This window comes from Serratia sp. 4542 (assembly GCF_016805595.1).
In the GTDB taxonomy this organism is placed as follows: Bacteria; Pseudomonadota; Gammaproteobacteria; order Enterobacterales; family Enterobacteriaceae; genus Serratia; species Serratia nevei.
Genome location: NZ_RXKV01000008.1, coordinates 1 through 55,813, shown reverse-complemented (window position 1 = coordinate 55,813; position 55,813 = coordinate 1). Strand labels below are relative to the sequence as shown.

The window sequence follows — 55,813 nt, the reverse complement described above, 5'->3', positions numbered from 1 at the left end:
CTGCGGATTGAAGCCGCGATTGATGACTTTCAGCCCGCCGTCGGCGCGTGGGCTGTAGTGGGCGGTTACCTGCTGCAAACCGCGTTCAAAACGATGATCCAGACGCGCGATTTCGTACCAGGTGCCGAGATAGCGCTGACTGTCGAAAGGGGTCACGACCTTGATGTCTTTGGGCGGGGAGACGCTGCAAGCGACGGAGAGCAGGGCAGAAAGCATGACGCTAAGCTTTGACCATAAACGCATCGGTGACTCCTGTTTACCGGGGGCGAGTAGACAGTGTAGCCGATGAGAAAAGGGCGGCCAACGGGCGTTGGCCGCCTGAGCGGTTTACAGGGTGACGACGCCGATAACGGTGACCACGCTGAGGATCGCCGCCAGACCGTAGAACACCCATTTGCCGGCCGGTACGTGGATCTTCAGATCGTGCATTGCATGGTGGATGCGGTGCAAGCCGCACCACAGTGGCAGAATGATCATCAGCAGCAGGAACAGGCGGCCGATCAGGCTCTGGCAGAACGCCAGCACGCGCTCGTAACCCAGTGCTTCACCGGGGAACAGCCCCAATGGCAGCAGAATGCCGACCAGCAGCACGATGGCCGGTGCGACGATCGCGCCCCACATGCCGCCGGCGCCGAACAATCCCCAGAAAACCGGCTCGTCGGAGCGTTTAGGTGCTTGATTTATCATGTTTCCTCCGGATTAGATCAGGGCCACGGCCAGGATGACCACGCTGACGACGACCGTGACGGCCCACAGCCCTTTCACGATGGGGCCCGGCCCCATTTTCTCGCTGTTGACCACGATATTGGCGGCCTTCGGCGCCAGATCGAACCAGGTTTTGGTGTGCAGCGCCGCCGCCAGCAGGGCGACGACGTTGATCAACAACACCAGCGGGTTCTGCAAGAAGCCGACGAAGCCGGCCCAGCTCTCGGCGCCGCCCTTCAGCGCGAACACGCCGTAGAGCAGCACGAGGCTGAACCAGACCGCCAGCACCGAGGTGCCTTCGCGCAGCATGTAGAAACGGTAGAAGCCGAGCTTTTGCCACCAGGTGGGCGTCATGGTGCGCACATAGGGCTTACGTTGAGTTGTCATGGCAATTTTTCTCCCTTATTGCGGCTTCAGCATGGCGATCATGAAGTCTTTGGCGCTCTCCACCTTGCCCTGCTGGATGGCGGCGGCGGGATCGACGTGTTTCGGACAGACTTCGGAGCAATAGCCGACGAAGGTGCAGCTCCAGACGCCGTTTTGGCCGTTAAGCTGCGGCATGCGCTGTTTCTTGCCGTGGTCGCGGTTGTCCAGGTTGTAGCGGTGCGCCAGCGTGATCGCCGCCGGGCCGATAAACTCGGGGTTGAGGCCGAACTGCGGGCACGCGGCGTAGCACAGGCCGCAGTTGATGCAGCCGGAGAACTGGTGATACTTGGCCATCTGCGCCGGGGTTTGCACGTTCGGGCCGTCTTCCGGTTTGCGATCGTTGCCGATGATGTACGGCTTGATCGCCTCCAGGCTTTCGATGAAGTGGGTCATGTCGACCACCAGATCGCGCTCGATCGGGAAGTTGCCCAGCGCTTCGACCTTCATGCCGCCGACGTAATCGCGCAGGAAGGTTTTGCACGCCAGCTTCGGCACGCGGTTGACCATCATGCCGCAAGAGCCGCAGATCGCCATGCGGCAGGACCAGCGGTAGGAGAGATCCGGCGCCAGGTTGTCCTTGATGTAGCCCAGCGCGTCGAGCAGCGAGGTCTGTTCGTCGTAAGGCACGGCGTAGGTGACGAAATGCGGCTCGGCGTCGCTTTCCGGGTTATAGCGCATGACTTCGATCTTCAGGGTTTGCATCTCAGCCATTTGCCTGCTCCTTATTCTTTTTCTCCTGCGCTTCGGCTTCTGCGCCGTAGACGCGTTTGGCCGGCGGCAGCTTGGTGATTTTCACGTCGCTGTATTCGAGGCGTGGTGCACCCTGCGGGTTATGGAACGCCAGCGTATGCTTGAGGAAGTTGACGTCGTCACGCTCGGTGCAGCCTTCGTCCAGGCGCTGGTGAGCGCCGCGCGACTCTTTGCGGTTAAACGCGGAGTGCGCCATGCATTCGGCGACGTCCAGGCCGTAACCCAGCTCGATGGTGTACAGCAGATCGGTGTTGAACACGCTGGAGTTGTCGGTGATGTTGACGCGCTTGAAGCGCTCTTTCAGCTCCGCCAGCTTATCGATGGTTTTTTGCATCAGCTCCGGCGTGCGGTAGATGCCGCAGCCTTCTTCCATCGACAGCCCCATTTCGTCGCGGATCTTCGCCCAGTTTTCGTTGCCTTCCTGCTTCATCAGGTTGCTCAGGCGGGTTTCGACGTCGCGGGTTTGCGCATCCAGCGCGCTGCCGTTGGCCGGCGTGGTTTCCAGCGCGCGGCGGGCCGCTTGCTCACCGGCGACGCGGCCGAACACCACCAGTTCTGCCAGCGAGTTGGAGCCGAGACGGTTGGCGCCGTGCAGGCCGACGGAGGAGCATTCGCCGACTGCGAACAACCCCTTGATGCGGGTTTCACAGTTCTGGTCGGTTTCAATGCCGCCCATGGTGTAGTGCGCGGTAGGGCGCACCGGGATCGGATCTTTCACCGGGTCGACGCCGACGTAGGCCTTGGCCAGTTCACAGATGAACGGCAGCCGCTCCAGCAGCTTTTTCTCGCCCAGGTGGCGCAGATCGAGGTAGACCACGTCGCCGCGCGGGGTGGCGATGGTGCGGCCGGCGCGCCATTCGTGCCAGAAGGCCTGGGACACTTTGTCGCGCGGGCCCAGCTCCATGTATTTGTTCTTCGGCTCGCCCAGCGGGGTTTCCGGGCCCATGCCGTAATCTTGCAGGTAACGGTAGCCGTCCTTGTTCACCAGGATGCCGCCTTCGCCGCGGCAGCCCTCGGTCATCAGGATGCCGGAACCGGGCAGGCCGGTCGGGTGATATTGCACGAACTCCATGTCGCGCAGCGGCACGCCGTGGTGGAACGCCATGCCCATGCCGTCGCCGGTAACGATGCCGCCGTTGGTGTTGTAGCGGTAGACGCGCCCGGCGCCGCCGGTGGCCATCACCACCGCGTTGGCGCGGATCTGCACGCGGGTGCCTTCCATCATGTTGAGCGCCACCAGGCCACGCGCCTGGCCGTCATCCACCAGGATATCCAGCACGAAGTGCTCGTCGAAGCGTTGGATCTGCGGGTATTTCAGCGAGGTCTGGAACAGGGTGTGCAGCATGTGGAAGCCGGTCTTGTCGGCGGCGAACCAGGTGCGTTCAATCTTCATGCCGCCGAAGCGCCGCACGTTGACCGAACCGTCCGGTTTGCGGCTCCACGGGCAGCCCCACTGCTCGAGCTGGGTCATCTCGCGCGGGCACTGATGCACGAAGTGATCGACCACGTCCTGTTCGCACAGCCAGTCGCCGCCGGCGACGGTGTCGTGGAAATGGTAGTCGAAGGTATCGTGATCCTGGGTGACGGCGGCGGAGCCCCCCTCGGCGGCGACCGTGTGGCTGCGCATCGGGTAGACCTTAGAGATCAGCGCGATTTTCAGTTGGGGATTGGCTTCCGCTGCGGCTATTGCTGCACGTAAACCAGCGCCCCCGGCCCCAATAATGGCAAGATCGGCGTTAAAGGTTTGCACTGCATTCCTCCAATGTTCTTATTAAGAACGGCAAGTTAAATATCTATGCTTAAAATTTAGCGAACTCTTCGGGTGCTAACTAATTGAACCGATTAATGTTGCTTAAAGGTTAAGGATAGATATCTCCCACCAATAATGGGGAATTAACTATACCTAAAGTTAAGTAGTCGAAATTTGATGTGATCGATTGTTTTGTCGATTAACGCTCGACCAACAGGCTTGCCTGCCTTTTCGCGTGTTCGGCGTGCTTTACCCTTTTTAACGCGCTTTTGCCGCCTATTTATCGGAAATTGGCGTTATGGCCGGTTGTGTATCGTGAAGAATTTGTTTGGCTGCAAGGATGCGAGTAGACTGCATCCCCTGTTTGATTTCGGAGTTAATTACCATGAGCGAAACGGCAAGCTGGCAGCCTAGTGCACCCATCGCCAATTTGTTGAAACGCGCAGCGATTCTGGCTGAGATCCGGCGTTTCTTCGCCGATCGTGGCGTGCTGGAAGTTGAGACGCCCACCATGAGCCAGGCGACGGTCACCGACGTTCACCTGTTCCCGTTCGAGACGCGTTTCGTCGGGCCGGGGGCGGCAGAGGGCCTGACGCTATACATGATGACCAGCCCGGAATATCACATGAAGCGCCTGCTGGCGGCGGGCAGCGGCCCGATCTACCAAATGGGGCGCAGCTTCCGCAATGAAGAAGCCGGGCGGCATCACAACCCGGAATTCACCATGCTGGAGTGGTACCGTCCGCACTACGACATGTACCGCCTGATGAACGAAGTGGACGATCTGCTGCAACAGGTGCTGGACTGCGAGAGCGCGGAGACCCTGTCTTATCAGCAGGCCTTCCTGCGCCATCTGGACATCGATCCGCTGTCGGCGGAGAAGGCGCAGCTGCGCGAAGCGGCGGCCAAACTCGACTTGAGCAACATCGCCGATACCGAAGAAGATCGCGATACGCTGCTGCAGCTGCTGTTCACCGTGGGCGTGGAGCCGCATATCGGCCGTGAAAAGCCGGCGTTCGTTTACCACTTCCCGGCCAGCCAGGCGGCGTTGGCGGAGATCAGCACCGAGGACCACCGCGTGGCGGAGCGTTTTGAGGTGTACTTCAAGGGCATCGAGCTGGCGAACGGTTTCCGCGAGCTGACCGACGGCCGTGAACAGCAGCAGCGCTTCGAGCAGGACAACCGCAAGCGCGCAGAGCGCGGCCTGCCGCAGCAGCCGATCGACTATAACCTGCTGGCGGCGTTGCAGCACGGCATGCCGGAGTGTTCCGGCGTGGCGCTGGGCGTGGATCGCCTGGTGATGCTGGCGCTGGGCGCCGAGAGCCTGAGCGACGTATTGGCCTTCCCGGTCGGGATCGCCTGACGTTTCAGGCGGTAAGAAAAGCAAAAAGGGCCGGCATTTGCCGGCCCTTTTTTTATCGCGAGAACCGCTTACAGGCCCCCGGCGTCGCGCTTGGTGTTCGGCGCCGGCGTAGACGGCGGCGTACGGCCGTTGTTGGTCAGCCGCGACAGCGTCTCGGTGCGCACCTGGAACGGCGGGTACGGCAGCGTGATGCCGTGCTCGCGGTAGCCCGCCAGGATCAGCTGGTGGATCTCGTGGCGCAGCGGCATGCGGTGGCCCATCTCGGCGGCGTAAATACGCATCTCGAAGATCTGGATACCTTGCTGCAGATCGACCAGGTAAACCTCCGGCGCCGGGTTATCCAGCACCAGCGAGCAGCGTTCGGCGGCGTTCATCAGGATCTTGGTCACCTCTTCGCTGTTGGCTTCGCCCGGTGCCGGCACGGTCAGCACCACACGGGTCAGGTTATCCGACAGCGACCAGTTGACGAACTGTTCGGTGATGAAGGCTTTGTTCGGCACGATGATCTCTTTGCGGTCCCAGTCCGAAATGGTGGTGGCGCGGGTGTTGATCTTGGTGACGGTGCCGGTCAGGTTGCGGATCGTCACGGTGTCGCCGATGCGGATCGGTTTCTCGAACAGGATGATCAGGCCGGAGATGAAGTTGGAGAAGATCTCCTGCATGCCGAAGCCCAACCCCAGGCTGAGTGCGGTAACCACCCACTGCAGTTTCGACCACTCGATGCCGATCCAGGCGAAGCTGAGCACCGCGCCGAACACCAGCAGCAGGTACTTGGTGATGGTGGTGATGGCGTAGCCGGTGCCCGGCGTCAGATCCAGGTGCTGCAGCACCGCCAGCTCCAGCAGCGCCGGCAGGTTGCGCACCAGCTGCATGGTGATGATCAACACCAGAATGGCAATCAGGACCGCGCCGAGGGTAATCGGATGGGCGGTCTCCACGCCGTTCACCGTCGAGGTCACATCCCACAGCGAGATGTTTTCCAGGAAGGCGAACGCGGAGTGGATCTCCGACCACAGCACGATCACCGACACCAGCGCGATCAGCGTCAGGATCGAACGCACCAGCCGCAGCGACTGAGCGCTGATGGTGTCCAGATCGAAGTCCGAATCGTCCGGATCGATGGATCCTTCGGTGCTGTTTGGGGTGTGCGAAGTTTCGTCTTCGCCGCGGGCGCGCTGGGCCAGGATGTCGGCACGGCGCTGTTTGGCGCGATCGAAGGCGATGCGCCGCCGCTGGATCAGCATCCAGCGGCGGATGATGTGGTAGACAACCAGCAGCAGGAACCAGATCGCCACCGAGGTTTCCAGGCGCGCCAACAGCGCCTGCGCGGTGGTGAGGTAACCGACGGTCGAGGCCAGCGCCGCCAGCAGCGGCGCCGACAGCAGCAGCCCCCAGAAGGCGCTGTTGAGCATGTTGTCGCCCGAGCCGTTTTTATCCAGATACAGCGGGATGCCGGCGCGCTTCAGGCTGTGGGTGACCAGCGCCAGCGCCAGACACAGCAGGATGAAGCACAGCCGCCCCAGGGTGTTGGCGAATTCGCGCTCTTTCAGGCTATCGAAGGTGATCAGCGCCATGATCAGCGGCACGATCAGCCAGATCGACATCTTATAGTAACGCATGGCGCGCGAAACCTGCTTCGCCGGCCAGCGGAAGTGCACGATGAACAACCCCTGCGGATGGGCGAAAGCGGCGCAGATCATGCAGATCCACAGGATCGGCAGCGTGGCGGTCACCCCCTTGCCGATCGCTTCCGCCACCGGGTAGTTCCAGGCGCTCTGCAGGCCGTAGCCGAGCGCGGCCCACAGCACCGGCAGCGGCATCGCCACCAGAATCGACCAGAACACGGTGCGCACCGTCAGGAAGAATTCGTCCTGCGTCACCTTGCCGACGCGGCTGCTGGCGCGCTCGAGGAAGGCGTGATAGTGCTTGCGCGAACTGATGCTGAAAATCACCAGCAGCAGGGCGCCGAAGATCGGGATCAGCGTTTCGCGGCTGGTCACCATCATCATGAAGGCGCCGCCGAGCTGTGACAGCGTGTCCAGCGACAGGACGCGCGTCAGATCATGCGCCACGTTGAGCGGATAAGAGAAGTTGATCGGATTGACGTCCGGCACCCAGAACAGATAGCGGTGGGTGGCGTCGCGAATTTCGTTCAACGCTTCGATCAGTTGGGTGTTGGCCACCTTCAGCTTGGTCAGCTCGAGGATTTGGGTGTCGCAACCGGACAGCAGCGAGTTCAGCAGCTCGCGCTGGGTGCGCAGCTGGGCATCGACGATGCGCTGCTCCTGGTTGGTCAGCGCGCTGCCGTCGTCGCGTTTGAATTCGCGTTGCGACAGTTTTTCCAGCTGGTTTTCAAACTGCAGGCGCTGCACGCGCAGCTGGGCCATGTCGCCGTCCAGCTGTTGCGGCTTGGGCATCTCCGGCAGCGTCGCCACCTGGGCGCGCAGGGTTTCCCCCAGCGCCGATGACGAGCCGAGCCACTGGGCCTGTTCGATGATAGTACTCAGCGCCTGGCGCACCTGCAGCGTCTGCGCCGCCGCCTGCCGCTGCTGCGACGAAATCAGATCCATGCGCTGCGCCTGGCTGTTCAGCGCGGCGGACAGTTCGCGGTTGATCTGCAGCTGTTGGCTGATGCTTTTTGGCAAGTCGCCGTTCTGCTCGGCCAGCTGCTCGGTTTTTTCCAGCGCCAGTTCCGCTTCGCGTTGGCGCTGGGCGTTGAGGTTGTTGCGCAGCGCCTGCAGCTGAACGTCTATTTTCTCGTGGCGCTTTTTATAGACCTCGGCGCGCATGCGCGCCAGCTCCTGACGGTTGTTGGCCGACAGCTGCGCCAGCTCCAGCTCGTCCACTTTGGCTTTGCGCGCCGCGGCTTCGGTTTGCAGCAGGGCCAGGGCGGCCTGCGCGTACGGGGTGGTCGGGTTGGCGGGCTGCGCCTGCAGACGGCGCTGCACTTCGGTCAGCGCGCGGCGGGCGTCGGTCTGCTGCTGCGGCAGCTGGCCGAGGGAATCGCTGATTTCCCGCGTGCGATCCTGCTCTTGTTGCAGCAGGCGCGCCTGTTCCAGCAGCAGGCTGCTGGTTTGCAGGATCTGCTGTTCCAGCTCGGCGGCCGGCAGATCGTCGCCGTTCGGCAGGATCTTGTTGCTTTCCAGCACCAGCTGACGGCGCAGTTCCTGCGTCATCTTCGGGAAATCGTCGATCACCTTCTGATACTGTTCAGAGCGAGTCTGCGACTCTTTACGCTCCGTCAGCCAGTTGAGGGCGCTTTGCAGCGCCTCGGTGGTCTCCGCCTGATTTGGCGCGTTTTTGCTGCTTTCCGCCTGCTTCAGCTCCTGTTTGAGCTGGTTCTCGGTCGGCACGGGGGCGGCCAGCGCCGGTTGCCACAGCAGGCAACCGAGCAAAAGCGTGATGATCAGGCGCACGGCGTCGATTCCTTTAGAGCGGGGTCTGTGGTGTTTCAGCGGCGGCCGGGATTTCGGCGAAGGCCTCACCCATGCGGGTGACGGTGCCGTTATGCAGCTGCGGCGCGAACTGCACGCTGCCTGCGGTAAACAGGTTGATCACCGTGGAGCCGAGTTTGAAGCGGCCCATCTCGGCGCCTTTTTCCAGCGCGATGGAGCCTTCTTCACCGGCGGCCGGGTAGGTCCAGCGTTTGATGATGCCTTCGCGCGGCGGCGTGACGGTGCCGGCCCAGACGGTCTCGATGCTGCCGACGATGGTGGCGCCGACCAGGATTTGCACCATTGGCCCGATGTCGGTGTCGAACACGCAGATCACGCGCTCGTTGCGCGCGAACAGGTTAGGCACGTTGGCGGCGGTGAGCGGGTTGACCGAGAACAGATCGCCCGGCACATAGATCATCTCGCGCAGCACGCCGGCGCACGGCATGTGCACGCGGTGGTAGTCGCGCGGCGCCAGATAGGTGGTGGCGAACAGGCCGTTGCGGAACGGCTCGGCCAGCAGGTAGTTGCCGGCCAGCAGCGCTTCCAGGCTGTAGTGGTGGCCTTTGGCCTGGAAGATTTGATCGTCGCGGATCGGGCCGAGCTGGCTGATGGCGCCATCGGCAGGCAGCGCCAGCCAGTTGGCGTCGGCGACGATCGGGCGCGCGCCGTCGCGCAGCGGGCGCACGAAGAAGTCGTTGAAGGTGGCGTAAGACGCCAGGTCCGGATTTTGCGCTTCCTGCATGTCTACGCGGTAGAAGCGGGCGAAGGCCTTGACCACCAGTTGGGTCAGCCAGCCGGCCCGTTTGTCGGCGCCCCAGCCTGCCAGGCGGGTCAGCGCCAGCTTCGGCAACCAATATTGCAATTTAATCTTGATGCTATCCAGCACGTTAACCTCGTGAATCAGGGTAAAGGGCGCGCATTGTAACGAGGGCTCCGCCGTCGTCAATGCCCGCCCGTCAGTGTCAGTCTGCGGCGTCCGTGAAGTTCTTGCGAACCTTCACCTGCGCCATGCTTTCCAGAATGCGGTGATAGTTGTCGAAACGTTCTTCCGCGATATCGCCCTTCTCCATCGCCGCGCGGATGGCGCAGCCGGGATCGGTATCGTGGCGGCAGTCGCGGAATTTGCAACCGCCTAAATAATCACGGAATTCGACAAATCCGCGGGTGATTTGTTCCGGCTCCAGATGCCACAGGCCAAACTCGCGCACCCCCGGGGAGTCGATCACGTCGCCGCCGTGCTGGAAATGGTACAGCCGCGCGGCGGTGGTGGTATGTTGCCCGAGGCCCGAAACGTCGGAAACCTGATTTACCAGAATTTGCTCTTCGGACGGCGGCAGCAGCGCATTCAGCAGGCTGGACTTGCCGACCCCCGACTGGCCGGCGAAGATGCTGATGCGCCCCGCCAGCGCCTGTTCGAATTCCGCCATGCCTTCCCGCGTCTGGCTGGAAACTTCCAGCACCCGGTAGCCAATCTTGCGATAGATATCCATCATGCCGTCGACCAGCTTGCGCGCTTCGGCGTCCAGCAGGTCAATTTTGTTGAGCACGATCAGCGGCTCGACTTCGAGCGTTTCGCAGGCCACCAGATAACGGTCGATGATGTTCAGCGACAGCTCGGGCAGGATCGCCGACACGATGACGATCTGATTGATATTGGCGGCGATCGGCTTCACGCCGTCGTAGAAGTCCGGGCGCGTCAGCACCGAGGTGCGCTCGTGCACCGCTTCCACGATGCCTTTTACCCCTTCATGGGTGCCCAGGCCGGGGCGCCACACCACGCGATCGCCGGTGACCAGCGAACGCAGCGTGCGGCGGATGTTGCAGCGGTGCTGAGTGCCATCCGGCGCCTCAACGTCGGCGTGCATGCCGAAACGGCTGATAACGACGCCTTCCTGCGGCTCGCCCAGCTGGGAATCATCCGGTTCCGGTTTGTTATCAGCGCGCTTCAGACGGCGCTGATGGTTCGCCTGCACGCGGCGTTGCTGGCCTTTGGACAGTTTGTTCTTACTCACTGCGCCTCACTTGAATCGGTTTTATACCTTTACGTATACGCACAGCTGCGGCGGGGGACTTGCCCCGAGCGCAGCCTTGAACCCGTCAGGGTATATGTCGCCCAGGGCGACCAAAAAGACTATGATACACGCTATTTTATATTAAATAACCGTTGTTAGCCGCCGGCTGCGGCGCGTCGCCACCGGCGGCGCCCGTCGTCTCGTCCGCACAGCGTTTTTCTCTCGGCTTTTAGGCAGGAAACATCATGACAGGAAACGAAAATAACCTGATTTGGATCGATTTGGAGATGACCGGGCTGGATCCCGAGCGTGACCGCATTATCGAGATCGCCACGCTGGTCACCGACGCCAACCTGAACATCCTGGCGGAAGGGCCGGTGATCGCCGTGCACCAATCCGACGAGCAGCTGGCCTTGATGGACGAGTGGAACGTGCGCACCCATACCGGCAGCGGGCTGGTGGAGCGGGTGAAAGCCAGCCGCCAGGACGATCGCGCCGCCGAGCTGGAAACGATAGCCTTTCTGCAGCAGTGGGTGCCGGCCGGTAAATCGCCGATCTGCGGCAACAGCGTGGGCCAGGACCGCCGTTTCCTGTTCCGCTACATGCCGGAGCTGGAGGCTTACTTCCATTACCGCTATCTGGACGTCAGCACCTTGAAGGAACTGGCGCGCCGTTGGAAGCCGGAAATTCTCGCCGGCTTTAAGAAGCAGGGCACCCATCAGGCGCTGGACGACATCCGCGAATCGGTGGCCGAGCTGGCTTATTACCGCGAACATTTCATTCAGCTTTAAGGCGATGACGGCCCCTGCGGGGAAAAAACGCCGTTTTTAGCCGCTTAATTCGCCAATCTGGCGCTTTAATCGGCAATCAAACAAAAATCGCGTTTTTTTGCTTTCAGGGGCTTGCGACAAAAAGGATTTCTCGTATAATGCGCACCCCGTACCGATGAAGAATTTCGTAACGTTCCACCATCGATACGCCGGGCGGGAATAGCTCAGTTGGTAGAGCACGACCTTGCCAAGGTCGGGGTCGCGAGTTCGAGTCTCGTTTCCCGCTCCAAATTCAACAATGTCGCGATGCGGCATGATGAATAAATAAAGCAGTATCAAGCAGTACCTATGCGACGCGGGAATAGCTCAGTTGGTAGAGCGCAACCTTGCCAAGGTTGAGGTCGCGAGTTCGAGCCTCGTTTCCCGCTCCAAAAATTCAAAGGTCACGCCAGTGTTTGGTGACCGGATGCCAAAAGCATCTCAATGCGGGAATAGCTCAGTTGGTAGAGCACGACCTTGCCAAGGTCGGGGTCGCGAGTTCGAGTCTCGTTTCCCGCTCCAATTTTCTCTTCGTTTCAAATTCAAATCCAACGCCTTATCCGGCGCGGGTTTTTGTCCCGTTTTACACGCCTGGTAAAAATGTTGTAAACAGAGTTATCCACAGCCTCTGTACATAAACCCGCCTGCCTGAAAAATCAACGTCATACAAATTAAATATTTATCTATTTGATTTATAAGTTTATTTATTTATCCCAAAACGTTATGCCGATCACTTGCTCTTTTTGTTGCAGTTGAAAGACAACGTGTTTTTATTTTTATGCACAAATCCACAGAGTGAGACATCCGGTGAAATAGCCGCGCGGCGCACGCCGTCAGGCGTCCCTTGGCAAACCTTTTTCCACAGCCCGTATCAGCCGTTTTTTCTGCGCCGTCTGCACCTCGATGCCCTGCGCCTCGCGGCGGGCAAGCTGCTGCGCCAGCGCCCAGTGGATATGTTCGTCCAGCATGGCGTTCTGGCCCAGGCGCGTGCGCAGCGCGAGCACAATGCCGTCCTCGTAGGGCGCATTGCCCAGCGCCACGGCGATATTGCGCAGCCAGCGCAGGTGGCCGATGCGGCGTATTGCTGAGCCTTCGGTGATGCGCAGAAATTTTTCTTCCGTCCAGTTGAACAGATCGATCAGCTGCGGTGCATGTAGCGCGGCGCGTGGGCTGAAATCGTCTTCGTCGGTGAGCTGCGAAAAGCGGTTCCACGGGCAGATCAGCTGACAGTCGTCGCAGCCGTAGATGCGGTTGCCGAGCAGCGGCCGGAATTCCTCCGGGATCGCGCCTTCCAACTCGATGGTCAGGTAGGAGATGCAGCGCCGGGCGTCTACGGTATAGGGGGCGACGATGGCGCCGGTCGGGCAGGTAGTGATGCAGGCGACGCAGCGGCCGCACTGCTCTTCCTGCGGCTTATCCACCGGCAGCGGCAGGTCGATCAGCAGCTCGCCGAGGAAAAACCACGACCCGGCTTCGCGGTTGAGAATTAGTGAGTGTTTACCAACCCAGCCGATGCCCGCCTTGGCGGCCAGCGCGCGTTCCATCACCGGCGCGGAATCGACAAAGGGGCGGAAATTCAACTCGCCGCAGTAGGCCTGGATCTGATCGCCCAGCTTTTTCAGGCGCTGGCGCAACAGTTTGTGATAGTCGCGCCCCAGCGCGTAGCGGCTGACGTAACCCAGCTGCGGATTTTGCAAGGTGCTGGCAAACGCCGCCTTGGCCGGCAGGTAGTTCATGCGTACGCTGATCACCCGCAGCGTGCCCGGCAACAGTTCGTGAGGGCGCGCGCGCAGCATGCCGTGGCGCGCCATCCATTCCATCTCGCCGTGGTACTGCTTGTCGAGCCAGGCCTGCAGCTTCGGCTCTTCGAGGCTCAGGTCGGTATCGCAGATGCCAACCTGTTGGAATCCTAGCGATTGCCCCCATTGCTTGATATGTTGGGCGAGTTGATGGAGATCGAGGGGGTGCGTCATGACGGGCCACAGTGAAAAAGCATACGCTGACAGTTTACCACACTCTGTCTGGCCTGCGGATTGGATCCGTCGCTCGGAACCCGCGGCGGCGGCCTCACTCGGTATTTCTCTTTACGATTTGATGCAGCGCGCCGGTCAGGCGGCCTACGCATTGGCGCGCAACGCGTACCCCTCCCGCGACCACTGGCTGGTGCTGTGCGGCCACGGCAACAACGGCGGCGACGGCTATGTGGTGGCGCGCCTGGCGAAGGCGGCGGGCCTGCAGGTGACGTTGATCGCCTGCGAAGGCGCACGGCCTTTGCCGCCGGAAGCCGCAGCGGCCCGTCAGGCCTGGCTGGCCGCCGGCGGTGATATTCTGCCGGCGAACAGCCGCTGGCCGGTGTCTGTCTCTCTCATTATCGACGGCCTGTTAGGCACTGGCCTTGGCAGCGCGCCGCGTGCGCCTTACGACGCGCTGATCGAGGCCGCCAACCGCCACTCGGCGCCGGTGGTCGCGCTCGATATCCCGTCCGGCCTGCTGGCGGAGAGCGGCGCTGTGCCGGGCGCGGTCGTGCGTGCCGCGCACACCGTCACGTTCATCGGCCTCAAACCGGGATTGCTGACCGGCCAGGCGCGCGACTGGGTCGGGCAACTTCATCAGAATGCGCTAGGCTTATCGGGTTGGCTGGCGAAGCAACCGGAACAGATTCAGCGGCTTACCGCCGAGGCGTTGCCGCGCTGGCTGCATCCGCGCCGCCCCTGCGCCCATAAGGGCGAGCATGGCCGCCTGCTGTTGGTGGGCGGTGACCGCGGATTCGGCGGTGCCATTCGCATGGCGGCGGAAGCGGCGCTGCGCAGCGGGGCGGGATTGGTGCGAGTGCTTACTCACATTGAACACGTCGCACCGCTGCTGGCGGCCCGGCCGGAGTTGATGGCGCAGGCGCTGGACGAGGCGACGCTGCGGCAGGCGATGCAATGGGCGGATGTGCTGGTGATTGGCCCGGGGCTGGGCCAGGCTGAATGGGGCAAAAACGCCTTGAACGTGCTGCAAACCAGCGATAAACCGGCCTTGTGGGACGCCGATGCGCTGAACTTGCTGGCATTAAATCCCGAGAAACGGCAGAATCGCGTGATGACTCCGCATCCTGGAGAGGCGGCGCGGCTGTTGAGCTGCAGCACTGCCGACATCGAGAGTGATCGCTTACTTGCCGTGCGCAAGCTGACGGCGCGCTACGGCGGCGTGGCGGTGCTGAAAGGCGCCGGCACGCTGATTGCCGATGAGCAGGGGCAGATGGCGATCGCCGACGTCGGCAACGCCGGCATGGCCTCCGGCGGCATGGGCGATGTGCTGTCGGGTATCATCGGCGGTTTGCTGGCGCAAAAGCTCCCGCTGTATGATGCCGCCTGTGCGGGCTGCGTCGTACACGGCGCGGCCGGCGATCGCGTAGCGGAAAGACAAGGAACAAGAGGCATGTTGGCGACCGATTTACTGCCGGACATCCTTCATTTCGTTAACCCTGAGTGGGCAAAATAGACTTTATCGAATGAAAGAACTCGTTTTACCTCTGCCGGACGAGGCAGCGACTGTCGCTTTGGGCACCACTTTGGCCAAGGCCTGCGATCGCGCCAGCGTCATCTATCTCTACGGCGACCTAGGCGCCGGTAAAACCACCTTCAGCCGTGGTTTCCTGCAGGCGTTAGGGCATCAGGGCAACGTCAAAAGCCCGACCTACACGCTGGTGGAACCCTATGCCTTGCAGCCGCTGGCGGTGTATCACTTCGATCTGTATCGCCTGGCCGATCCTGAAGAGCTTGAATTCATGGGCATTCGCGATTACTTCGCGCAAGACGCCATCTGCCTGGTCGAATGGCCGCAACAGGGCACCGGCGTGCTGCCGGAGCCGGATCTGGCGCTGCATCTTTGCTATCAGGGCGAGGGGCGAGAGGCGAAGATCGAGGCGATTTCCACTTACGGCAGCCAGCTGTTAGACCGCATTCATGGATCACAGGGATGATGCCGCAATGACGCACGTGTTGAAAAAATTTGCGGTCATCATGCTGATCGCCGTGCTGGGGCCACTCGGCGCGCTGAACGCGCTGGCGGCGTCTTCGCTGTCCGATATCAAAGTGTCCAACGCCCAGCGTGAAGCGACGGTGTCGGTGAGCTTCAATGGCCCGCCGGACTACGCGTTTTTCCCGTTGCACGGCCCGGATCGCGTGGTGCTGGACGTTAATCAGAAGGGCAAGGTCGGCGGTCTGCCGCTCAATTTCAGCGGCCAAAACCTGGTGAAAAGCATTCGCTCCAGCGCGCCGAAAGACGCTCAGAGCGTGCGCCTGGTGTTTGATCTGACCCAGCGCGCCAAAACCCGCGTCTCCACCCGCCAGAACGGCAGCGTGCATACCGTGGTGTTCACCATTACGGCCGAAGGCAGTGCCAATACGGTGGCGCGCAAGGCACCGGTGCAAACGCCTGCGCCGGTTGCGGTCAACCCACCGCCGCGTCAGGCGCCGGTCGCGGTGCGTGAAGCGCCGGAGCCGCCGCTGCGCAAAGCGCCGACGGGATCGAATCCCTTTACCAATAAACAGACCGTCGTCGCAGGCACCGCCACCGAAGTCACGCCGCGCAGCAGCCGCGTTTCCGCCGGTTCCGGCGATCGGGTGGTGGTGGCGATCGACGCCGGCCACGGCGGCCAGGATCCGGGCGCCATTGGCCCGAGCGGGCTGAAAGAAAAGAATGTCACCATCGCCATTGCGCGCCGCCTGCAGGCGATGCTGGACGCCGATCCGCAGTTCAAACCGGTACTGACGCGTACCGGCGACTACTTCATCTCGGTGATGGGGCGCTCCGACGTTGCGCGCAAACAGGGCGCCAACGTGCTGGTCTCCATCCACGCCGACGCCGCGCCAAACCGCAGCGCCAGCGGGGCCTCCGTCTGGGTGCTGTCCAATCGCCGCGCCAACAGCGAAATGGCCGGCTGGCTCGAACAGCATGAGAAGCAATCCGAACTGCTCGGCGGCGCCGGCGATCTGCTGGCCAACAGCCAGGCAGACCCTTACCTGAGCCAGGCGGTGCTGGATCTGCAGTTCGGCCACTCGCAGCGCGTCGGGTATGACGTGGCGGTGAAAGTGCTGCAGCAGCTGCAGAGCGTCGGATCGCTGCACAAACGCCGGCCGGAACATGCCAGCCTGGGCGTGCTGCGCTCACCGGATATTCCCTCGCTGCTGGTGGAAACCGGATTTATCAGTAATAGCACGGAGGAGCGGCTGCTGGGCAGTAGCGCGTATCAGGAGAAGATTGCCAAGGCCATTCATAACGGCCTGCGCAGCTACTTCCTGGCGCATCCGCTGCAAGCCGACCCAAAGGTGGAAAACCGACCGCTGGACGTCGCAGCGGCGGTTAACACCTCAACACCAGACGTGCGCCAGCCTGAGCCTATCGTTAGCTCGGCCGGCGCGAGCCGCAGCGTAAGCGGCAAGACCCAGATCCACGTGGTGAAGCGGGCGGAAACGCTGTCCGGCATCGCCGACAGCTACGGCACCACCATGGCGGCGCTGCGGGATCTGAACAAACTGAAAAAAGACGGCGTGTGGGTGGGGCAACGCCTGAAGGTGCCGGCGGGGAAAACCGCCGCCGTCACTACCGTCGCCAAGGCGAAAACGCCGGCCAAGAAGCCGTCTAAACATAAAGTGGCCCGCGGGGATACGCTCTCCTCCATCGCTTCTCGCTACGGGGTCAGCGTCGGCGATCTGAAACGGGTCAATAATCTGAAGTCGGACGTCGCGCCGCTGGATCGGACGCTGACCATTCCGCAGGCCTAGCGCCATCGCTACAGGAGTCAGCATGCCTATCCAGGTGTTACCGCCACAGCTCGCCAACCAGATCGCCGCCGGAGAGGTGGTTGAACGCCCCGCGTCGGTCGTCAAGGAGCTGGTGGAAAACAGCCTGGACGCCGGCGCGACGCGCATCGATATCGATATTGAACGCGGCGGCGCCAAGCTGATCCGCATTCGCGACAACGGCTGCGGCATCGGCAAGGACGATCTGGCGCTGGCGCTGGCGCGGCACGCCACCAGTAAAATCAGCACGCTCGACGACCTGGAGGCGATCGTCAGCCTCGGTTTTCGCGGCGAAGCGCTGGCCAGTATCAGCTCGGTTTCCCGTTTGACCCTGACGTCGCGCACCGCCGAGCAGAGCGAGGCGTGGCAAGCCTATGCCGAAGGGCGCGAGCAGGCGGTGACGGTCAAACCCGCCGCGCACCCGGTCGGCAGCACGCTGGAAGTGCTGGATCTGTTTTACAACACCCCGGCGCGCCGCAAGTTCATGCGCACCGAGAAAACCGAATTCGGCCATATCGACGAAGTGGTGCGGCGCATCGCGCTGGCGCGTTTCGATGTGGCGATCAACCTCAGCCACAACGGCAAACTGATCCGCCAATACCGGGCGGCGAAAGAAGAGAGCCAGCACGAGCGCCGTTTGGGCAGCATCTGCGGCCCGGCGTTTTTGCAGCATGCGCTGAACATCGACTGGCAGCACGGCGATCTGAGCATCCGCGGCTGGGTGGCGGATCCGGCCGGGGCGCGCCAGCTGGGTGAAATGCAGTACTGCTACGTCAACTGCCGCATGATGCGCGATCGCTTGATCAACCACGCCATTCGTCAGGCCTATCAGGATCAGCTGAAAGACGATCAGCAGCCCGCTTACGTGCTGTATCTGGAGGTCGATCCGCACCAGGTGGACGTCAACGTTCATCCCGCCAAGCACGAAGTGCGTTTCCATCAGGCGCGGCTGGTGCACGATTTTATCTACCAGGCGGTAACCACCGTGCTGCAGCAGGCCGGTCAGACGCCGTCGCTGCCGCTGGCGGAAACGCCTGAAGAAGCGTCTGCGCCGGTCTGGCAGCCGGAAAACCGCGTCGCCGCCGGCGGCAATCATTTTTCTCAGCCGGCGCCGCGTCGCGAAACGCCGCCACCGGCCGGCGTCGCCCGCGAGCGCGCACCGCAGCCGGGTTGGCAAACGGCGGGCAGTTACCAGAAACGCGAAGGCGAGCTGTACGGTAAACTGATGCAGCCCGCCGCCGAGCCGCAGGCCGATGCGGCGTCGGAAGTTTCGAGCAAGCCGCCGTTGTTCCCGCCGGCGAAAGCCGCAGCGGAAACGCCGTTGGCGAGCGGCCAGCACAGTTTTGGCCGGGTGCTGATGATCCACCCGCCGTGCTACGCGTTGATTGAACAGCGCCAGCAGCCGACGTTGCTCAATCTGACGGTGGCCGAGCGCTGGCTGCGCCAGGCGCAGCTCAACCCGCCGACGGAAGGGCTGCGGCCGCAGCCGCTGCTGATCCCAGTCAAGCTGACGTTGGACAAGCGCGAAGTGGCGGCCATCGCGCGGCATCAGGCGCTGCTGACGATGATGGGGCTGGATCTGCAGGCGGATCACGGCCGTGTGACGCTGCGCGCAGTGCCTTTACCATTACGCCAACAAAATTTACAAAAACTGATACCCGAACTGTTAGGCTATCTGGCCGAACATCAGGAGATGTCGCCCGCGGTGCTGGCCACCTGGCTCGCTCGCCGCCTTGGCAGCGAACATGAACAGTGGAACACCTCGCAAGCGATACAATTGCTGACCGACGTTGAACGACTTTGCCCGCAACTGGTCAAATCGCCACCGAGCGGACTTTTACAACCCGTTGATTTACAGGCCGCACTGGCGGCCCTCAAGCATGACTGAAACTGAAATGACACCACGTCCCCCGGCTATTTTCATCATGGGGCCGACCGCCTCGGGCAAGACCGCGCTGGCGATCGCGCTGCGCGAACGCCTGCCGGTGGAACTGATCAGCGTCGATTCCGCGCTGATTTATCGCGGCATGGATATCGGCACCGCCAAGCCGAGCGCTGAAGAATTGGCGCAGGCGCCGCATCGGCTGATCGATATTCGCGATCCCGCCGAAGCTTACTCGGCCGCGGAGTTTCGCGCCGACGCGCTGAAGGAGATGGCCGACATCACCGCCGCCGGGCGCATTCCGCTGCTGGTCGGCGGCACCATGTTGTATTTCAAGGCGTTGTTGGAAGGATTGTCGCCGCTGCCGTCTGCCGATCCCGCGGTGCGCGAGCGCATCGAACGGCAAGCGGCGGAGCAGGGTTGGGAGGCGTTGCACCGTCAGTTACAGGCGATCGATCCGGTCGCGGCATTGAGAATTCATCCGAATGATCCGCAGAGACTGTCCAGAGCACTGGAAGTTTTTTTTATTTCGGGTAAAACTTTAACGGAACTGACTAAAATTTCGGGTGAATCGTTACCGTATCAAGTTCACCAATTTGCGATAGCGCCGACCAGCCGTGAGTTGATCCATCAACGCATCGAGCTGCGGTACCATCAAATGTTGGCGGCGGGTTTTGAGACGGAAGCGCGTGCACTTTTCGCACGGGGTGATTTGCATACGGACTTGCCCTCCATTCGCTGTGTCGGTTACCGCCAGATGTGGTCATACTTGTCTGGTGAAATTAGTTACGATGAGATGGTTTATCGTGGTATTTGCGCAACACGTCAGTTGGCTAAACGCCAGATGACCTGGTTACGGGGTTGGGAGTCGGTCCATTGGTTGGACAGTGAAAAGCCGGGAGAGGCTTTGGACTCGGTGACACAGGTTGTTAGTGCATAGGTTGGGTGATTGTGTACAATTGCTGAGTATTCAGCGCGCAAATTTTTTACGTCGTTTATTTTAGAGCCGACAGGTTCTTAGTTACAAACAACAAGCAAATAAGGAAAAGATAGAATGGCTAAGGGGCAATCTTTGCAAGATCCGTTCCTGAACGCATTGCGTCGTGAACGTGTTCCGGTTTCTATTTATTTGGTGAATGGTATTAAGCTGCAAGGCCAGATTGAGTCTTTTGACCAGTTTGTCATCCTGTTGAAGAACACGGTTAGCCAGATGGTGTACAAGCACGCTATCTCTACCGTTGTCCCGTCACGTCCGGTTTCGCATCACAGCAACAACCCGAGCGGCGGTTCAAGCAACTATCACCATGGCAACAATCCGTCTGCGCAGCAACAGCCGCAGCAGGAAAGCGATGACGCTGAATAAAGCGCGTTGCAAGTCAACCATGACGGGGAGCATAAGCAGCCGCGGGCTGTTTATGTCCCCCAAACTCACGGTGAGTGTCCGTTTGAGAGGTTGCACGCTTGTTTGACCGTTATGAAGCCGGTGAGCAGGCCGTACTGGTTCATATCTATTTCTCGCAAGACAAAGATACGGAAGACCTCAACGAGTTCGAATCGTTGGTTTCCTCAGCCGGTGTCGAAGCTTTGCAAGTGGTGACTGGTAGCCGCAAAGCCCCGCATCCGAAGTACTTTGTCGGCGAAGGAAAGGCCGAAGAAATTGCAGATGCGGTGAAAGCCAGCGGCGCGTCTGTTGTCCTGTTTGATCATTCCCTTTCCCCGGCGCAGGAAAGAAACCTTGAGCGCCTGTGCGAATGCCGGGTGATCGATCGCACCGGGCTGATTTTAGACATCTTCGCCCAGCGTGCCCGCACCCATGAAGGTAAGCTGCAGGTGGAGCTGGCGCAGTTGCGTCACATCGCCACGCGTTTGGTACGCGGCTGGACGCACCTGGAGCGGCAAAAAGGGGGGATTGGCCTGCGCGGCCCGGGGGAAACCCAGCTTGAGACCGACCGTCGCCTGTTACGCGATCGCATCAGCTTGATTCTGCGCCGCCTGGAGCGGGTAGAAAAGCAGCGTGAACAAGGCCGACGCGCGCGGACCCGTGCCGATGTGCCGACCGTATCGCTGGTGGGCTACACCAACGCCGGCAAATCCACACTGTTTAACCGAATAACGTCTGCCGAGGTGTATGCGGCGGACCAGCTATTTGCCACCCTGGATCCTACGTTGCGGCGCATTGACGTGCCGGACGTGGGGGATACCGTGTTGGCGGATACCGTAGGCTTTATCCGGCACCTGCCGCACGATCTGGTGGCCGCCTTCAAGGCGACGCTGCAGGAAACGCGCCAGGCATCTCTGCTGCTGCACGTCATCGATGCCGCAGATCCGCGCGTCGATGAGAACATCGAAGCGGTGAACACCGTGCTGGCGGAGATAGACTCGGATGAAATCCCTACACTGTTAGTGATGAACAAAATAGATATGCTGGACGATTTTGTGCCGCGTATCGACCGCAACGACGAAAACCTGCCGATCCGGGTGTGGCTGTCCGCCGCCAGCGGAGAGGGTATTCCGTTGCTGTATCAGGCGTTGACGGAGCGCTTATCGGGGGAGATCGCGCATTACGAATTGCGCTTACCGCCACGGGCAGGCCGTCTTCGCAGCCGTTTTTACCAGCTTCAGGCGATTGAAAAAGAGTGGAACGAAGAGGACGGCAGCATTGGCGTGGTGGTGCGAATGCCGATCGTCGAATGGCGTCGTCTCTGCAAGCAAGAACAGGACCTGATTGACTTTATCGTATGATCATATCCTGTTACATTTATGCTTCGCGAAAGCCTGAAGTACCCAATCACAGAATATGGAGCTAAAACATGGCGTGGAATCAGCCCGGTAATAACGGACAGGACCGCGACCCGTGGGGGAGCAGCAATAACAATGGCGGCAACTCTGGCGGTAACAACAAAGGCGGTCGTGATCAAGGGCCACCTGATTTGGACGATATCTTCCGTAAACTGAGCAAGAAATTGAGCGGTTTTGGCGGGGGCAAAGGCTCCAACAGCAATAGCGGCGGCACCGGCACCTCTGGTCCGGGCTTCAGCGGCCGCATTATCGGTATCGCGGCGGTGGCCGTGGTGGTGATCTGGGCCGCCAGCGGCTTCTACACCATCAAGGAAGCTGAGCGCGGCGTCGTGACGCGTTTCGGCAAGTTCAGCCACCTGGTGCAGCCGGGTCTGAACTGGAAGCCGACCTTCATCGACGACGTGCGTCCGGTGAACGTGGAATCCGTGCGCGAGCTGGCGGCGTCCGGCGTGATGCTGACCTCCGATGAAAACGTGGTGCGCGTGGAAATGAACGTGCAGTACCGCGTGACCAACCCGGAAGCGTACCTGTTCAGCGTCGTCAATGCCGACGACAGCCTGAGCCAGGCGACCGACAGCGCCCTGCGCGGCGTGATCGGCAAATACTCGATGGACCGCATCCTGACCGAAGGCCGTACCGTGGTGCGTAACGATACGCAGCGCATGCTGGAAGAGACCATTCGTCCTTACAACATGGGCATCACGCTGCTGGACGTCAACTTCCAGGCGGCGCGTCCGCCGGAAGAGGTGAAGGCGTCGTTCGACGATGCGATCGCCGCGCGTGAGAACGAGCAGCAATACATCCGTGAAGCGGAAGCTTACGCCAACGAAGTTCAGCCGCGTGCGAACGGCCAGGCGCAGCGTCTGCTGGAAGATTCCAAGGCTTATAAAGACCGTACCATCCTGGAAGCGCAGGGTGAGGTGGCGCGCTTTGCCAAACTGTTGCCGGAATACAAGTCCGCTCCGCAGATCACCCGCGAGCGTCTGTATATCGAAACCATGGAAAAAGTGCTGGGCCATACCCGTAAGGTGTTGGTGAGCGACAAAGGCAACAACCTGATGGTGCTGCCGCTGGATCAGATGCTGCGCGGCCAAGGCGCGGCGCCGGAGAGCGGCAACAAGGATACCAGCCTGATTCGCCTCAATCCGAATCCTGCGCCGGCTGCCAACAGCAGCACTCCGCGTACCAGCGGCGGTTCGATTATGGATCAGCGCCGGGCGAATGCGCAGCGTGACGACACCACTCGCGTAGGGAGAGAGTAATCAATGCGTAAGTCTTTTGTAGTTATTGTCCTCGCGGTGCTGGTGGTGCTGTACGCTTCGCTGTTCGTGGTGCAGGAAGGCCAGCGCGGCATCGTGCTGCGCTTCGGCAAGGTTCTGCGCGACGGCGAAAACAAGCCGCTGGTGTATGCGCCGGGTCTGCACCTCAAGATCCCGTTCATCGAGACCGTGAAGAACCTGGATGCGCGTATCCAGACCATGGACAACCAGGCCGATCGCTTCGTGACCAGCGAGAAGAAAGACCTGATCGTCGACTCCTATCTGAAGTGGCGCATCAGCGACTTCAGCCGTTACTATCTGGCGACCGGCGGCGGCGACGTCTCCCAGGCCGAAGTGCTGCTGAAGCGTAAGTTCAGCGACCGTCTGCGTTCCGAAATCGGCCGCCTGGACGTGAAAGACATCGTGACCGACTCGCGCGGCAAGCTGATGTCCGACGTGCGTGACGCGCTGAACACCGGCACCGTGGGTGACGGCGAAGAAGTGGCGACCACCGAAGCCGATGACGCTATCGCCTCTGCGGCGGCGCGCGTTGAGCGGGAAACCACCGGCAAACAGCCGCAGGTGAACCCGAACAGCATGGCGGCGCTGGGCATCGAAGTGATCGACGTGCGTATCAAGCAGATCAACCTGCCGGCCGAAGTGTCCGACGCCATCTACCAGCGTATGCGCGCCGAGCGTGAAGCGGTAGCCCGTCGTCTGCGCTCGCAGGGCCAGGAAGAAGCCGAGAAGCTGCGCGCCAGCGCGGACTACGAAGTGACCCGTACCCTGGCGGAAGCCGAGCGTCAGGCGCGTATCACCCGCGGTGAAGGCGATGCCGAAGCGGCCAAGCTGTTCGCCAACGCGTTCAGCCAGGATCCGGACTTCTATGCCTTTATCCGCAGCCTGCGTGCCTATGAAGCCAGCTTCAAGGACAACCAGGACGTGCTGGTACTGAGCCCGGACAGCGATTTCTTCCGCTACATGAAGTCGCCTGATACCCTGCGCAAGTAAGCGCGGCAGGCAATCTGATCGAGGGCCCGTTTACGCGGGCCCTTTCTCGTTTTTGGGGGATGCATGAACTCAACGATTTGGCTGGCGCTCGGGCTGGTTCTGGTGCTGGAAGGATTAGGGCCGATGCTGTTTCCGCAGGCCTGGCGCAAAATGATTGTGGCGATGTCGCAGCTGCCGGACGCGACGCTGCGGCGATTTGGCGGCGGAATAGTGGTTGCGGGCTGCGTGATCTACTACATGTTGAGCGGCCGCACGGGTCTTTAAAGTCTAGCCCAAAATTTATGCAATCGTATGCTAAAAGTGCTGAAAATCGAAAATTACGGTGGTAGAATCCATTTTTAAGCAATCGGTGATTTTGAAAAATGGGTAAGAACGTCGTCGTACTGGGCACCCAATGGGGTGACGAAGGTAAAGGCAAGGTTGTAGACCTGCTGACTGAACGGGCTCAATATGTTGTGCGCTACCAAGGTGGCCATAACGCTGGCCACACTCTGGTAATCAACGGTGAAAAAACCGTCCTTCATTTAATTCCTTCAGGTATTCTGCGTGAAAACGTCACCAGCATCATCGGCAACGGTGTTGTTCTGGCGCCGGACGCATTGATGAAAGAAATGGGTGAACTCGAAGCGCGTGGCATCCCGGTACGCGAACGTCTGTTACTCTCTGAAGCTTGCCCGCTGATCCTGCCTTACCACGTCGCGTTGGACAACGCGCGTGAGAAAGCGCGCGGCGCGAAAGCGATCGGTACCACCGGTCGCGGCATCGGCCCGGCTTACGAAGATAAAGTGGCTCGTCGCGGCCTGCGCGTCAGCGACCTGTTCAACAAAGAAACCTTCGCCGTTAAGCTCAAAGAGATCGTCGATTACCACAACTTCCAGCTGGTCAACTACTACAAAGTTGAAGCCGTCGATTATCAGGCGACGCTGGACTACGTGCTGTCTATCGCCGACATCCTGACCGCCATGGTGGTTGACGTTTCCGAACTGCTGGACGGCGCGCGCAAGCGTGGCGACTTGATCATGTTCGAAGGCGCTCAGGGCACCCTGCTGGATATCGACCACGGTACTTACCCGTATGTCACCTCTTCCAACACCACTGCCGGCGGCGTGGCTACCGGTTCCGGCATCGGCCCGCGTTATGTGGACTACGTGCTGGGCATCGTGAAAGCCTACTCCACTCGCGTGGGTGCAGGCCCGTTCCCAACCGAACTGTTCGATGAAACCGGCGAGTACCTGTGCAAGCAGGGTAACGAGTTCGGCGCCACCACCGGCCGTCGTCGTCGTACCGGCTGGCTGGACGCGGTAGCGGTGCGTCGCGCCGTGCAGATCAACTCCCTGTCCGGCTTCTGCCTGACCAAGCTGGACGTCCTGGACGGCCTGAAAGAAGTGAAGATCTGCGTGGGCTACCGCATGCCGGACGGCCGCGAAGTGGATACCACTCCGCTGGCGGCTGAAGGCTGGGAAGGTATCGAGCCTATCTACGAAACCATGCCGGGCTGGAGCGAAACCACCTTTGGCGTGAAAGAGCACAGCAAGCTGCCTCAGGCTGCGCTGAACTACATCAAGCGCATCGAAGAAGTGACCGGCGTACCGGTAGACATCATCTCTACCGGCCCGGATCGCAGCGAAACCATGATCCTGCGCGACCCGTTCGACGCATAATCAGGCTTTACGGCAGTAAACAAACCGGGCGCGTCCCGGTTTGTTTTTATCCTGACTCCCTCCGATTGCGGTTTCACGTCAAAAAATCCTTTCATAAACCCGCCTTAGGGCGCGGGATTCGCTAAATAATTAGCGACGAACTCTCCGGCTGGTTTATTATCCAATGAGTAATCTTTTGAATAGCGCCGAAAAGCGGCGTATCAGACGGGTAAAACGATACCCAGAGGTAAGATGTGCAGTTAACAAGTTTTACTGATTATGGCCTGCGGGCGTTGATCTACATGGCCTCGTTGCCGCAGGACAAGATGACCAGTATCTCGGAAGTGACCGAGGTTTACGGCGTGTCTCGCAACCATATGGTGAAGATCATCAATCAGTTGAGCCGGGTCGGTTTTGTCACGGCGGTGCGCGGCAAGCATGGCGGCATCCGTTTGGGCAAACCGGCCGAGAGCATTCGCCTCGGCGACGTGGTGCGGGCGCTGGAGCCGCTTGCGCTGGTTAACTGCAGCAGCGAGTTTTGCCACATCACCCCTGCCTGCCGACTGAAGCAGGTGCTCCAACAGGGCGTACAGAATTTCCTTGAAGAGCTGGATAAGCATACGTTGGCCGATATGGTCGAAGACAATCCGCCGCTCTACAAGCTATTGCTTGTCGAATAAAACGACGTTGAGAAGACAAGGCTCAACGTCATCCTGCTGATGACAACGGAGGAACCGCAATGTCACAAGATCCATTCCTGGAACGAGAAGCAGAAAAATACGAATCCCCCATCCCCAGTCGTGAATATATCCTGGCCCATTTGGCGAAACGTGAAACGCCGGCCAGCCGCGAAGAACTGGGCAACGAACTGGGCCTCAGCGGTGAAGAGCAGCTGGAAGCGCTGCGCCGCCGCCTGCGCGCCATGGAGCGCGATGGCCAGCTGGTGTTTACCCGCCGCCAGTGCTACGCGCTGCCGGAACGTCTGGATCTGCTGCGCGGCACGGTGATCGGCCACCGCGACGGCTACGGCTTCCTGCGCGTGGAAGGCAGCAAAGACGATCTGTACCTGTCTGCCGAACAGATGAAAATGGCGATCCACGGTGACGTGGTGCTGGCGCAGGCCTTGGGCGCGGATCGCAAAGGGCGCCGCGAAGCGCGCATCGTGCGCGTGCTGGTGCCGAAAACCAGCCAGATCGTCGGCCGCTTCTTCATGGACGCCGGTACCGGCTTCGTGGTGCCGGACGACAGCCGTCTGAGCTTCGATATTCTGATCCCGGCGGACAGCGTCAGCGGCGCGCGCATGGGCTTTATGGTGGTGGTGGAGCTGACGCAGCGTCCGACCCGCCGCACCAAGGCGGTCGGCAAGATCGTCGAGATCCTCGGCGACAAGATGGGCACCAGCATGGCGGTGGACATCGCGCTGCGCACCCATGAGATCCCGCATACCTGGCCGCCGCAGGTGGAAAAGCAGGTGGCCGATCTCAGTGAGCAGGTGCCGGAAGCGGCCAAGAAGGGCCGCGTCGATCTGCGCAAGCTGCCGTTGGTCACCATCGACGGTGAAGACGCACGCGACTTCGATGACGCCGTGTACTGCGAGAAAAAACGCGGCGGCGGCTGGCGCCTGTGGGTCGCGATCGCCGACGTCAGTTACTATGTGCGCCCGCGCACCGCGCTGGACGATGAAGCGCGCAGCCGCGGCAACTCGGTGTACTTCCCGTCGCAGGTGATCCCGATGCTGCCGGAAGTGCTGTCCAACGGGCTGTGCTCCCTGAACCCACAGGTCGATCGCCTGTGCATGGTGTGCGAGATGACCATCTCCGCCCAGGGGCGCCTGTCCACGGCCAAGTTCTACGAAGCAGTGATGAGCTCGCACGCTCGCCTGACCTATAACAAGGTGTGGCACATTCTGCAGGGCGATCAGGAGCTGCGCGAGCACTACCATCCGCTGGTCAAGCACCTGGAAGAGCTGCACGCGATGTATAAGGTGCTGGATAAGGCGCGCGCCGAGCGCGGCGGCATCGCGTTTGAAACCGAAGAAGCCAAGTTCATCTTTAACGCCGAACGCCGCATCGAGCGCGTGGAGCCGACGGTGCGCAACGACGCCCACAAGCTGATCGAAGAGTGCATGATCATGGCCAACGTGGCGGCCGCGCGCTTCGTTGAGAAACGCAACGAGCCGGCGCTGTATCGCGTGCACGATCGTCCGAGCGACGACCACATCTCCGCGCTGCGCAGCGTGCTGAGCGAGCTGGGGCTGACGCTGGGCGGCGGCAACAAGCCGCAGCCGAAGGACTATGCGGTGCTGATGGATGAAGTGTCCGAGCGCCCTGACCACGAAATGCTGCAAACCATGTTGCTGCGTTCGATGAAGCAGGCGATTTACGATCCGGAAAACCGCGGCCACTTCGGCCTGGCGCTGGCGTCTTACGGCCACTTCACCTCGCCGATCCGCCGTTATCCGGATCTGGCGCTGCACCGCGCGATCAAATATCAGCTGGCCAAAGAACACGGCGAGCCGAAAGAGCGCTGGACGCCGACCGGCGGCTGGCACAGCGAATTCGAAGAGATGCTGCAGCTGGGCGAACACTGCTCGATGACCGAGCGCCGCGCGGACGAAGCGACGCGCAACGTTGCCGACTGGCTGAAGTGCGACTTCATGCAGGATCACGTCGGTGAAGTGTTCAGCGGCATCATCTCCAGCGTGACCGGCTTCGGCTTCTTTGTGCGCCTGAACGATCTGTTCATCGACGGGCTGGTGCACGTATCAACGCTGGATAATGATTACTATCGCTACGATAATATCGGTCAGCGCCTGATCGGCGAGTCTTCCGGCACGGTCTATCGCCTGGGGGATACGGTGGAGATCCGCGTGGACGCGGTGCATATGGACGAGCGCAAGATCGACTTCGCGCTGGTGTCCAGCACCCGCAAAGCGCGCGGTGAAGGCAAAACCGAGCGCGATCGCGCCAAGAAGGGTGGCCAGCGCACGCTGCGCGACAGCGGTAGCGCGGGGCGCGGCAAGCGCCGCGGCGGCAAACCGCCGGCCAACTTCGAGCCGGACAGCGCCTTCCGCAAGCAGGATGACGCCAAGCCCGCGGACAACGTGAAGAAGGCGAAGAAGAAAGCCAAGAAAGCGTCCGACAAAACGCGGAAAATCGCGGCGGCGACCAAAGCCAAACGCGCAGCCAAGAAGAAAGGTGCCGAGCAGGCTTAACCTGCCGCACATCGTTACCATCGGCCGGTTATCGCCGGCCGCACGAATTTAAAAGAGCATCATGAGCGAAATTATTTACGGCATTCACGCCGTCAAAGCCCTGTTAGAGCGCGATCCGCAACGCTTCCTGGAAGTGTTTATCCTGAAAGGCCGCGAAGATCGCCGCCTGCAACCGCTGATCGCCGAGCTGGAAGCGACCGGCATCGTGATCCAGGTGGCGAGCCGCCAGTGGCTGGATGACAAGGTTGAAGGCGCGGTGCACCAAGGGATCATCGCCCGGGTGCGCGAAGGGCGTCAGTATCAGGAGAACGATCTGCCGGGCCTGTTGGAGAGCGTGGAAACGCCATTCCTGCTGGTGCTGGACGGCGTGACCGACCCGCATAACCTCGGCGCCTGCCTGCGCAGCGCCGACGCTGCCGGCGTGCACGCGGTGATCGTGCCGCGCGACCGTTCTGCCCAGCTGAACGCCACCGCCAAGAAAGTGGCCTGCGGCGCCGCCGAGAGCGTACCGCTGATCCGCGTGACCAACCTGGCGCGCACGCTGCGCCTGCTGCAGGAAATGAACGTCTGGGTGGTGGGTACCGCCGGCGAAGCCGACCATACGCTGTATCAGAGCAAAATGACCGGCCCGATGGCGCTGGTGATGGGCGCGGAAGGCGAAGGCATGCGTCGTCTGACCCGCGAACACTGCGACGAGCTGATCAGCATCCCGATGGCCGGTACCGTCTCTTCGCTGAACGTGTCGGTCGCCACCGGCATTTGCCTGTTCGAAGCGGTGCGTCAGCGCGGCTGATCCTCCTGACGGGGGCCCTGAGCCCCCGTTAATTCCCCCTCTTGTGATCCCGCCTTCGGCAGAAATCTCTGCGCCGACCATACTTACTCCTGACGCTTTTCTCAGGGAGCACTCTCATGGTCTGGACTACGCACACCGTTTTTAACCAACCCAAGCCGCTGGGCAACAGCAACCTGTTTCTCTCCGATACGCCGCTGCGCGAAGCGTTGCAGCGCGAGCAGGGCGGCTGGGACGCCGAGGTATTGGCTTCGCTGGGCCAGCAGCTTGGCACCCAGGAGTCGCTGGAGCTGGGCCGCCTGGCCAACGCCAACCCGCCGGAGCTGCTGCGCTACGACGCCACCGGCCAGCGGCTGGACGACGTTCGCTTTCACCCCGCCTGGCATATCCTGATGCAGGGGCTGATCGCCAACCGGGTGCACAACCTGCCCTGGCAGGAGGATGCGCGCATCGGTTCCTTCGTGGCGCGCGCCGCGCGCTTTATGCTGCATGCGCAGGTTGAGGCCGGTACGCTGTGCCCGGTGACCATGACCTTCGGCGCCACGCCGCTGTTGCTGCAGGCGTTGCCGGCCGAGTTTCGCTCCTGGCTGACGCCGCTGCTGTCGGATCGTTATGACGCTCACCTGCTGCCGGGCGGGCAAAAGCGCGGCCTGCTGATCGGCATGGGCATGACGGAGAAGCAGGGTGGTTCCGACGTTTTGAGCAATACCACTACCGCCGCGCCGCTCGGCGCGCGCGGGCCGGGTGAAGCCTACCGGCTGGTGGGGCACAAGTGGTTCTTCTCGGTACCGCAGAGCGATGCGCACCTGGTGCTGGCGCAGGCCGAAGGCGGGTTGTCCTGTTTCTTCCTGCCGCGCATTTTGCCGGACGGCAGCCGCAACGCCATTCGCCTGGAGCGGTTGAAAGACAAACTGGGCAACCGCTCCAACGCCAGCAGCGAAGTGGAGTTTCAGGACGCCACCGCCTGGCTGTTGGGGGATGAGGGTGACGGCGTGCGGCATATCCTGAAGATGGGCGGCCTGACCCGTTTCGACTGCTCGCTCGGCAGCCACGGCCTGATGCGCCGCGGGCTGTCGGTGGCGCTGTATCATGCGCTGCAACGGCAGGCGTTCGGCAAGCTCCTGATCGAACAACCGCTGATGCGCCAGGTTCTGGCGCGCATGGCGCTGCGGCTGGAAGGGCATACCGCGTTGCTGTTCCGGCTGGCCCGCGCCTGGGAAAGCCGCAGCAATGAGGGCGAACTGATCTACAGCCGCCTGCTGACCCCGGCGGCCAAATACAGCATCTGTCGCCAGGGCATGCCGTTCATCGCCGAGGCGATGGAGGTGCTGGGCGGTATCGGCTACTGCGAAGAGAGCGAGCTGCCACGCTTGTATCGCGAGATGCCGGTCAACAGCATCTGGGAAGGTTCCGGCAACATCATGTGTCTGGACGTGTTGCGCAGCCTGCACAAGCTGCCGGGCGCGCTCGAAATGCTGCAGTTCGAGCTGCAGCCGGTGCGCGGCCAGAATCGCTTGTTCGATCACGCCTGGCGGCAGTGGCAGCAGCGTGCCCGGCAACCGCGTGAAGAGATGGGGCGGCTGCTGACCCAGCAGCTGTTCGACCTGTGCTGTGCCGCGCAGCTGCTGCAGCATGCCAGCCCGCAGATAGCCGACGCCTGGTGCCACCTGACGCTGGATCACCGCGGCGAGAGCCTGCTGTCGGCTGAGGTGTGCGAACTGCTGCTCAACCGCGCTATCGGCGGTTAGGGAAAAGGGTGGCGCGCGGCGGCGAAAACCTTTTTAATTCAGCCTCACTCTGACAGGAAAATGCACATGGATATTCTCAGCGCGTTGGCGGCGTTCGCCTCTTATTTCTTCAGCGGTTTCGCCATGATTTTGGTGTTTCTGTTCGTCTATACCCGCATCACTCCGCACGACGAATGGGCGCTGATCAAGGCCGATAATCAATCCGCCGCCTTTGCTTTCATCGGCGCTTGCCTGGGGTATGTGATCCCGTTGGCCAGCGCGGCGATCAACTCGATCAGCCTGCTGGATTACCTGCTGTGGGGCGTAGTGGCGCTGGTGGTGCAACTGCTGCTGTTCGCGGCCGTGAAGATCTACATGCCACGCATCAGCGACAAGATCGAAGCGAACCACCTGGCCGCCGGGATTTTCCTGGGGGGCGTCTCCGTGAGCGGCGGCGTGTTGAATGCGGCTTGCATGAGCTACTAAAGGTATAAGATGGCCGAGGCGCGCCAGCCAAGCGGGTGCGCCTGTTCTTCCATCCGCAGGATGCGGTAATAGCTGGCGCCGTGTTGGCCGGCGGTGCGAGCGATGGCCTGCTCCGCCTCCTGCGGTGAACCGGGCAGATCGTTAAAGGTGATCTCGGCGATTTCACTGAGCGGCGTCACGCGATCGGCGGGCGCCAGCTCGGCGGACTGTGCGCCGGTGCTGAGCAGCCCTACTGAAAGCAGGAGGGAGGTGAGTGCGGTGGAGCGTTTCATGGCGTTCCCCTTCGTCAGATCCTGAATCGCACCCGCAACATGCGGCATGCTGTCCGACAGTGTGCAATACCCTACTTCAGCCTGTGCAAAGCCAGTGTAAATCTGCTTAAAAAATCCCCGCCTTACCGATACAGGATCGCCTGGGAATACCATTGGCCCGGCACGATGGTTTCGCTGTTCATGATGATCACGTAATACCGGGCGCCGGCGGCGGTGGCCTTGCGCTGGATCTCCGCTTCCACGTCCATCGGGCTGCCGCGCACCACGGCGGTGACGGTACCTATCTTCACCAGCTCGGCGGTCTGTGCGCGGACGATCTCCTGCGCCTGTGCGGTGGGCGGTGGCGGCGGTTTCGGCGTGGTGGTCATGATGCCGCAGGCGGAAAGCTGTGCGGCCAGCGTCAGGGCGATGAGTGTGCGGGCAAGCGTCATGGTGACCTCGAAAGAGCCGGTACGATGGCTTCAGTGTAACGCAATATAAGCTGGAACAGATTGAGCTAACGCTGGCTGGCGCAAGTTTGTCATGATGAATGCCAACAGGTGAGTTGAGGATGAACGGATGATCGAAATTCATGACGAGCGGGCGGGCGATATTGCGGTGATCCATGCCGTCCCCGCAGGGCACTATCAGCGGCCCTTGCCGACGGTGTTCTTCTGTCATGGCTATACCTCGTCGAAAGAGGTGTACGCCTACTTCGCCTATGCGCTGGCGCGCGCCGGTTTTCGGGTGATATTGCCGGATGCCGATCGGCACGGCGAGCGGTTCGACGGCGATGAGGCGCGGCGTCTGGCCACGTTTTGGGAGATCCTGCGCAGCAATATCGACGAGCTGCCGCAGATCAAGGCGCATTTCGAGCGGCTCGGCCTGATTGCCGACGGGCGTATCGGCGTCGCCGGTGCCTCTATGGGGGGCATGACCGCGCTTGGCGCCTTCGCGCGCTTCCCGTGGATCCGGGCGGCCGCCAGCCTGATGGGTTCCGGCTATTACCGTGCGCTGGCGCAAACGCTGTATCCGCCGTTGGGCGAAGAGGGCGAGGCGCTCTCGCCGCCAGCGTTTGCGGCGCGCACCGCCGTGTTGGCGGAGTATGAGCTGGAAGGGCGTTTGGCGGCGATCGCCGGGCGGCCGCTGCTGCTGTGGCACGGCGAGACGGACGACGTGGTGCCGGCGGCGGACAGCCTGCGTTTGGCGGCTGAACTGCGGCAGCAAGGCGCGGACGGCCGTTTGACGTCGCTCATCGAACCGGGGGTGAAGCACCGCATCACGCCGCTGGCGCTGTCCGCCACGGCCGACTTTTTCCGCCGCGAACTGTGATGCTCCGCCGGGCGCGATGCCTGGAATTGCACCGCTCTGTGCCTGCTGTTTCGGCCATCGTTTGGCCGAATGAAGGGGAAAATGTCTGCGTGAATTCTTTCAGGGCAGCAAGGAGCAGAGGGCATGATAAAAAGCATCGGCAGTACGGCCGGTTTAATGGGGACGATGAAAGCGCGCGCCGAGCTTAACTCTGCGGCATTCAGCGAGATGTTGGGGGCCGCCGACGGCAAGGCGCGGCAAAACCAGGCGAATCCGCTGTCGCGCATCACGGCGCAGACGGTGCAAAACATGACGGCGCTGTTCGCCTCCGCGCCGAAAGCGGCAGCCACTCACACCGCAGCGGCCGATACGCTCTCGTTCGAACAGCGGGCGACCCTGACGGGTAGCGCCGAGCTGTTGCAAACGCGGACAAATTATCTGCAGATGGCGCTGCAATTGCATAATCCGGGCAAGGCGTTCAGCATGCCGGCGCTGCTCAAGCTGTGATGAGGGAAGCGGAGCGCCCAATGGGCGGCGCTCCGGTGCGGACTGAACGGGCTTTCTGATGAAGCCCTGGGGATTTCCCTGGCGTGCGTTTTTAGCGGTACAGCTCGGCGCTGACGTGCATCGTGCTGTTGTCGCCCGGTTCGTGCAGGGCGATGATGCGATAAGAGCTTGCGCCGCGTTGATCGGCGATTTTGCTGACCTGGCTGCTGGCGTCATCCGGCGAAACCACGTTCTGGTTCAGGGTGACGAAGCCGACGCTCTGGCGTTGATCGGCCTGGTGCGAGGTGATCTCCGTTGCGGCCATTAGGTTGGCGGAAAACAGGGCGGCCAGCGCCGTTGCGAGCATGATGCGTTTCATAGTGCCTCTCTTAACCCTTTGCCGTTACGGCCTGACAGCGAATGTCGCTGCGGCAAAAAGTCATTTATCTGCATTGAATAACCTGAAATCTTTTTCGTCGCGCTGTCTGCGGCGGATATGGTTAATTTTAGTCCGTTGCGGCGGATTAAAAAGCGGGGGCTTTTGATGACCTCTTTCAAAAAAAGTGAAATAGATTTGTGACTCAGCGCTGATTTCATTGAAAGATTTTTGAAACCGATGGATCGGCGTACATAGGTTCTCCCACGAGCAAATTGTGCTATTTCCCATAGCGCCTCGCATTAACGCGAATAAAACCCACGCAGTCCTTGAGTTTCCCGCCCTGCGTCAGTATGATTACGCGTCATTTTTCAGCCGCACACTAAACACGTTCCTTGCTTCCATGGGCCGCGGTTGACCCTGACAGGAGGCTGAATAATCCGTAAGGAGCAATTCGATGCGTCATTACGAAATCGTTTTTATGGTCCATCCTGACCAAAGCGAACAGGTTCCGGGCATGATCGAGCGTTACAGTGCTACCATCACTAACGCGCAAGGTCAGATTCACCGTCTGGAAGACTGGGGCCGCCGTCAGCTGGCTTATCCGATCAACAAACTGCACAAAGCTCACTACGTTCTGCTGAACGTTGAAGCGCCGCAGGAAGCGATCGATGAGCTGGAAACTAACTTCCGCTTCAACGACGCCGTTATCCGCAGCATGGTTATGCGCGTTAAGCACGCGGTAACTGAAGCATCTCCGATGGTTAAAGCGAAAGACGAACGTCGTGGCGATCGCCGCGAAGACTTCGCTAACGAAACCGCAGATGATGCAGATGCTGGGGATTCTGAAGAGTAATTGCCGCCGTGACGGCTAATCGTCTGGTTTTGTCGGGCACTGTGTGCAAGGCGCCGGTTCGAAAAGTGAGTCCTTCCGGGATACCGCACTGCCAATTTGTGCTAGAGCACCGTTCGCAGCAGATGGAAGCCGGATTCAGCAGACAAGCATGGTGCCGAATGCCCGTGGTTGTCAGCGGACAACAGTCACAAGCACTAACTCAAAGATTAACGGTCGGCAGTCAGATTACCGTGCAAGGCTTTGTAAGCTGCCATCAAGGGCGCAACGGGCTGAGCAAATTGGTTCTGCATGCCGAGCAGATTGAATTGATAGATTCTGGAGACTAGCCAAATGGCACGTTATTTCCGTCGTCGCAAGTTCTGCCGTTTCACCGCGGAAGGCGTTCAAGAGATTGACTATAAAGACATCGCTACGCTGAAAAACTACATCACCGAAAGTGGTAAAATTGTACCGAGCCGTATCACCGGTACTCGTGCAAAATATCAGCGCCAGCTGGCCCGTGCTATCAAGCGCGCGCGCTACCTGTCTTTGTTGCCGTACACTGATCGTCATCAGTAATCGGCCACTGTCCATTAACGACTTTGAGAGGATAAGGTAATGCAAGTTATTCTGCTTGATAAAGTAGCAAACCTGGGCAGCCTGGGTGATCAAGTTAACGTTAAAGCGGGCTACGCTCGTAACTTCCTGGTACCACAGGGCAAAGCTGTTCCTGCTACCAAGAAAAACGTTGAGTTCTTCGAAGCACGCCGTGCTGAACTGGAAGCCAAACTGGCTGACGTTCTGGCTGCTGCTGAAGCTCGCGCAACCAAGATCAACGAACTGGGTTCAGTCACCATCGCTTCCAAATCTGGCGACGAAGGTAAACTGTTCGGCTCTATCGGCACCCGCGACATCGCTGACGCAGTGACTGCGGCAGGCGTTGAAGTTGCCAAGAGCGAAGTTCGTCTGCCGAACGGCGTTCTGCGTACCACTGGTGAGCACGAAGTGCACTTCCAGGTACACAGCGACGTGTTCGCACAGCTGAATGTAGTTGTGGTTGCAGAAGCGTAATTTACGCTGCTGTTAACCCGGTTAAAACGCCAGCCTCGCGCTGGCGTTTTGCTTTTCTGCGCCCGGCAAAACGCGCTACGCTTGAAGACGGGATGAAAAGGAAAGCGTGCGATGGCAAAGATTACGCTACAGCGGGTTTATGATTTCAGCGCGCCGGCGCCGGAACACTGTTATCTGATAGACAGGCTATGGCCGCGCGGCATCAGCAAGGCGCGGCTGACGGGCGTGCAGTGGCTGAAACAGGTGGCGCCGGATGACGAACTGCGCAAGTGGTTCCATCAGCATACCGACCAGTGGGCGGTCTTCGAGGCGCGTTACCGCCAACAGCTAGCGGCCAACGACGCCTGGCAGCCGCTGGTGGCGCTGTTACGGCAGGGGCAAACGCTGACGCTGCTGTATGGCAGCAAAGATACCGAGCACAACCAGGGCGTGGTGCTGCGCGAGTTTTTGCTGGCGCAGCTGTAGGGATTAGCGTTCCCGGCGGTAGCTGCCGTCGGCCTGGCGGCGGAACAGCGCCTGGCTGTTGTCCACCGTGGTGACCGACAGCGCGTTAATCACGCCGTTGGCGTCGCGTTCGATGCGCACTTCCTGGCCGGCTTTCATGTTGCTCAGCGGCTTGTCGCCGCCTTCCACCTGCGCCATGGCGAACACGTCATTCACCGGCAGATTGTTGTCGCGAAACAGCTGGGCCAGGGTCTGGCCGGGCTGGATCTGATAACGCTGCCAGTTGCCCGCCGGCGTTGGTTCGTTGGCAGACGTGGTGCCGCCGTTTTGCAGATCGGCCTGCAGCGGCACGCTGGTTTCCTGCTGGGAAACCGGGAACGGCTGTCTTTCGGGCGAGTACGGCCACAGCAGGGCCAGCAGCAGGATGATGCCGAAGATCAGCACCCAGCGGCGGTGGAAGTAGGGCAGCGGCTCCATCCAATGGAAACCGTCCGGCAGATGCCAGACTTTGGCCAGCAGCGCTTTGACCTGCTGCATTTTGTCGTTGGCCGGCGGTGGCTCCGATGGCGGTTCCGCGCCTTCAGACGTGGGTGCGGCGCCCGGTTTCAGGCGCTGGCTGACATTCAGCCAGGTGCGCAGCAGCGGCTGGTAGATGCGGGTGGTTTTCCTTCTCCTGGGCGCGATTCTGCCCATGGTGACCTCTCTTCGACGGCGTAGTAATTAGCGCGGCGCGGCAAGCGCCTCGCCTGCCCGATATCCTGCTTTCAGTATAGTCCGCTAACTGATTGAAGCGAAAGGCAGCTGAGCGGCAGAGCCGCGGTTTACGGCTGCGGGCGTTAACAGAAGGTTATTGTTTCTTTTTCTACGACAAAAGTCATCCATTCTCCACACAAGATTTTACCCGGCATTGACGCGCTGTTATGCTGCGCTTTCGACTTTTTACAGACTTAAGGAAAACCCCATGACAACCCCTTCTTTTGACAGCGTTGAAGCGCAAGCAAGTTACGGGATTGGTTTACAGGTCGGCCAGCAGCTGCAAGAGTCCGGGCTGGAAGGTTTGCAACCGGAAGCTTTGCTGGCGGGTCTGCGTGACGCGCTGGAAGGGAATGCCCCGGCGGTTCCGGTAGACGTGGTGCACCGTGCGCTGCGTGAAATCCACGAGCGTGCGGACGCGGTGCGCCGCGAGCGCCAGCAGGCGATGGCCGTTGAAGGCCAGAAATTCCTGGACGACAACGCCAAGCGCGACGACGTGACGCTGACCGAGTCCGGCCTGCAGTTCTCCGTGCTGGAGCAGGGCAACGGCCCGATCCCGTCCCGCCAGGACCGCGTGCGTGTGCACTACACCGGTCGTCTGATCAACGGCGACGTGTTCGACAGCTCGGTCGAGCGCGGCCAGCCGGCAGAATTCCCGGTCAGCGGTGTGATCCCAGGCTGGATCGAAGCGCTGACCCTGATGCCGGTCGGCTCCAAATGGCAGCTGTATATCCCGCACAACTTGGCCTATGGCGAGCGTGGCGCTGGCGCGTCCATCCCGCCGTTCAGCGCGCTGGTGTTCGACGTCGAGCTGCTGGAAATCCTGTAATCCCACCGAGGATTGCTCTGGGCGCCTTCGTGGCGCCCTTATTTTATGCGCCGCGCAGCGCGCGCGGGAACAGCAGATTGTTTTCCAGGCTGATGTGCTCCATCAGATCGCCGATGAACTCGTCGATGCCGGTGTACAGCGCTCGCCAGGTGGTGCAGGCGCCCTCCGGCGGCGTGACGTTATCGGTGAGGAACTTCACCACTTCCAGCTGCTCACCCGCCTCGTCATGTTCATGCTCCATCACCGAGATCGGTCCGGCGGCCTGCGGCCCCATGCCCTGTTTGATCAGCGGGAACAGGATCTGCTCCTCTTTCATCATGTGATTCTCCAGATCCAGGCGGATCAGGTTCAGCTGCTTCGCCAACCCGCGCGGGCAGCTGGGCTTGTCGCCGTGCACGCGTTCGACCTTTTCCGCCATCAGCACCAGTTCTGCCAGCTGCTCGCGGTGTCGCTGATGAAAGCGCGGCAGAATGTAATCGATCACCTCACCGAGCGGCGCCGTGCGCCAGTCCCGGCTTGGCTCCGGCGTGGCGGCCAGGGCGGCCAGTTCGTTTTCCAGCCTGTCGATATCTAACCCTTTGCGCTCGGCGGCGCGTGCCAGCGATTGCCGGCCGCCGCAGCAGAAATCCAGCTGATGCTGGCGAAACAGACGGGATGCACGGGGAATGGCGATAGCGAGCGCGCCAAGGGATTGATTGCGGTAATCCATGGTAGTGCCTCTTTAAACGAAGGAATCCTATAACATGCATTTTAAATGCAATTTAAAGGGCGCGCCAGCGGGAAAATCGAAGAGAAGGTGGCCGGGGCTGGGGACCCCGGCCGGGTGATTATTTCGCGCTAAGATCGATGCGATACACCGCGAAACCGATGCGGTCATTGCCTTCGGCGGTCATCGGATATTGAGCGTGCTCCTTGATAAACGCCGTCGCTTTGTCCGACGGCGAGGTCTCGAAGCGGATATCCAGCGGTTGCTGGCTGCTGAAGGTCGCCAAACGCCAGTTGTTGTCCGCCTGCGGATGCACCGCACCGTGTTGCTGGGTTTCGGCGCTGATGTAGGCCGCCAGCACTGAACGGTTTTCATCCGGCGAAGCGAAGGCGATGTGTTTGTCGCCGGTGCCGGCAAATTTGCCGCCGTAGGCGCGGTAGTTGTTGGTGGCGACCAGGAAGGTGGCGTTCGGATCGATCGGCTTGCCGTTGAAGGTCAACTGCTTGATGCGCTCCGCCTTATCGTTGATCAGCTGGCATTCACCGTCGTAGCGCGCCGGCTGGCTGACGTCGATCTGGTAATTGACGCCGTCGATCACGTCGAAGTTATAGGTGCGGAAGCCGTCCCAGTTGATCAAGCCCTGCGGCTTGGCGCTGTTGACGTCGATCTGGTTGAACTGGCCGGCGGAGCACTCCAGCCACTCTTTCACCTCTTTGCCGCTGGCCTTCACCACCACCAGGGTATTGGGGTAGAGATAGAGATCGGCGGCGTTGCGGAAGGTGAGTTGGCCCTTTTCCACTTCGACGAAGCTGGCCGGATCGTTCTTGCGGCCGCCGACCTTGAACGGCGCCGCCGCCGACAGCACCGGCAGATCGGCCAGATCCGGATCGCCCTGAATGTAATGTTCAACGTAGGCCTTCTGCGCATTGTTGACGATCTGCACCGTCGGATCGTCCTGCACCAGCGCCAGGTAGCTGTACATGTTGCCGTCGGATTTGCCGATCGGCTGGCTGACGAACTCGCGCGTGCCCTTGTGATCGTCCGCCAACACTTTCACCAGCGCGGCGTCTTCCGCCGCCAGCGATTTCTTGTTCTCTTTGTCGTAGATCGGCCGTGCTTCCGCTTTGGCGGCGGTCACTTTCCAGCTACCGCTATCGTTGTTGAGCTGCAGGTCGACCACGCCGAGATGATCGCCCCATTGGCCCGGCATCACCGCCGGTACGCCGTTCAGCAGGCCCTTATCGATATCCGCGCCTTTGATATTGGCGAAGTCCTTGCTCGGGAACACCGCATGGGCGTGGCCGAACATGATGGCGTCGATGCCCGGTACCTGGCTGAGGTAGTAGACCGAGTTTTCCGCCATTGCCTTGTAAGGCTCGCTGGACAGCCCGGAATGCGGGATCGCCACCACCAGATCGGCGCCCTGTTTACGCATTTCCGGCACGTAGCGTTTGGCGGTGGCGGTGATGTCGTCCACCGTCACCTTGCCCTGCAGGTTAGCCTTGTCCCACACCAGGATCTGCGGCGGCACGAAGCCGATGTAGCCGATGCGCAGCGTATGCGCCTTGCTGTCGCGGTCTTTCACCGGCGTATCGACGATGATGTACGGCGTGAACAGCGGTTTTTGCGTTTTGGCGTCGATGACGTTGGCGTTGATATACGGGAACTTGGCGCCGGCGATGGCGTTTTTCAGGTAGTCCAGCCCGTAGTTGAATTCATGGTTGCCGATGTTGCCGACCACATAGTTCAGCGTATTCATCGCCTTATAGACCGGATGCACGTCGCCCGGTTTCAGCCCCTTGGCCGCCATGTAGTCGCCGAGCGGGCTGCCCTGAATGATGTCGCCGTTGTCCACCAACACCGCGTTGGTAGCCTGCTGGCGCGCCTGCTGGATCAGGCTGGCGGTGCGCACCAGGCCGAATTTATCGGTCGGCGTGTCCTTGTAGTAATCGAAGTCCATCATGTTGCTGTGCAGGTCGGTGGTTTCCAGCACGCGCAGGTCGACGGTGGCCGCCTGCGCCGAGGCGCACACCAGCAGCGCAAGCGCGGACAGCGTCAGGGGATGCTTCATCATTTTGGGCTCTCTCCATTCCATTATTCGAGTGTTATCGCAGAGGGAAATGTAATTAACATTGCTTGCCACAGCAAACTGTGAAGTGTGGCAGAAAACGGCGGCAGGTAACGCGGGGAAGTTCACAGTTGTGCCCAACAAGATCTGAGGAATTCCCGGGGGTTAGCCGGTTGAGATGGATATTCAGCGTAAAAAAAACTAGTCTGCTAGCAGAGACAGGGGGAAATTTCCCACGGAGATGCAGAGTTGAGGTGCATGATGTTAGAGCGAATTTGCCAACTGTCCCGCGAGGCGGGGGCGGCGATCATGGCGGTGTACGACGGTGAACAACCGCTTGATGTCGCACAGAAAAAAGATGATTCACCGGTGACGGCGGCCGATCTGGCGGCGCATCACATCATCAAGCGTGGCCTGGCGGCGCTGACGCCCGAGGTGCCGCTGCTGTCGGAAGAAGATCCGCCGGCGTGGGAAGAACGCCGCAACTGGACGCGCTACTGGCTGGTCGATCCGTTGGACGGCACCAAAGAGTTCTTGCACCGCAACGGTGAGTTCACGGTCAATATCGCCCTGATTGAAGACGGGCAGGCGGTGATGGGGGTGGTGTACGCCCCGGCGATCGACGTGCTGTATCTGGCGGAGCGCGGCAAGGCCTGGAAAGAAGAGAAGGGCGTGCGGCAGGCGATCGGTGTTAGCAACGCGCATCCGCCGCTGGTGGTGGTGAGCCGCTCGCATATCGACGACGAACTGAAAGACTATTTGCAGCAGCTGGGTGAGCACCAGACCGTGTCCGTCGGCTCCTCGCTGAAGTTCTGCCTGGTGGCGGAAGGCAAGGCGCAGCTCTATCCGCGCTTCGGGCCGACCAACATTTGGGATACCGCCGCAGGACATGCGGTGGCGGTGGCCGCCGGGGCGCAAATTCACGATTGGCAGGGCAAGCCGTTGCTCTATACCCCGCGTGAATCTTTCCTCAACCCCGGCTTCCGGGTGTCGCTGTTCTGAGTTAGTTCGCCAACAGCTGGTGCAGCTTGGACATCACCTGCTGCACCTCTTCCGGCGTCAGCGCGCCGTCTTTGGCGAACTGAATGCGCCCTTGCTTATCCAGCACCACAATAGCTGAGCCTTTCGGCTGCAGATCCCAGGCTTTGCGCACGTTGCCGTCGCTGTCGACGATAAACTGCGACCACGGGAACTCCTTCTTGCTGTCCTCAATGCTGCTGCGCACGAACATCGCGGTGCCCATCAGGGCATCGTCGGTGTTGACGATTGTCGTCGTTTGGTAACGATCGTGTGGTAGCTTCGCCTTCTTGATCGCTTCAATCAGTGGGTCGTTCATGTCTTTGGCGGAGCTGCGGCCGGCAATATGTTGTATCACTCGCACTTTTCCACTGAGCTGCGCGCTGTTCCAGTTCTGGTAGCTAAAATTACCGTCAGCGTAATTGAGCTCTCCTTTGTCGCTGACGCCGACCGGCGCTACGCGCTGCTGGAGCTGGAAGTTGTGCGCGGAAGCGAAAAGCGGGGCGAGCAGCAGGGATACCATCAGCATGCGACTTGTTTTCATGCTTTCTCCTTGTAATGAGTGGAATTTGTGCGACAGCACTTCGACAGCCTAAAGCATAGGATGTGATAAGAGGTCTGTCCTGTTAACCGGATCGCAGATTTTCCCTTGGTTCGCTAATCATCAGATTTTGAAGGGATATACTGAAAACGTTATAAATTATCATATACAATTCTGTCAAAAAGTGTAAATCCAGCGTAGATCACCGGGCAGAAGTGAACGTTCTGGTCTTTACTGGGTCTACTACATGCAATCAAGTTGCGTTCTGAATTTCGAGGCTGCCACCTTTGGCGGCTCGCTGAGCGCATGGATCAACGGGAGGAGCGTAAAAGAATGAGAATCTTCCAGCGTTATAACCCTTTGAAAGTGGCAAAGTACGTTAAGACCCTGTTTCGCGGAAGGCTGTATATCAAGGACGTGGGCGCATTTGAATTCGACGAGGGGAAAATCCTGCCGCCGAAGATTCGTGACAAGCGCCATTTCAGCGTGATGTCTGAAGTAAACCGCCAGGTGCTGCTGTTGCAGGCCGAGTTTGGCTGAACACTGCGCTGACAGCGGTAAAAAAAATGCGGCCCCGATGGGGCCGCTGATGTTTTTGCCGGCTGGCGTCAAGCCGCCGGGGTGTCTTCCGGGGCTTTCGGCAGTACCGCCGCCGGTTTGTCGCTCAGCCGGGTGACCAGCAGCTGGTCTATCTTGTAGCTGTCGATATCCACCACTTCGAATTTGTAGCCGGCGTATTTGACGAAGTCGGTGCGTTTCGGGATCTTGCGCAGCATATACATCATAAAGCCGCCGATGGTCTCGTAGTTGCCCGCCTGCGGGAACTCGTCGATGTCCAGCACGCGCATCACGTCGTCGATCGGCGTGCCGCCTTCAATCAGCCATGAGCTTTCGTCGCGCGCCACGATCTGCTCTTCCTGGCCTTGGCCTACCAGATCGCCCATCAGCGTGGTCATCACGTCGTTAAGGGTGATGATGCCCACCACCAACGCATATTCATTGAGGATCACCGCGAAGTCTTCGCCGGCGGTCTTGAAGCTTTCCAGCGCTTCGGACAGCGTCAGCGTATCCGGCACGATCAGCGCCGAGCGGATCTGCACGCCGCTGCTCAGCACCAGGCTCTGGTTGCCCAGCACGCGGTTCAGCAGGTCTTTGGAATCGACGTAGCCGACCACCTGATCGATATGGCCGTCGCACACCAGGAACTTGGAGTGCGGATGGGTCGAGACCTTCTCCTTGATGCTCTCTTCGCTTTCGCGCAGGTCGAAGTACACCACGCTTTCACGCGAGGTCATCGAAGACGGCACGGTGCGCGATTCCAGTTCGAACACGTTTTCAATCAGCTCGTGTTCCTGCTTGCGCAGCACGCCCGCCAGGGCGCCGGCTTCCACCACCGCGTAGATGTCGTCGGAGGTGATGTCGTCCTTACGCACCATCGGCAGCTTGAACATGCGGAAGATCAGGTTGGCCATGCCGTTGAAGAACCACACCAGCGGGCGGAAGATCATGATGGAGAAACGCATCGGGTTGATGATCCGGACGGCGACCGTCTCTGGTGCAATCATACCGATGCGCTTCGGGGTCAAATCGGCGAACAGGATAAACAGGCTGGTCACCAGCACGAAGGAGCAGATAAAGCTGACCTGTTCCGCCAGTTCGGGCGACAGGAAGCGATCGAACAACACCTTGAAGGTGGGGGAGAAAGCCGCGTCGCCGACGATACCGCCGAGGATGGCCACGGCGTTCAGGCCGATCTGTACTACGGTGAAGAAGATGCCTGGGGTTTCTTGCAGTTTAAGCACTCTGGCGGCGTTGATGTTGCCTTCGTCCGCCATCAGCTTCAGTTTGATCTTGCGCGAGGCGGCCAGAGAGATTTCCGACAGTGAGAAAAACGCACTCACCGCGATCAGAAAAAGAATCAGTAAAATACTGTTTAACATAATCTATCCATACGTGCCGACGGGATGCCGGCGCTCTTGAGGAAGGGTAGTACATAGTAAAAAAAGCAGCGATAACAACCAGAAGGGAAGCTATCGGGCCGCAGAAGCGGCCCGCATAGTATAGCAGTTGCCCCACAGGGGCCGCCAGCGGTTAAAAAAGTGCCGCCGGCCGGCATCGGATTAGCCCTGCGGCGGCAGGCAAACGCCGATGCCACCCAGCCCGCAGTAGCCTTCCGGATTCTTGAACAGGTACTGCTGATGATCGTCCTCCGCGTAATAGAACGGCAGCGCCGGCGCGATCTCGGTAGTGATGGCGCGCTTGTCGCCCGCCGCGTCCATCGCCTGCTGGAAACGCTGCAGGCTGCTTTCCGCCTCTGCCTGCTGCTCCGGGCTCAGCGTGTAAATCGCCGAGCGGTACTGCGTGCCGACGTCGCCGCCCTGGCGCATGCCCTGCGCCGGATCGTGATTTTCCCAGAATACCTGCAGCAGCTGTTTGTAGCTGACGACCTGCGGATCGAACACCACGCGTACCACTTCGGCGTGGCCGGTCTGGCCGCTGCACACTTCGCGGTAGGTCGGGTTCGGCGTGTAGCCGCCGCTGTAGCCGGCGGCGGTGCTGTAGACGCCCGGCTGCTGCCAGAACAGGCGCTCAACGCCCCAGAAACAGCCCATGGCGAAGATCGCCACTTCCATGCCTGCCGGCACCTGGGTCATCGAGTGTTCGGTGACCACGTTGAGCGTTGCGACAGGCATTGGCGTGGTGCGGCCAGGCAGCGCGCTTGCCTTATCGACGGTTTGTGATTTATCAAAAAATGGCACCACGGTTGACTCCTGTTGTCACAGTAAGAATTGACCCTACATGGGGGCGGTTCGGTTGTATCTCACCGCGTCTTTGCCCACAATAAGTGGCAAGTTGGGTTTATGTATAAGCTTAACGCAGTATTTTGAGCGCCAAAAGTGAAGAATTCGCCTGTTGCGCGGCGGTGGCAAAGCGCGGCGGGCGGCGTCCGGAACAAGGCTGAAGAGGGCTGCCGTCATGATAGCGCGGAGTCTGCCCTGGCCCCGGAGCGAACACCATAACAGGAAAGTAAAATCAATAAGGAGAACACGTGCCAAAGTACCCGGTCATGTGCTTGATAGCTGTGTTGCTTGCGGCACCTGCAGCCTACGCGGCGAACGTGCGGTTGCAGGTGGAAGGGTTAAGCGGAGAGTTGGAAAAAAACGTTCGGGTGCGCCTGTCGTCGATCACGCCTGAAGAGGTCGGCACCGACGGTCGCTTCCGCGCACGGGTGGATGAGGCGGTGCGCCAGGGGCTGCGCGCGCTCGGCTATTATCAGCCGACCATCGAATTTACGCTGGACGATCGGCCGGGGATGTCGCGCCCGGTGCTGCATGCCAAGGTCAATCCGGGCGAACCGGTGCGTATCGCCGGCGCCAACATCGTGCTGGAAGGCGGCGCGAAGACCGATGAGGACTACCTGGCGCTGGTAAAGAAGGACCGGCCGACCATCGGCGAGATCCTTAACCACGGCAAGTATGACAGTTTCAAAGGCTCGCTCACCGGCCTGGCGCTGCGCAAAGGCTATTTCGATGCCGACATGACCAAAAGCCAGCTCGGCGTGGCCGAAGATCTGCACAAGGCGTTTTGGGATATCGATTTCAACAGCGGCGAACGTTACCGCTTCGGCAAGGTAAAATTCACCGGCTCGCAAATCCGCGAAGACTATCTGCAAAATCTGGTGCCCTTTCATCAGGGGGATTACTACAGTTCGGAGGATTTGGCCGAGCTGAACCGCCGTTTGTCCGCCACCAACTGGTTCAACTCGGTGGTGGTATCCCCTGATTTCAACGATGCCAAAGAGAACAAGATTTTGCCGTTGGACGCGCTGGTGACGCCGCGCACGCGCAACACCGTCGAAACCGGTATCGGTTACTCCACCGACGTCGGCCCGCGGGTGAAAGGCACCTGGAAAAAGCCCTGGCTCAACGATCGCGGGCATAGCCTGGAAACCAGCGCCAGCGTATCGGCGCCGGAGCAGCAGCTGGATCTGACCTACAAGATCCCGCTGCTGAAGAACCCGCTGGAGCAGTATTACCTGCTGCAGGGCGGCCTCAAGAACGTCAATCTTAACGACACCAAGTCCGTCACCTCCAAAGTGGTGGCCTCGCGCAACTGGGATCTCTCCAGCGGCTGGCAGCGGGCGATCAACCTGACCTGGCGCTGGGATAACTTTACCCAGGGTAACGTCAGCAACACCACCATGCTGCTGTATCCCGGCGTCAGCTTCAACCGCACCCGCTCGCGCGGCGGCCTGATGCCGACCTGGGGCGACAGCCAGCGCTACTCTATCGACGTGTCCGACACCACCTGGGGTTCCGGCGTGGACTTCGCGCTGATGCAGGCGCAGAACGTGTGGATCCGCACGCTGGCCGACAAGCACCGTTTCGTGGCGCGTGGCCAGGTGGGCTGGATCGAAACCAACGACTTCGACAAGGTGCCGCCGGATCTGCGCTTCTTCGCCGGCGGTGACCGCAGCATTCGCGGCTACAAGTACAAAGACATTTCGCCGCGCGATGGCGACGGCAAGCTGACCGGCGCCTCCAAGATGCTGACCGGCTCGCTGGAGTACCAGTACAACGTGACCGGCAAATGGTGGGGGGCGATGTTCGTCGACTCCGGTGAAGCGGTGAACGATATCAAGAAAAGCAACTTCAAGACCGGCGCCGGCGTAGGCGTGCGCTGGCAGTCGCCGGTGGGGCCGGTGAAGCTGGATATCGCCGCGCCTGTGGGAGACAAGGACACCCACGGGATGCAGTTCTACATCGGTTTGGGGCCTGAACTATGAGCCTGGTTAAAAAGATTTGTCTCGGATTTCTGGTCGTTCTGCTGTTGCTGATCGGCGGGCTGGCCTTCCTGATAGGCACCACCACCGGTTTGCATATGGTCATCAACGGCGCGGCGCGCTGGGTGCCGGGGCTGGAGATCGCCGGCGTCAGCGGCGGCTGGCGCGATCTGACGCTGAAGGGCGTGAAATATCAGATGCCGGGCGTGACGGTCAACGCCGGGCAGTTCCATCTCTCCCTTGACCTGTCCTGCTTTAAACGCAGCTCGCTGTGCGTCAATGCCTTGACCGCCCAGGATGTGGACGTGGCGGTGAACACCAAAGCGATGGTGCCTTCCGCGCCGGTGGAGGAGAGCAGTGAGCCGACCACCAATCTCAGCACGCCTTATCCGATCACGCTGCGCCTGTTGGCGTTGAACAACGTCAAGGTCACCGTCGACGACACCGCCATCTCTCTGGCCGAGTTCCGCACCGGCGCGCAGTGGCAAGAGCGCGCGCTGACGCTGATGCCGACCAAGATCGGCTCGCTGCTGATCGCCTTGCCGAAAACGCCGCAAAACCCGTTGCCGGAAGCGGTGCAGCCGGCGGTCGAGGTGGCGAAAAAGGTCGGCGAGCAGGTTACCGACGCGGCGAAGCCGGCACCTCAGCCGGAAGAGAAGCCGCTGGGCGAAACGCTGAAAGAACTGTTCGCCAAACCGCTGTTGCCGGATCTGCCGGACATCCGCCTGCCGTTGGATATCACCGTCAAAGAGATCAGCGGCGAGCAGCTGCGCTTGACCGGCGATACCGACGTGCTAATCACGAGCCTGTTACTGCAGGCCAGCACGCAGGATCAGCATATCCAACTGGACAACTTCGACGTGAAGTCGCCGCAGGGCACGCTGTCGGTGCAGGGGCAGGCAACCCTGACCGGCGACTGGCCGGTGGCCCTGACCGCCAACAGCGCGCTGAATATCGAACCGCTGAAGGGCGAGAAGGTGAAGCTGAACATCGGCGGTGGGCTGCGTGACGAGCTGAAGGTGGCGCTGAACCTGTCCGGCCCGGTCGGCGCCCAGCTCGATGTGCAAACCCGGCTGGCCGAAGCCGGCCTGCCGCTGGCGCTGACGTTGCAGAGCAAGCAGCTGAAATGGCCGCTGAGCGGCGAGGCGCAGTATCAGGTCAATGACTTCCGCCTGCGCTTTAACGGCAAGGCGACCGACTACGCGCTGTCGACGCGCGCCAATCTGAAAGGCCAGGACTTGCCGCCGGCGGTGCTGACGCTGGACGGCAAAGGCAACGTCGAGCAGTTCAAGCTGGAGCGCCTGCGCCTGGCGGCGCTGCAGGGCAATACCGATCTTACCGCGCTGGTGGACTGGAGCAAAGCCATCAGCTGGACCTCGCAATTGACGCTGAGCGGCATCAATACCGCCAAGCAGTGGCCGGAATGGCCGGCGAAGCTGGATGGGAAGATCACCACGCGCGGCAGCCTGCACGGCGGCAGCTGGCAACTGCAGGTGCCGGTATTGCAGCTGGACGGCAACGTGAAGCAGAACAAGGTCACGGCGCGCGGTACGCTGAGCGGCAACGCCGCCGGGCAGTGGAAAATCCCCGGTATCGATCTGGCGCTGGGGCGCAACCAACTGAACGTCAAAGGGCAGCTGGACGAGAAGAGCTGGAACCTGGACGCCAACATCGACGCGCCGCGTCTGGACGGCGCGCTGCCGGGCCTGGGCGGCACCGCCAAAGGGCTGCTGAAGCTGCGCGGCAATCTGCAGGCGCCGCAGCTGCTGGCGGATTTGACCGCTTCCGGCTTGCAGTGGCAGGCGCTGCGCATCAACCGCGTGAAGATCGATGGCGACGTGCGCTCCACGGATCAGATCCAGGGGCAGCTGGCGGTACGCGTCGAACAGCTGAAGCAGGATGCGCTGGAGGTCAGCCTGCTGACCCTCGACGCCAAAGGCAGCGAGAAGCAGCACCAGCTGCAGCTGAAGATTGACGGCAAGCCGGTCTCCGGCCAGCTGGCGCTGCAGGGCAGCTTCGATCGTCAGCAGCAGCGCTGGCGCGGCAATCTGAACAACACCCGTTTCGATACGCCGGTCGGGGAATGGCGCCTGACGCGCGCCATCGCGCTGGACTACCTGAACACCGAGCAGAAAATCAGCGTCGGGCCGCACTGTTGGCAGAACCCGAACGCCGAGCTGTGCGTGCCTAAGACCATTGAAGCCGGCCAGAGCGGCCAGGCCAGCGTGGTGCTCAACCGGTTCGACCTGGCGATGATCAAGCCGTTCCTCGGCCCGGACACCGCCCTGAGCGGCGTGTTCACCGGCCGGGCCGACGTCAGCTGGAAGCCGGGCGGCGCGCTGCCGGAGGCGAAAGTCACGCTGGCCGGCAACGGCGTCAAGGTGGTGCAGCAGGTGCAGGGCAACGCGCTGCCGGTCGCCTTCGATACGCTGACCCTCAACGCCGGCTTGAACAACGGCCGCGCGCAGGCCGACTGGCGGATCAAACTGACCAACAACGGCCAGTTCGACGGCAATATCCAGGTGGCGGATCCGCAGGTGCGGCGCACCATCAGCGGCAACGTCAATATCACCAACATCTCGCTGGCGCTGATCAACCCGGCGCTGATGAAGGGCGAAAGCGCGGCGGGCATGCTGAACGCCAACCTGCGCCTGGGCGGCAGCGCGCAGAAGCCGCTGGTGTTCGGGCGCCTGGCGTTGGATCGGGCGAAGGTGCAGGGGCACTGGATGCCGTTCGACATGACCGACGCGCGGCTGGCGGTGAATTTCAACGGCATGACCTCGACGCTGGAAGGGTTGCTCAGCACCACGCGCGGCCAGCTGAATCTGGCGGGCGATGCCGACTGGCGCGATATCAACGCCTGGCGTGCGCGCATTGCCGCCAAGGGCGACAAGCTGCGGGTGACGGTGCCGCCGATGATCCGCATCGACGTGTCGCCGGATCTGGTGTTTGAAGCCACGCCGCAGCTGTTCTCGCTCAACGGCAAGGTCGACATTCCCTGGGCGCGCATCACGGTGCAGGAGCTGCCGGAAAGCGCGGTGGGCGTCTCTTCCGACGAGGTGATGCTGGACGACCAGCTGAAGCCGATTCAACCGAAGACCGCGTCGATCCCGATCAACAGCAATCTGATGATCCACGTCGGCAACGACGTGCGGCTGGACGCCTTTGGCCTGAAAGCCCGCTTGAAGGGCGATCTTAAGGTGGTGCAGGACAAGAAAGGGCTGGGCCTCAACGGCCAGATTGACATCCCTTCCGGCCGATTCCATGCTTATGGTCAGGATTTGATCGTGCGTAAAGGGCAGCTGATGTTCTCCGGCCCGCCGGATCAGCCGCTGCTGAATATCGAGGCGATCCGCAACCCGGAATCCACCGAGGACGATGTGACCGCCGGCGTGCGCGTGACCGGCCTGGCGGATGCGCCGAAGCTGGAAGTGTTCTCCGATCCGGCCAAATCGCAGCAGGAAGCCTTGTCTTATCTGCTGCGCGGCCAGGGCTTGAGCAGCTCCGGCGCCGACGGCAACGCCATGACCTCGATGTTAATCGGCATGGGGGTTGCACAAAGTGGTCAACTTGTGGGTAAAATCGGCGAGGCATTCGGCGTGAGTAATTTGGCTCTGGACACTCAGGGGGTTGGCGACAATTCCCAGGTTGTCGTGAGCGGCTATGTCCTCCCAGGCTTACAAGTAAAATATGGGGTGGGCATTTTCGACTCGCTGGCCACGCTGACGTTGCGTTATCGCCTGATGCCTAAGTTGTATCTTGAAGCGGTGTCTGGTCTCGACCAGGCATTAGATTTGCTCTATCAGTTTGAGTTTTAGCGATGCGAATAATTGTCTACGGCAGTTTACGGCGCAAACAGGGAAACAGCCATTGGATGACCAACGCCCAATGGCTCGGCGAGCACGAGCTCGAAGGCTATCAGATTTATAATCTGGGCCATTACCCGGCGGCGATCCCTGGAGAGGGCACGATACATTGCGAGGTGTATCGTATTAACTCATCGATTCTGGCAGAGCTGGACGAACTGAAAAGCAACACCAAGGACTATAAGCGCGAGCTGATTCAGACGCCTTATGGGAGTGCGTGGATCTACCTGTACAAACACAGCGTGGACGGTTACCCGCGGATTACCAGCGGCGACTGGCTGAAGCGTCTCGACGAACAGTAAGAAAAAAAACACCGCTCAATGAGCGGTGTTTTTTCATCGGACGGCGGCTGGCATTACTTCTTGGCAGCGCGTTCGAAGGAGGCGATGATTTCCGCTTTAGCTGCGGCAGCGTCTGCCCAGCCTTCCACTTTCACCCATTTGCCTTTTTCCAGATCTTTGTAGTGCTCGAAGAAGTGAGCGATCTGGGCTTTCAGCAGTTCCGGCAGGTCGTTCACGTCTTTCACGTGATCGTACTCTTTGGTCAGCTTGCTGTGCGGTACCGCAACCAGCTTGGCGTCTTCACCGGCTTCGTCGGTCATCTTCAGCACGCCAACCGGACGGCAGCGGATCACGGAGCCCGGCTGCAGCGGGTATGGGGTTGGGACCAGCACGTCAACCGGGTCACCGTCCAGAGACAGGGTGTGGTTGATGTAGCCGTAGTTGCACGGGTAGAACATCGCGGTGGACATGAAACGGTCAACGAACAGCGCGCCGGTTTCTTTGTCGATTTCGTATTTGATTGGATCGGCGTTGGCCGGGATTTCGATTACTACGTAGATGTCTTCCGGCAGGTCTTTGCCAGCAGGGACCAGATTCAAGCTCATGTCGGTTTCCTTTAATCATCAAACCAGAAATGGAGTGGCGGCTATTATAGCGGACTCTTTTGCGATTTCCTGCCCTTTTCATCGTTGAAAACCCAGCGTGCCGGCGCACGGAGAATTTCCAGATTAATCCCGCCGCGGCATGAAGTTTTGCCTTCGCCTGCCGATAACTTCAACAAACAATAATGAGCCAGCAAAGCTGGCTCCGCGTTTTGCCACCCCTACTACGTCTGATCTCACTATTCTGAAGCCGGGAAGAACTCATGCTAAAAAAGATTACGGTGAAGGCTGGGCTGATCGCCCTGCTGAGCCTGATGACCATGCTGCTGATCATGGTCAGCGTTATTGGCGTCAACGCGATTAACGAAGGATCGCGCTCGATCCATACCCTTAACCAGATCCTCGGCGAAGAGCTGGGCTCGCTGGCCAACAGCTCCAACCTGACGCTGCGCGCCAGAACCGCCGCCTCGCTGGCGGTGCGCCAACGGGAGATCGGCCAGGTCGATGTCTCCGACGCCACCGTGGGCCGCATCTACGGTTACCTCGAGCAGTCGAACAAGGAAATGGCGCGCTTTGTCGGCGTCGGCACCGTGACCGATCGCGGCCGTGAACTCTCCAACCGCCTGCAAAACAGCTACCGCGCCTATCTGGAGCAGGGCGTGAAGCCGATGGCCGCCGCCATCAAGGCCGGCAAGATCGATGAGTATTATCACATTCAGGAAACGCGCATCTCCGCGCTGAGCATCGCGTTCGAAAAGGATCTCAGCGATTTCCGCAGTTTCGCGATGAAGCTTGGCGCGCAGCAGGTGTATGACGCGGAAAACAACGCCAGCACCAAGATCTCGCTGATCGTGGTGGCGGGCCTGCTGAGCGTGCTGCTGGCGGTGCTGGCCTGGTTCGCGCTGCGGGTGATCATTCTGCGCCCGCTGGACGAGTCCATCGCGCAGCTGGAACACATCGCCGGCGGCGATCTGACCCATGAGATCCGCGGTGAGGGCGATACCGAGATGGGCCGCCTGGTGCGGGCGATGCAGCGCATGCAGCAGGCGCTGGCCAGTTCGGTCAGCAAAGTGCGTGACGCCAGCAGCCAGATCGACACCGGTTCACGCGAACTGGCGGCCGGCAACCTGCATCTGGCGCAGCGCACCGAAGAATCGGCCGCTTCGCTGGAAGAGACCGCCGCCAGCATGGAACAGCTGACCTCGACGGTGAAAATGAACGCCGAGAACTGCGAACAGGCCAACCAACTGGCGCTGAGCGTGTCCGATATCGCCAACCAGGGCAGCGACGTGGTCAGCCAGGTGATGAGCAAGATGCAGGCGATCACCGACAGCTCGCGCCGCATCGCCGACATCATCAGCGTGATGGACGGCATCGCCTTCCAGACCAATATCCTGGCGCTGAACGCGGCGGTAGAGGCGGCGCGTGCCGGCGAACAGGGCCGCGGTTTCGCGGTGGTGGCCGGCGAAGTGCGCAATCTGGCGCAGCGCAGCGCCCAGTCGGCGAAAGAGATCAAAGGGTTGATCGAAGCGTCGCAAAACCGGGTGCAGGAAGGCGAGCAGATGGTGGAGTCGGCGGCGCAGACCATGAGCGGCATCACCGGCGAAGTGGGCCGGGTCACGGCGCTGATGCGTGAGATCTCGGCGGCGACGCGGGAACAAAGCAGCGGCATCGAACAGGTGAACCTGGCGGTGGCGCAGATGGATCAGGTGGCGCAGCAGAATGCGGCGCTGGTGGAAGAGTCGGCGGCGGCGACGCGCTCGCTGGAAGATCAGGCTCAGCTGCTGGCGCAGAGCATGGCGGCGTTCAAGCTGTAAGGCGATAAGGGTTCGGCGCGGCGCCGAACCCTTGCAAAGAACGCGTTACTCGTCCGGGTTTTCGGCGATGAAGCGTTCTGCGTCTTCTACCATCGACTTGGTGCCGACGAAGAATGGCGCGCGCTGGTGCAGTTTCACCGGCGTGATGTCCAGAATGCGGTTTTTGCCGTCGCTGGCCTTACCGCCGGCCTGTTCGGCCAGGAACGCCATCGGGTTGCATTCGTACAGCAGGCGCAGCTTACCTTGCGGGTGGCTGGCGGTGCTTGGGTAGATGTAGATGCCGCCTTTCAGCAGGTTGCGGTGGAAGTCCGCCACCAGAGAACCGATGTAGCGCGAGGTGTAAGGGCGCTGCGTCGCTTCATCCTGCTCCTGGCAGTATTTGATGTATTTCTTCACGCCGAGAGGGAACTTGATGTAGTTGCCTTCGTTGATGGAATACATGTTGCCGCTCGCCGGGAAGCGCACTTTCTCGTGGGAGAGGCAGAACACGCCCAGAGACGGGTCATAAGTAAAGGCGTGGACGCCGTAACCGGTGGTGTACACCAGCATGGTGGACGAACCGTAAACCACATAACCCGCTGCGACCTGGGCGCTGCCCGGCTGCAGGAAGTCTTCTTCGGTCACCGGCGTGCCGACCGGCGTGATGCGACGGTAGATAGAGAAAATCGTACCGACCGAGACGTTGACATCGATGTTGGACGAACCGTCCAACGGATCCATCAAAACGACATACTTGGCATTTTCAGCTCGCTCGCCGTCGAATATCACGATTTCATCTTCTTCTTCGGAAGCGATACCCGCAACTTCACCACGCGCTTTCAACGCCGCTTTCAGTTTTTCGTTCGCGTACAGGTCCAGTTTCATCTGAACTTCGCCCTGTACGTTGGACACCCCGCTGGTTCCCAGAATATCAACCAGGCCGGCCTTGTTGATGTCGCGGTGGATGATTTTGGCGCCCAGTTTAATTGCAGAAAGTAACGCGGTCAGCTCGCCGGTGGCGTGCGAGAAGTCGTGCTGTTTCTCGACGATAAATTCGCCTAACGTTTTCATGACACAATCCCTGAATCTACGGATGGATAGCGGCCTGTTAACAAACCGCCAACGTTTTCGCGTGCAGTGTAGCCCAAAGATGCGCGCCATTCATAGGCAAATCCATTTCTTCTGGACGATTCTGAGCGTTAGAATATGCCGACATTCGATGCACTCACATGAGAAACCTATGCGCATTCACATTCTTGGGATCTGTGGCACCTTTATGGGCGGGTTGGCGATGCTGGCGCGCTCACTGGGGCATGACGTCACCGGTTCGGACGCCAACGTCTATCCGCCGATGAGCACGCTGCTGGAGAACCAGGGGATCGATCTTATTCAGGGTTATGATCCAGCCCAGCTGGATCCGGCGCCGGATCTGGTGATCATCGGCAACGCCATGACGCGCGGCAACCCGTGCGTGGAGGCGGTGCTGGAGCGTGGCATTCCTTACGTTTCCGGCCCGCAGTGGCTGCACGACGCCGTATTGCGCGATCGCTGGGTACTGGCGGTTGCCGGCACCCACGGCAAAACCACCACCGCCGGCATGGCGACCTGGATCCTCGAGGCCTGCGGCTACCAGCCCGGCTTCGTTATCGGCGGCGTGCCCGGCAACTTCGACGTTTCGGCTCGCCTTGGCGGCAGCCCGTTCTTCGTGATCGAGGCCGACGAGTATGACTGCGCGTTCTTCGACAAGCGCTCCAAGTTCGTGCACTACAGCCCGCGCACGCTGATCATGAATAACCTGGAGTTCGATCACGCCGATATCTTCGACGATCTGAAAGCCATCCAGAAACAGTTCCACCACCTGGTGCGTCTGGTGCCGGGCAAAGGCAAGATCATCCTGCCGGACAACGACAGCCACCTGAAGCAGGTGATGGCGATGGGCTGCTGGAGC

54 protein-coding genes and 3 tRNA genes (1 of these 57 cut by a window edge) are annotated in these 55,813 nt (G+C 60.6%); 36 read left to right on the top strand and 21 right to left on the bottom strand.

Annotated features, from left to right (window positions below; all coding sequences use genetic code 11):
• The 5 genes from blc to frdA all read right to left on the bottom strand — a co-directional run.
• Positions 1 to 243: the 5' end (the start) of an outer membrane lipoprotein Blc gene (blc, locus tag EKL15_RS10500; RefSeq protein WP_087763025.1), read on the bottom strand. It extends 291 nt beyond the left edge of the window; the window shows 243 of its 534 coding nt (coding positions 1–243); its start codon is at positions 241 to 243; the stop codon falls past the left edge of the window.
• A gap of 84 nt (positions 244 to 327) precedes the next feature.
• The gene (frdD, locus tag EKL15_RS10495) at positions 328 to 687 is read right to left on the bottom strand and encodes a fumarate reductase subunit FrdD (RefSeq protein WP_004929672.1); all 360 of its coding nucleotides are present in this window, start codon (positions 685 to 687) and stop codon (positions 328 to 330) included.
• Between the two features lie 12 nt (positions 688 to 699).
• On the bottom strand, positions 700 to 1,092 hold the full coding sequence (gene frdC / locus EKL15_RS10490; RefSeq protein WP_060440901.1) for a fumarate reductase subunit FrdC: 393 nt from the start codon (positions 1,090 to 1,092) through the stop codon (positions 700 to 702).
• Between the two features lie 15 nt (positions 1,093 to 1,107).
• A complete protein-coding gene (locus EKL15_RS10485) occupies positions 1,108 to 1,842 on the bottom strand; it encodes a succinate dehydrogenase/fumarate reductase iron-sulfur subunit (protein WP_033648713.1) in 735 nt (244 codons plus the stop codon).
• Positions 1,835 to 3,631: a fumarate reductase (quinol) flavoprotein subunit gene (frdA, locus tag EKL15_RS10480; RefSeq protein WP_187321944.1), complete on the bottom strand. Its 1,797-nt coding sequence runs from the start codon at positions 3,629 to 3,631 to the stop codon at positions 1,835 to 1,837. The genes EKL15_RS10485 and frdA overlap by 8 nt, the downstream gene beginning before the upstream one ends.
• 385 nt (positions 3,632 to 4,016) lie before the next feature.
• Between frdA and epmA the strand changes: the two genes are divergently transcribed.
• The gene (epmA, locus tag EKL15_RS10475; RefSeq protein ID WP_004929681.1) at positions 4,017 to 4,994 is read left to right on the top strand and encodes an elongation factor P--(R)-beta-lysine ligase; all 978 of its coding nucleotides are present in this window, start codon (positions 4,017 to 4,019) and stop codon (positions 4,992 to 4,994) included.
• Between the two features lie 68 nt (positions 4,995 to 5,062).
• Here the strand turns inward: epmA and mscM are convergent, their stop codons facing one another.
• The 3 genes from mscM to rsgA all read right to left on the bottom strand — a co-directional run bounded on the left by mscM (position 5,063) and on the right by rsgA (position 10,443).
• Complete coding sequence (mscM, locus tag EKL15_RS10470) at positions 5,063 to 8,410, bottom strand: miniconductance mechanosensitive channel MscM (protein ID WP_060421868.1); 3,348 nt, start codon at positions 8,408 to 8,410, stop codon at positions 5,063 to 5,065.
• A gap of 13 nt (positions 8,411 to 8,423) precedes the next feature.
• Positions 8,424 to 9,317, bottom strand: a complete 894-nt coding sequence (gene asd / locus EKL15_RS10465; protein ID WP_100395955.1) for an archaetidylserine decarboxylase — start codon at positions 9,315 to 9,317, stop codon at positions 8,424 to 8,426.
• A gap of 76 nt (positions 9,318 to 9,393) precedes the next feature.
• Positions 9,394 to 10,443 (bottom strand): small ribosomal subunit biogenesis GTPase RsgA, encoded by a 1,050-nt coding sequence (gene rsgA, locus EKL15_RS10460; protein ID WP_004929686.1) that lies wholly within the window; start codon positions 10,441 to 10,443, stop codon positions 9,394 to 9,396.
• A 245-nt stretch (positions 10,444 to 10,688) separates the two neighbouring features.
• Here rsgA and orn point away from each other — a divergent pair, with 245 nt between their 5' ends.
• From orn to EKL15_RS10440, 4 genes are all read left to right on the top strand, one after another.
• On the top strand, positions 10,689 to 11,234 hold the full coding sequence (gene orn, locus EKL15_RS10455; RefSeq protein WP_033636776.1) for an oligoribonuclease: 546 nt from the start codon (positions 10,689 to 10,691) through the stop codon (positions 11,232 to 11,234).
• A 192-nt stretch (positions 11,235 to 11,426) separates the two neighbouring features.
• A tRNA-Gly gene (locus tag EKL15_RS10450) sits at positions 11,427 to 11,502 on the top strand.
• 66 nt (positions 11,503 to 11,568) lie between these two features.
• Positions 11,569 to 11,644 (top strand) — tRNA-Gly (locus tag EKL15_RS10445).
• A gap of 54 nt (positions 11,645 to 11,698) precedes the next feature.
• Positions 11,699 to 11,774: transfer RNA gene (locus EKL15_RS10440), tRNA-Gly, on the top strand.
• A 311-nt stretch (positions 11,775 to 12,085) separates the two neighbouring features.
• Here EKL15_RS10440 and queG read toward each other — a convergent pair.
• Positions 12,086 to 13,225, bottom strand: a complete 1,140-nt coding sequence (queG, locus tag EKL15_RS10435; RefSeq protein WP_100395956.1) for a tRNA epoxyqueuosine(34) reductase QueG — start codon at positions 13,223 to 13,225, stop codon at positions 12,086 to 12,088.
• Between queG and nnr the strand changes: the two genes are divergently transcribed.
• The 16 genes from nnr to EKL15_RS10355 all read left to right on the top strand — a co-directional run bounded on the left by nnr (position 13,224) and on the right by EKL15_RS10355 (position 31,849).
• On the top strand, positions 13,224 to 14,738 hold the full coding sequence (gene nnr / locus EKL15_RS10430) for a bifunctional ADP-dependent NAD(P)H-hydrate dehydratase/NAD(P)H-hydrate epimerase (protein ID WP_203089447.1): 1,515 nt from the start codon (positions 13,224 to 13,226) through the stop codon (positions 14,736 to 14,738). The genes queG and nnr overlap by 2 nt on opposite strands.
• Before the next feature lie 10 nt (positions 14,739 to 14,748).
• Positions 14,749 to 15,219 (top strand): tRNA (adenosine(37)-N6)-threonylcarbamoyltransferase complex ATPase subunit type 1 TsaE, encoded by a 471-nt coding sequence (gene tsaE / locus EKL15_RS10425; protein WP_038879220.1) that lies wholly within the window; start codon positions 14,749 to 14,751, stop codon positions 15,217 to 15,219.
• Between the two features lie 7 nt (positions 15,220 to 15,226).
• Positions 15,227 to 17,023: an N-acetylmuramoyl-L-alanine amidase AmiB gene (gene amiB / locus EKL15_RS10420; RefSeq protein WP_060432147.1), complete on the top strand. Its 1,797-nt coding sequence runs from the start codon at positions 15,227 to 15,229 to the stop codon at positions 17,021 to 17,023.
• A 22-nt stretch (positions 17,024 to 17,045) separates the two neighbouring features.
• Positions 17,046 to 18,929 carry a DNA mismatch repair endonuclease MutL gene (mutL, locus tag EKL15_RS10415; protein ID WP_203089445.1) on the top strand — a complete coding sequence of 628 codons (1,884 nt, stop codon included), beginning with the start codon at positions 17,046 to 17,048 and terminating at the stop codon, positions 18,927 to 18,929.
• Positions 18,922 to 19,863, top strand: coding sequence for a tRNA (adenosine(37)-N6)-dimethylallyltransferase MiaA (gene miaA, locus EKL15_RS10410; RefSeq protein WP_060421891.1), 942 nt, complete (start codon positions 18,922 to 18,924; stop codon positions 19,861 to 19,863). The genes mutL and miaA overlap by 8 nt, the downstream gene beginning before the upstream one ends.
• A gap of 114 nt (positions 19,864 to 19,977) precedes the next feature.
• A complete protein-coding gene (gene hfq, locus EKL15_RS10405) occupies positions 19,978 to 20,286 on the top strand; it encodes an RNA chaperone Hfq (protein WP_004933678.1) in 309 nt (102 codons plus the stop codon).
• Positions 20,287 to 20,384: 98 nt separating this feature from the next.
• Entirely contained in the window at positions 20,385 to 21,665 is a 1,281-nt protein-coding gene (gene hflX, locus EKL15_RS10400) for a ribosome rescue GTPase HflX (protein ID WP_004933675.1), read from the top strand.
• A 68-nt stretch (positions 21,666 to 21,733) separates the two neighbouring features.
• Complete coding sequence (gene hflK, locus EKL15_RS10395; protein WP_038879209.1) at positions 21,734 to 22,984, top strand: FtsH protease activity modulator HflK; 1,251 nt, start codon at positions 21,734 to 21,736, stop codon at positions 22,982 to 22,984.
• Positions 22,985 to 22,987: 3 nt separating this feature from the next.
• Positions 22,988 to 23,992 carry a protease modulator HflC gene (hflC, locus tag EKL15_RS10390; protein ID WP_004933669.1) on the top strand — a complete coding sequence of 335 codons (1,005 nt, stop codon included), beginning with the start codon at positions 22,988 to 22,990 and terminating at the stop codon, positions 23,990 to 23,992.
• Positions 23,993 to 24,055: 63 nt separating this feature from the next.
• On the top strand, positions 24,056 to 24,256 hold the full coding sequence (locus EKL15_RS10385) for a DUF2065 domain-containing protein (RefSeq protein ID WP_004933666.1): 201 nt from the start codon (positions 24,056 to 24,058) through the stop codon (positions 24,254 to 24,256).
• Positions 24,257 to 24,354: 98 nt separating this feature from the next.
• Positions 24,355 to 25,653 (top strand): adenylosuccinate synthase, encoded by a 1,299-nt coding sequence (locus EKL15_RS10380; protein WP_033648701.1) that lies wholly within the window; start codon positions 24,355 to 24,357, stop codon positions 25,651 to 25,653.
• Between the two features lie 233 nt (positions 25,654 to 25,886).
• Positions 25,887 to 26,312, top strand: a complete 426-nt coding sequence (gene nsrR / locus EKL15_RS10375; protein WP_015376391.1) for a nitric oxide-sensing transcriptional repressor NsrR — start codon at positions 25,887 to 25,889, stop codon at positions 26,310 to 26,312.
• A gap of 59 nt (positions 26,313 to 26,371) precedes the next feature.
• Complete coding sequence (gene rnr / locus EKL15_RS10370) at positions 26,372 to 28,846, top strand: ribonuclease R (protein ID WP_060421893.1); 2,475 nt, start codon at positions 26,372 to 26,374, stop codon at positions 28,844 to 28,846.
• Between the two features lie 61 nt (positions 28,847 to 28,907).
• Positions 28,908 to 29,639 carry a 23S rRNA (guanosine(2251)-2'-O)-methyltransferase RlmB gene (gene rlmB / locus EKL15_RS10365; RefSeq protein ID WP_038879203.1) on the top strand — a complete coding sequence of 244 codons (732 nt, stop codon included), beginning with the start codon at positions 28,908 to 28,910 and terminating at the stop codon, positions 29,637 to 29,639.
• A 116-nt stretch (positions 29,640 to 29,755) separates the two neighbouring features.
• Positions 29,756 to 31,384 carry an isovaleryl-CoA dehydrogenase gene (locus EKL15_RS10360; protein WP_069100488.1) on the top strand — a complete coding sequence of 543 codons (1,629 nt, stop codon included), beginning with the start codon at positions 29,756 to 29,758 and terminating at the stop codon, positions 31,382 to 31,384.
• A 66-nt stretch (positions 31,385 to 31,450) separates the two neighbouring features.
• Positions 31,451 to 31,849, top strand: coding sequence for a DUF350 domain-containing protein (locus tag EKL15_RS10355; RefSeq protein ID WP_015376394.1), 399 nt, complete (start codon positions 31,451 to 31,453; stop codon positions 31,847 to 31,849).
• On the opposite strand, the gene EKL15_RS10350 is transcribed toward EKL15_RS10355, so the two are convergent.
• Both EKL15_RS10350 and bsmA read right to left on the bottom strand, forming a co-directional pair.
• Positions 31,846 to 32,121 carry a DUF1471 domain-containing protein gene (locus EKL15_RS10350; protein ID WP_033638652.1) on the bottom strand — a complete coding sequence of 92 codons (276 nt, stop codon included), beginning with the start codon at positions 32,119 to 32,121 and terminating at the stop codon, positions 31,846 to 31,848. The genes EKL15_RS10355 and EKL15_RS10350 overlap by 4 nt on opposite strands.
• Positions 32,122 to 32,243: 122 nt before the next feature.
• Positions 32,244 to 32,552 (bottom strand): biofilm peroxide resistance protein BsmA, encoded by a 309-nt coding sequence (gene bsmA, locus EKL15_RS10345; RefSeq protein WP_203089443.1) that lies wholly within the window; start codon positions 32,550 to 32,552, stop codon positions 32,244 to 32,246.
• A 127-nt stretch (positions 32,553 to 32,679) separates the two neighbouring features.
• On the opposite strand from bsmA, the gene yjfP reads away from it, so the two are divergent.
• Both yjfP and EKL15_RS10335 read left to right on the top strand, forming a co-directional pair.
• Positions 32,680 to 33,432 (top strand): esterase, encoded by a 753-nt coding sequence (gene yjfP / locus EKL15_RS10340; RefSeq protein ID WP_087763021.1) that lies wholly within the window; start codon positions 32,680 to 32,682, stop codon positions 33,430 to 33,432.
• 123 nt (positions 33,433 to 33,555) lie between these two features.
• A complete protein-coding gene (locus EKL15_RS10335; RefSeq protein ID WP_060440892.1) occupies positions 33,556 to 33,918 on the top strand; it encodes a hypothetical protein in 363 nt (120 codons plus the stop codon).
• Positions 33,919 to 34,009: 91 nt separating this feature from the next.
• Here the strand turns inward: EKL15_RS10335 and EKL15_RS10330 are convergent, their stop codons facing one another.
• Together EKL15_RS10330 and EKL15_RS10325 are read right to left on the bottom strand one after the other, a co-directional pair.
• Positions 34,010 to 34,276: a DUF1471 domain-containing protein gene (locus tag EKL15_RS10330; RefSeq protein WP_060421907.1), complete on the bottom strand. Its 267-nt coding sequence runs from the start codon at positions 34,274 to 34,276 to the stop codon at positions 34,010 to 34,012.
• Entirely contained in the window at positions 34,273 to 34,494 is a 222-nt protein-coding gene (locus EKL15_RS10325) for a hypothetical protein (protein WP_126179771.1), read from the bottom strand. The genes EKL15_RS10330 and EKL15_RS10325 overlap by 4 nt, the downstream gene beginning before the upstream one ends.
• A gap of 236 nt (positions 34,495 to 34,730) precedes the next feature.
• Between EKL15_RS10325 and rpsF the strand changes: the two genes are divergently transcribed.
• The 5 genes from rpsF (at position 34,731) to EKL15_RS10300 (ending at position 36,644) form a co-directional block, all read left to right on the top strand.
• On the top strand, positions 34,731 to 35,129 hold the full coding sequence (gene rpsF / locus EKL15_RS10320) for a 30S ribosomal protein S6 (protein ID WP_004933634.1): 399 nt from the start codon (positions 34,731 to 34,733) through the stop codon (positions 35,127 to 35,129).
• Positions 35,130 to 35,137: 8 nt separating this feature from the next.
• On the top strand, positions 35,138 to 35,455 hold the full coding sequence (gene priB, locus EKL15_RS10315) for a primosomal replication protein N (protein WP_049233092.1): 318 nt from the start codon (positions 35,138 to 35,140) through the stop codon (positions 35,453 to 35,455).
• A 4-nt stretch (positions 35,456 to 35,459) separates the two neighbouring features.
• Positions 35,460 to 35,687 (top strand): 30S ribosomal protein S18, encoded by a 228-nt coding sequence (gene rpsR / locus EKL15_RS10310; protein ID WP_000135199.1) that lies wholly within the window; start codon positions 35,460 to 35,462, stop codon positions 35,685 to 35,687.
• A 39-nt stretch (positions 35,688 to 35,726) separates the two neighbouring features.
• Positions 35,727 to 36,179, top strand: a complete 453-nt coding sequence (rplI, locus tag EKL15_RS10305; protein ID WP_004933629.1) for a 50S ribosomal protein L9 — start codon at positions 35,727 to 35,729, stop codon at positions 36,177 to 36,179.
• 111 nt (positions 36,180 to 36,290) lie between these two features.
• Positions 36,291 to 36,644 carry a DUF488 domain-containing protein gene (locus EKL15_RS10300; RefSeq protein ID WP_047569644.1) on the top strand — a complete coding sequence of 118 codons (354 nt, stop codon included), beginning with the start codon at positions 36,291 to 36,293 and terminating at the stop codon, positions 36,642 to 36,644.
• Between the two features lie 3 nt (positions 36,645 to 36,647).
• On the opposite strand, the gene EKL15_RS10295 is transcribed toward EKL15_RS10300, so the two are convergent.
• Complete coding sequence (locus EKL15_RS10295; protein ID WP_100395961.1) at positions 36,648 to 37,316, bottom strand: OapA family protein; 669 nt, start codon at positions 37,314 to 37,316, stop codon at positions 36,648 to 36,650.
• A gap of 268 nt (positions 37,317 to 37,584) precedes the next feature.
• Here EKL15_RS10295 and fklB point away from each other — a divergent pair, with 268 nt between their 5' ends.
• Positions 37,585 to 38,205 (top strand): FKBP-type peptidyl-prolyl cis-trans isomerase, encoded by a 621-nt coding sequence (fklB, locus tag EKL15_RS10290; protein ID WP_004933618.1) that lies wholly within the window; start codon positions 37,585 to 37,587, stop codon positions 38,203 to 38,205.
• A gap of 43 nt (positions 38,206 to 38,248) precedes the next feature.
• On the opposite strand, the gene ytfE is transcribed toward fklB, so the two are convergent.
• The gene (gene ytfE, locus EKL15_RS10285) at positions 38,249 to 38,914 is read right to left on the bottom strand and encodes an iron-sulfur cluster repair protein YtfE (RefSeq protein WP_070913671.1); all 666 of its coding nucleotides are present in this window, start codon (positions 38,912 to 38,914) and stop codon (positions 38,249 to 38,251) included.
• Between the two features lie 118 nt (positions 38,915 to 39,032).
• Positions 39,033 to 40,985 (bottom strand): bifunctional 2',3'-cyclic-nucleotide 2'-phosphodiesterase/3'-nucleotidase, encoded by a 1,953-nt coding sequence (locus EKL15_RS10280; RefSeq protein ID WP_100395962.1) that lies wholly within the window; start codon positions 40,983 to 40,985, stop codon positions 39,033 to 39,035.
• 255 nt (positions 40,986 to 41,240) lie between these two features.
• Between EKL15_RS10280 and cysQ the strand changes: the two genes are divergently transcribed.
• On the top strand, positions 41,241 to 41,981 hold the full coding sequence (gene cysQ, locus EKL15_RS10275) for a 3'(2'),5'-bisphosphate nucleotidase CysQ (protein WP_033644177.1): 741 nt from the start codon (positions 41,241 to 41,243) through the stop codon (positions 41,979 to 41,981).
• A gap of 1 nt (position 41,982) precedes the next feature.
• Here cysQ and EKL15_RS10270 read toward each other — a convergent pair whose 3' ends face one another.
• Positions 41,983 to 42,540: a YtfJ family protein gene (locus EKL15_RS10270; RefSeq protein WP_025159587.1), complete on the bottom strand. Its 558-nt coding sequence runs from the start codon at positions 42,538 to 42,540 to the stop codon at positions 41,983 to 41,985.
• 330 nt (positions 42,541 to 42,870) lie between these two features.
• Between EKL15_RS10270 and EKL15_RS10265 the strand changes: the two genes are divergently transcribed.
• The gene (locus EKL15_RS10265; protein WP_019453363.1) at positions 42,871 to 43,077 is read left to right on the top strand and encodes a DUF1107 domain-containing protein; all 207 of its coding nucleotides are present in this window, start codon (positions 42,871 to 42,873) and stop codon (positions 43,075 to 43,077) included.
• 68 nt (positions 43,078 to 43,145) lie between these two features.
• Here EKL15_RS10265 and EKL15_RS10260 read toward each other — a convergent pair whose 3' ends face one another.
• Positions 43,146 to 44,477 carry a hemolysin family protein gene (locus tag EKL15_RS10260; RefSeq protein ID WP_049270169.1) on the bottom strand — a complete coding sequence of 444 codons (1,332 nt, stop codon included), beginning with the start codon at positions 44,475 to 44,477 and terminating at the stop codon, positions 43,146 to 43,148.
• A gap of 180 nt (positions 44,478 to 44,657) precedes the next feature.
• Positions 44,658 to 45,299 carry a peptide-methionine (S)-S-oxide reductase MsrA gene (gene msrA / locus EKL15_RS10255; protein ID WP_038879162.1) on the bottom strand — a complete coding sequence of 214 codons (642 nt, stop codon included), beginning with the start codon at positions 45,297 to 45,299 and terminating at the stop codon, positions 44,658 to 44,660.
• 305 nt (positions 45,300 to 45,604) lie between these two features.
• Between msrA and EKL15_RS10250 the strand changes: the two genes are divergently transcribed.
• The 3 genes from EKL15_RS10250 to EKL15_RS10240 are packed head-to-tail and all read left to right on the top strand — an operon-like array spanning position 45,605 to position 51,488.
• Complete coding sequence (locus tag EKL15_RS10250) at positions 45,605 to 47,323, top strand: autotransporter assembly complex family protein (protein ID WP_204275932.1); 1,719 nt, start codon at positions 45,605 to 45,607, stop codon at positions 47,321 to 47,323.
• On the top strand, positions 47,320 to 51,138 hold the full coding sequence (locus EKL15_RS10245; RefSeq protein ID WP_203089441.1) for a translocation/assembly module TamB domain-containing protein: 3,819 nt from the start codon (positions 47,320 to 47,322) through the stop codon (positions 51,136 to 51,138). The genes EKL15_RS10250 and EKL15_RS10245 overlap by 4 nt, the downstream gene beginning before the upstream one ends.
• A gap of 2 nt (positions 51,139 to 51,140) precedes the next feature.
• Positions 51,141 to 51,488 (top strand): gamma-glutamylcyclotransferase, encoded by a 348-nt coding sequence (locus EKL15_RS10240; RefSeq protein ID WP_033648686.1) that lies wholly within the window; start codon positions 51,141 to 51,143, stop codon positions 51,486 to 51,488.
• 53 nt (positions 51,489 to 51,541) lie between these two features.
• Here the strand turns inward: EKL15_RS10240 and ppa are convergent, their stop codons facing one another.
• Positions 51,542 to 52,072, bottom strand: coding sequence for an inorganic diphosphatase (gene ppa, locus EKL15_RS10235; RefSeq protein ID WP_004933594.1), 531 nt, complete (start codon positions 52,070 to 52,072; stop codon positions 51,542 to 51,544).
• Between the two features lie 260 nt (positions 52,073 to 52,332).
• Between ppa and EKL15_RS10230 the strand changes: the two genes are divergently transcribed.
• Entirely contained in the window at positions 52,333 to 53,886 is a 1,554-nt protein-coding gene (locus EKL15_RS10230) for a methyl-accepting chemotaxis protein (RefSeq protein ID WP_060421931.1), read from the top strand.
• Between the two features lie 45 nt (positions 53,887 to 53,931).
• Here EKL15_RS10230 and fbp read toward each other — a convergent pair whose 3' ends face one another.
• Complete coding sequence (fbp, locus tag EKL15_RS10225) at positions 53,932 to 54,936, bottom strand: class 1 fructose-bisphosphatase (protein WP_004933587.1); 1,005 nt, start codon at positions 54,934 to 54,936, stop codon at positions 53,932 to 53,934.
• A gap of 169 nt (positions 54,937 to 55,105) precedes the next feature.
• On the opposite strand from fbp, the gene mpl reads away from it, so the two are divergent.
• A partial coding sequence (gene mpl / locus EKL15_RS10220) for a UDP-N-acetylmuramate:L-alanyl-gamma-D-glutamyl-meso-diaminopimelate ligase (protein WP_203089433.1) occupies positions 55,106 to 55,813 on the top strand: 708 nt, incomplete at its 3' end.

Bases quoted from the DNA above. Each gene is read 5' to 3' on its own strand.
- amiB (WP_060432147.1), top strand. From the start codon at position 15,227: ATGACGCACGTGTTGAAAAAATTTGCGGTCATCATGCTGATCGCCGTG.
- epmA (WP_004929681.1), top strand. From the start codon at position 4,017: ATGAGCGAAACGGCAAGCTGGCAGCCTAGTGCACCCATCGCCAATTTG.
- EKL15_RS10245 (WP_203089441.1), top strand. From the start codon at position 47,320: ATGAGCCTGGTTAAAAAGATTTGTCTCGGATTTCTGGTCGTTCTGCTG.
- fklB (WP_004933618.1), top strand. From the start codon at position 37,585: ATGACAACCCCTTCTTTTGACAGCGTTGAAGCGCAAGCAAGTTACGGG.
- EKL15_RS10265 (WP_019453363.1), top strand. From the start codon at position 42,871: ATGAGAATCTTCCAGCGTTATAACCCTTTGAAAGTGGCAAAGTACGTT.
- rplI (WP_004933629.1), top strand. From the start codon at position 35,727: ATGCAAGTTATTCTGCTTGATAAAGTAGCAAACCTGGGCAGCCTGGGT.
- cysQ (WP_033644177.1), top strand. From the start codon at position 41,241: ATGTTAGAGCGAATTTGCCAACTGTCCCGCGAGGCGGGGGCGGCGATC.
- miaA (WP_060421891.1), top strand. From the start codon at position 18,922: ATGACTGAAACTGAAATGACACCACGTCCCCCGGCTATTTTCATCATG.
- EKL15_RS10325 (WP_126179771.1), bottom strand. From the start codon at position 34,494: ATGAAATCAGCGCTGAGTCACAAATCTATTTCACTTTTTTTGAAAGAG.
- rpsR (WP_000135199.1), top strand. From the start codon at position 35,460: ATGGCACGTTATTTCCGTCGTCGCAAGTTCTGCCGTTTCACCGCGGAA.
- hflC (WP_004933669.1), top strand. From the start codon at position 22,988: ATGCGTAAGTCTTTTGTAGTTATTGTCCTCGCGGTGCTGGTGGTGCTG.
- EKL15_RS10380 (WP_033648701.1), top strand. From the start codon at position 24,355: ATGGGTAAGAACGTCGTCGTACTGGGCACCCAATGGGGTGACGAAGGT.
- tsaE (WP_038879220.1), top strand. From the start codon at position 14,749: ATGAAAGAACTCGTTTTACCTCTGCCGGACGAGGCAGCGACTGTCGCT.
- hfq (WP_004933678.1), top strand. From the start codon at position 19,978: ATGGCTAAGGGGCAATCTTTGCAAGATCCGTTCCTGAACGCATTGCGT.
- EKL15_RS10250 (WP_204275932.1), top strand. From the start codon at position 45,605: ATGTGCTTGATAGCTGTGTTGCTTGCGGCACCTGCAGCCTACGCGGCG.
- orn (WP_033636776.1), top strand. From the start codon at position 10,689: ATGACAGGAAACGAAAATAACCTGATTTGGATCGATTTGGAGATGACC.
- rnr (WP_060421893.1), top strand. From the start codon at position 26,372: ATGTCACAAGATCCATTCCTGGAACGAGAAGCAGAAAAATACGAATCC.
- EKL15_RS10295 (WP_100395961.1), bottom strand. From the start codon at position 37,316: ATGGGCAGAATCGCGCCCAGGAGAAGGAAAACCACCCGCATCTACCAG.
- EKL15_RS10330 (WP_060421907.1), bottom strand. From the start codon at position 34,276: ATGAAACGCATCATGCTCGCAACGGCGCTGGCCGCCCTGTTTTCCGCC.
- EKL15_RS10260 (WP_049270169.1), bottom strand. From the start codon at position 44,477: ATGTTAAACAGTATTTTACTGATTCTTTTTCTGATCGCGGTGAGTGCG.
- ppa (WP_004933594.1), bottom strand. From the start codon at position 52,072: ATGAGCTTGAATCTGGTCCCTGCTGGCAAAGACCTGCCGGAAGACATC.
- EKL15_RS10350 (WP_033638652.1), bottom strand. From the start codon at position 32,121: ATGAAACGCTCCACCGCACTCACCTCCCTCCTGCTTTCAGTAGGGCTG.
- EKL15_RS10485 (WP_033648713.1), bottom strand. From the start codon at position 1,842: ATGGCTGAGATGCAAACCCTGAAGATCGAAGTCATGCGCTATAACCCG.
- EKL15_RS10385 (WP_004933666.1), top strand. From the start codon at position 24,056: ATGAACTCAACGATTTGGCTGGCGCTCGGGCTGGTTCTGGTGCTGGAA.
- nnr (WP_203089447.1), top strand. From the start codon at position 13,224: ATGACGGGCCACAGTGAAAAAGCATACGCTGACAGTTTACCACACTCT.
- EKL15_RS10360 (WP_069100488.1), top strand. From the start codon at position 29,756: ATGGTCTGGACTACGCACACCGTTTTTAACCAACCCAAGCCGCTGGGC.
- rpsF (WP_004933634.1), top strand. From the start codon at position 34,731: ATGCGTCATTACGAAATCGTTTTTATGGTCCATCCTGACCAAAGCGAA.
- EKL15_RS10355 (WP_015376394.1), top strand. From the start codon at position 31,451: ATGGATATTCTCAGCGCGTTGGCGGCGTTCGCCTCTTATTTCTTCAGC.
- EKL15_RS10240 (WP_033648686.1), top strand. From the start codon at position 51,141: ATGCGAATAATTGTCTACGGCAGTTTACGGCGCAAACAGGGAAACAGC.
- ytfE (WP_070913671.1), bottom strand. From the start codon at position 38,914: ATGGATTACCGCAATCAATCCCTTGGCGCGCTCGCTATCGCCATTCCC.
- hflK (WP_038879209.1), top strand. From the start codon at position 21,734: ATGGCGTGGAATCAGCCCGGTAATAACGGACAGGACCGCGACCCGTGG.
- queG (WP_100395956.1), bottom strand. From the start codon at position 13,225: ATGACGCACCCCCTCGATCTCCATCAACTCGCCCAACATATCAAGCAA.
- yjfP (WP_087763021.1), top strand. From the start codon at position 32,680: ATGATCGAAATTCATGACGAGCGGGCGGGCGATATTGCGGTGATCCAT.
- mutL (WP_203089445.1), top strand. From the start codon at position 17,046: ATGCCTATCCAGGTGTTACCGCCACAGCTCGCCAACCAGATCGCCGCC.
- EKL15_RS10300 (WP_047569644.1), top strand. From the start codon at position 36,291: ATGGCAAAGATTACGCTACAGCGGGTTTATGATTTCAGCGCGCCGGCG.
- frdD (WP_004929672.1), bottom strand. From the start codon at position 687: ATGATAAATCAAGCACCTAAACGCTCCGACGAGCCGGTTTTCTGGGGA.
- EKL15_RS10270 (WP_025159587.1), bottom strand. From the start codon at position 42,540: ATGAAAACAAGTCGCATGCTGATGGTATCCCTGCTGCTCGCCCCGCTT.
- frdC (WP_060440901.1), bottom strand. From the start codon at position 1,092: ATGACAACTCAACGTAAGCCCTATGTGCGCACCATGACGCCCACCTGG.
- EKL15_RS10335 (WP_060440892.1), top strand. From the start codon at position 33,556: ATGATAAAAAGCATCGGCAGTACGGCCGGTTTAATGGGGACGATGAAA.
- EKL15_RS10280 (WP_100395962.1), bottom strand. From the start codon at position 40,985: ATGATGAAGCATCCCCTGACGCTGTCCGCGCTTGCGCTGCTGGTGTGC.
- bsmA (WP_203089443.1), bottom strand. From the start codon at position 32,552: ATGACGCTTGCCCGCACACTCATCGCCCTGACGCTGGCCGCACAGCTT.
- fbp (WP_004933587.1), bottom strand. From the start codon at position 54,936: ATGAAAACGTTAGGCGAATTTATCGTCGAGAAACAGCACGACTTCTCG.
- rlmB (WP_038879203.1), top strand. From the start codon at position 28,908: ATGAGCGAAATTATTTACGGCATTCACGCCGTCAAAGCCCTGTTAGAG.
- EKL15_RS10230 (WP_060421931.1), top strand. From the start codon at position 52,333: ATGCTAAAAAAGATTACGGTGAAGGCTGGGCTGATCGCCCTGCTGAGC.